General features: G+C 61.4%; 53 protein-coding genes and 1 pseudogene (1 of these 54 running past the window's edge). 37 read left to right on the top strand and 17 right to left on the bottom strand.

Annotated features, from left to right (window positions below):
- Positions 1-374 precede the first annotated feature (374 nt).
- The 14 genes and pseudogenes from urtA to DOM58_RS13870 all read left to right on the top strand — a co-directional run bounded on the left by urtA (position 375) and on the right by DOM58_RS13870 (position 13,312).
- Positions 375-1,688 carry an urea ABC transporter substrate-binding protein gene (gene urtA / locus DOM58_RS13935; protein WP_110693345.1) on the top strand — a complete coding sequence of 438 codons (1,314 nt, stop codon included), beginning with the start codon at positions 375-377 and terminating at the stop codon, positions 1,686-1,688.
- Between the two features lie 178 nt (positions 1,689-1,866).
- A complete protein-coding gene (gene urtB / locus DOM58_RS13930; RefSeq protein ID WP_110693344.1) occupies positions 1,867-3,495 on the top strand; it encodes an urea ABC transporter permease subunit UrtB in 1,629 nt (542 codons plus the stop codon).
- Complete coding sequence (gene urtC / locus DOM58_RS13925; protein WP_110693343.1) at positions 3,492-4,613, top strand: urea ABC transporter permease subunit UrtC; 1,122 nt, start codon at positions 3,492-3,494, stop codon at positions 4,611-4,613. The genes urtB and urtC overlap by 4 nt, the downstream gene beginning before the upstream one ends.
- An 83-nt stretch (positions 4,614-4,696) precedes the next feature.
- Positions 4,697-5,485, top strand: coding sequence for an urea ABC transporter ATP-binding protein UrtD (gene urtD, locus DOM58_RS13920; protein ID WP_425353398.1), 789 nt, complete (start codon positions 4,697-4,699; stop codon positions 5,483-5,485).
- Positions 5,485-6,180: an urea ABC transporter ATP-binding subunit UrtE gene (gene urtE, locus DOM58_RS13915; protein WP_075562937.1), complete on the top strand. Its 696-nt coding sequence runs from the start codon at positions 5,485-5,487 to the stop codon at positions 6,178-6,180. Before urtD ends, urtE begins: the two co-directional genes overlap by 1 nt.
- The gene (locus DOM58_RS13910; RefSeq protein WP_110693342.1) at positions 6,177-7,124 is read left to right on the top strand and encodes an urease accessory protein UreD; all 948 of its coding nucleotides are present in this window, start codon (positions 6,177-6,179) and stop codon (positions 7,122-7,124) included. Before urtE ends, DOM58_RS13910 begins: the two co-directional genes overlap by 4 nt.
- A 257-nt stretch (positions 7,125-7,381) precedes the next feature.
- Positions 7,382-7,684 (top strand): urease subunit gamma, encoded by a 303-nt coding sequence (locus tag DOM58_RS13905; protein ID WP_075562939.1) that lies wholly within the window; start codon positions 7,382-7,384, stop codon positions 7,682-7,684.
- A 69-nt stretch (positions 7,685-7,753) separates the two neighbouring features.
- A pseudogene (locus tag DOM58_RS13900) lies at positions 7,754-8,056 on the top strand (urease subunit beta); the annotation flags it as partial.
- A gap of 158 nt (positions 8,057-8,214) precedes the next feature.
- Complete coding sequence (gene ureC / locus DOM58_RS13895; protein ID WP_075562940.1) at positions 8,215-9,921, top strand: urease subunit alpha; 1,707 nt, start codon at positions 8,215-8,217, stop codon at positions 9,919-9,921.
- A 93-nt stretch (positions 9,922-10,014) separates the two neighbouring features.
- On the top strand, positions 10,015-10,680 hold the full coding sequence (gene ureE, locus DOM58_RS13890; RefSeq protein WP_110693340.1) for an urease accessory protein UreE: 666 nt from the start codon (positions 10,015-10,017) through the stop codon (positions 10,678-10,680).
- A gap of 3 nt (positions 10,681-10,683) precedes the next feature.
- A complete protein-coding gene (locus DOM58_RS13885) occupies positions 10,684-11,370 on the top strand; it encodes an urease accessory protein UreF (protein ID WP_110693339.1) in 687 nt (228 codons plus the stop codon).
- 25 nt (positions 11,371-11,395) lie between these two features.
- Complete coding sequence (ureG, locus tag DOM58_RS13880) at positions 11,396-12,058, top strand: urease accessory protein UreG (protein ID WP_110693338.1); 663 nt, start codon at positions 11,396-11,398, stop codon at positions 12,056-12,058.
- 77 nt (positions 12,059-12,135) lie between these two features.
- Positions 12,136-12,741, top strand: coding sequence for a HupE/UreJ family protein (locus DOM58_RS13875; protein WP_110693337.1), 606 nt, complete (start codon positions 12,136-12,138; stop codon positions 12,739-12,741).
- Between the two features lie 133 nt (positions 12,742-12,874).
- The gene (locus DOM58_RS13870; protein ID WP_110693336.1) at positions 12,875-13,312 is read left to right on the top strand and encodes a hypothetical protein; all 438 of its coding nucleotides are present in this window, start codon (positions 12,875-12,877) and stop codon (positions 13,310-13,312) included.
- Positions 13,313-13,462: 150 nt separating this feature from the next.
- Here DOM58_RS13870 and DOM58_RS13865 read toward each other — a convergent pair whose 3' ends face one another.
- A complete protein-coding gene (locus DOM58_RS13865; RefSeq protein ID WP_110693335.1) occupies positions 13,463-14,281 on the bottom strand; it encodes a DUF1206 domain-containing protein in 819 nt (272 codons plus the stop codon).
- A gap of 353 nt (positions 14,282-14,634) precedes the next feature.
- Between DOM58_RS13865 and DOM58_RS13860 the strand changes: the two genes are divergently transcribed.
- The gene (locus tag DOM58_RS13860) at positions 14,635-14,820 is read left to right on the top strand and encodes a hypothetical protein (RefSeq protein WP_245392281.1); all 186 of its coding nucleotides are present in this window, start codon (positions 14,635-14,637) and stop codon (positions 14,818-14,820) included.
- Positions 14,810-16,321, top strand: a complete 1,512-nt coding sequence (locus DOM58_RS13855) for a sodium:solute symporter family protein (protein WP_075562947.1) — start codon at positions 14,810-14,812, stop codon at positions 16,319-16,321. Before DOM58_RS13860 ends, DOM58_RS13855 begins: the two co-directional genes overlap by 11 nt.
- Before the next feature lie 21 nt (positions 16,322-16,342).
- Here the strand turns inward: DOM58_RS13855 and DOM58_RS13850 are convergent, their stop codons facing one another.
- The 3 genes from DOM58_RS13850 to DOM58_RS13840 form a co-directional block, all read right to left on the bottom strand.
- A complete protein-coding gene (locus DOM58_RS13850; protein WP_075562948.1) occupies positions 16,343-17,089 on the bottom strand; it encodes an amino acid ABC transporter ATP-binding protein in 747 nt (248 codons plus the stop codon).
- Positions 17,086-17,760, bottom strand: a complete 675-nt coding sequence (locus DOM58_RS13845) for an amino acid ABC transporter permease (RefSeq protein ID WP_110693333.1) — start codon at positions 17,758-17,760, stop codon at positions 17,086-17,088. Before DOM58_RS13845 ends, DOM58_RS13850 begins: the two co-directional genes overlap by 4 nt.
- 90 nt (positions 17,761-17,850) lie before the next feature.
- Positions 17,851-18,582 carry an amino acid ABC transporter substrate-binding protein gene (locus DOM58_RS13840; RefSeq protein WP_245392280.1) on the bottom strand — a complete coding sequence of 244 codons (732 nt, stop codon included), beginning with the start codon at positions 18,580-18,582 and terminating at the stop codon, positions 17,851-17,853.
- Between the two features lie 1,293 nt (positions 18,583-19,875).
- Between DOM58_RS13840 and DOM58_RS13835 the strand changes: the two genes are divergently transcribed.
- A complete protein-coding gene (locus DOM58_RS13835) occupies positions 19,876-20,553 on the top strand; it encodes a hypothetical protein (RefSeq protein WP_075563770.1) in 678 nt (225 codons plus the stop codon).
- Between the two features lie 645 nt (positions 20,554-21,198).
- On the opposite strand, the gene DOM58_RS13825 is transcribed toward DOM58_RS13835, so the two are convergent.
- Genes DOM58_RS13825 through DOM58_RS13795 form a run of 7 tightly spaced genes read right to left on the bottom strand, consistent with a single transcriptional unit; the run spans position 21,199 to position 25,430 of the window.
- Positions 21,199-21,549, bottom strand: coding sequence for a hypothetical protein (locus DOM58_RS13825; protein ID WP_110693330.1), 351 nt, complete (start codon positions 21,547-21,549; stop codon positions 21,199-21,201).
- Positions 21,542-22,063, bottom strand: a complete 522-nt coding sequence (locus tag DOM58_RS13820) for a hypothetical protein (protein WP_110693329.1) — start codon at positions 22,061-22,063, stop codon at positions 21,542-21,544. Before DOM58_RS13820 ends, DOM58_RS13825 begins: the two co-directional genes overlap by 8 nt.
- 9 nt (positions 22,064-22,072) lie before the next feature.
- Positions 22,073-23,680, bottom strand: a complete 1,608-nt coding sequence (locus DOM58_RS13815; RefSeq protein WP_110693328.1) for a DNA cytosine methyltransferase — start codon at positions 23,678-23,680, stop codon at positions 22,073-22,075.
- Positions 23,677-23,970: a hypothetical protein gene (locus DOM58_RS13810; protein ID WP_110693327.1), complete on the bottom strand. Its 294-nt coding sequence runs from the start codon at positions 23,968-23,970 to the stop codon at positions 23,677-23,679. Before DOM58_RS13810 ends, DOM58_RS13815 begins: the two co-directional genes overlap by 4 nt.
- Positions 23,967-24,209: a glutaredoxin domain-containing protein gene (locus DOM58_RS13805; RefSeq protein WP_110693326.1), complete on the bottom strand. Its 243-nt coding sequence runs from the start codon at positions 24,207-24,209 to the stop codon at positions 23,967-23,969. Before DOM58_RS13805 ends, DOM58_RS13810 begins: the two co-directional genes overlap by 4 nt.
- Entirely contained in the window at positions 24,206-25,141 is a 936-nt protein-coding gene (locus DOM58_RS13800; protein ID WP_110693325.1) for a recombination-associated protein RdgC, read from the bottom strand. The genes DOM58_RS13805 and DOM58_RS13800 overlap by 4 nt, the downstream gene beginning before the upstream one ends.
- 1 nt (position 25,142) lies before the next feature.
- Complete coding sequence (locus DOM58_RS13795) at positions 25,143-25,430, bottom strand: hypothetical protein (RefSeq protein WP_110693324.1); 288 nt, start codon at positions 25,428-25,430, stop codon at positions 25,143-25,145.
- Between the two features lie 403 nt (positions 25,431-25,833).
- Here DOM58_RS13795 and DOM58_RS13790 point away from each other — a divergent pair, with 403 nt between their 5' ends.
- Complete coding sequence (locus DOM58_RS13790; protein ID WP_157957552.1) at positions 25,834-26,643, top strand: hypothetical protein; 810 nt, start codon at positions 25,834-25,836, stop codon at positions 26,641-26,643.
- 242 nt (positions 26,644-26,885) lie between these two features.
- Here DOM58_RS13790 and DOM58_RS13785 read toward each other — a convergent pair whose 3' ends face one another.
- From DOM58_RS13785 to DOM58_RS13770, 4 genes are all read right to left on the bottom strand, one after another.
- A complete protein-coding gene (locus tag DOM58_RS13785; RefSeq protein ID WP_110693322.1) occupies positions 26,886-27,170 on the bottom strand; it encodes a hypothetical protein in 285 nt (94 codons plus the stop codon).
- Complete coding sequence (locus DOM58_RS13780) at positions 27,158-27,460, bottom strand: hypothetical protein (protein ID WP_110693321.1); 303 nt, start codon at positions 27,458-27,460, stop codon at positions 27,158-27,160. The genes DOM58_RS13785 and DOM58_RS13780 overlap by 13 nt, the downstream gene beginning before the upstream one ends.
- A complete protein-coding gene (locus tag DOM58_RS13775) occupies positions 27,457-27,870 on the bottom strand; it encodes a helix-turn-helix domain-containing protein (RefSeq protein ID WP_110693320.1) in 414 nt (137 codons plus the stop codon). Before DOM58_RS13775 ends, DOM58_RS13780 begins: the two co-directional genes overlap by 4 nt.
- Positions 27,871-28,642: 772 nt before the next feature.
- Complete coding sequence (locus DOM58_RS13770; RefSeq protein WP_110693319.1) at positions 28,643-29,395, bottom strand: S24 family peptidase; 753 nt, start codon at positions 29,393-29,395, stop codon at positions 28,643-28,645.
- A gap of 105 nt (positions 29,396-29,500) precedes the next feature.
- Here DOM58_RS13770 and DOM58_RS13765 point away from each other — a divergent pair, with 105 nt between their 5' ends.
- Positions 29,501-29,785: a helix-turn-helix domain-containing protein gene (locus tag DOM58_RS13765; RefSeq protein ID WP_110693318.1), complete on the top strand. Its 285-nt coding sequence runs from the start codon at positions 29,501-29,503 to the stop codon at positions 29,783-29,785.
- A gap of 135 nt (positions 29,786-29,920) precedes the next feature.
- Here DOM58_RS13765 and DOM58_RS13760 read toward each other — a convergent pair whose 3' ends face one another.
- The gene (locus DOM58_RS13760) at positions 29,921-30,208 is read right to left on the bottom strand and encodes a hypothetical protein (RefSeq protein ID WP_110693317.1); all 288 of its coding nucleotides are present in this window, start codon (positions 30,206-30,208) and stop codon (positions 29,921-29,923) included.
- Between the two features lie 119 nt (positions 30,209-30,327).
- On the opposite strand from DOM58_RS13760, the gene DOM58_RS13755 reads away from it, so the two are divergent.
- The 13 genes from DOM58_RS13755 (at position 30,328) to DOM58_RS17520 (ending at position 37,142) form a co-directional block, all read left to right on the top strand.
- On the top strand, positions 30,328-30,660 hold the full coding sequence (locus DOM58_RS13755) for a hypothetical protein (RefSeq protein ID WP_110693316.1): 333 nt from the start codon (positions 30,328-30,330) through the stop codon (positions 30,658-30,660).
- Complete coding sequence (locus DOM58_RS13750; RefSeq protein ID WP_110693315.1) at positions 30,657-31,532, top strand: helix-turn-helix domain-containing protein; 876 nt, start codon at positions 30,657-30,659, stop codon at positions 31,530-31,532. The genes DOM58_RS13755 and DOM58_RS13750 overlap by 4 nt, the downstream gene beginning before the upstream one ends.
- Complete coding sequence (locus DOM58_RS13745; RefSeq protein ID WP_280951142.1) at positions 31,444-32,169, top strand: replication protein P; 726 nt, start codon at positions 31,444-31,446, stop codon at positions 32,167-32,169. Before DOM58_RS13750 ends, DOM58_RS13745 begins: the two co-directional genes overlap by 89 nt.
- A gap of 2 nt (positions 32,170-32,171) precedes the next feature.
- Complete coding sequence (locus DOM58_RS13740) at positions 32,172-32,954, top strand: Rha family transcriptional regulator (RefSeq protein ID WP_110693313.1); 783 nt, start codon at positions 32,172-32,174, stop codon at positions 32,952-32,954.
- 145 nt (positions 32,955-33,099) lie between these two features.
- On the top strand, positions 33,100-33,384 hold the full coding sequence (locus DOM58_RS13735; protein ID WP_110693312.1) for a hypothetical protein: 285 nt from the start codon (positions 33,100-33,102) through the stop codon (positions 33,382-33,384).
- 55 nt (positions 33,385-33,439) lie between these two features.
- On the top strand, positions 33,440-33,742 hold the full coding sequence (locus DOM58_RS13730) for a DUF1064 domain-containing protein (protein ID WP_223162188.1): 303 nt from the start codon (positions 33,440-33,442) through the stop codon (positions 33,740-33,742).
- 25 nt (positions 33,743-33,767) lie between these two features.
- Complete coding sequence (locus DOM58_RS13725; protein WP_110693310.1) at positions 33,768-34,364, top strand: hypothetical protein; 597 nt, start codon at positions 33,768-33,770, stop codon at positions 34,362-34,364.
- Between the two features lie 500 nt (positions 34,365-34,864).
- Complete coding sequence (locus tag DOM58_RS13720) at positions 34,865-35,461, top strand: lysozyme family protein (protein ID WP_110693309.1); 597 nt, start codon at positions 34,865-34,867, stop codon at positions 35,459-35,461.
- Positions 35,458-35,733 (top strand): hypothetical protein, encoded by a 276-nt coding sequence (locus DOM58_RS13715; protein ID WP_110693308.1) that lies wholly within the window; start codon positions 35,458-35,460, stop codon positions 35,731-35,733. Before DOM58_RS13720 ends, DOM58_RS13715 begins: the two co-directional genes overlap by 4 nt.
- A gap of 25 nt (positions 35,734-35,758) precedes the next feature.
- Positions 35,759-36,088 (top strand): phage holin family protein, encoded by a 330-nt coding sequence (locus DOM58_RS13710; RefSeq protein ID WP_110693307.1) that lies wholly within the window; start codon positions 35,759-35,761, stop codon positions 36,086-36,088.
- Positions 36,085-36,450: a hypothetical protein gene (locus DOM58_RS13705; RefSeq protein ID WP_110693306.1), complete on the top strand. Its 366-nt coding sequence runs from the start codon at positions 36,085-36,087 to the stop codon at positions 36,448-36,450. Before DOM58_RS13710 ends, DOM58_RS13705 begins: the two co-directional genes overlap by 4 nt.
- Entirely contained in the window at positions 36,447-36,674 is a 228-nt protein-coding gene (locus tag DOM58_RS13700; RefSeq protein ID WP_110693305.1) for a DUF7940 domain-containing protein, read from the top strand. The genes DOM58_RS13705 and DOM58_RS13700 overlap by 4 nt, the downstream gene beginning before the upstream one ends.
- A gap of 213 nt (positions 36,675-36,887) precedes the next feature.
- Positions 36,888-37,142, top strand: a complete 255-nt coding sequence (locus tag DOM58_RS17520) for a hypothetical protein (protein ID WP_157957550.1) — start codon at positions 36,888-36,890, stop codon at positions 37,140-37,142.
- Here DOM58_RS17520 and DOM58_RS13690 read toward each other — a convergent pair.
- A complete protein-coding gene (locus tag DOM58_RS13690; RefSeq protein WP_157957549.1) occupies positions 37,123-37,851 on the bottom strand; it encodes a hypothetical protein in 729 nt (242 codons plus the stop codon). The genes DOM58_RS17520 and DOM58_RS13690 overlap by 20 nt on opposite strands.
- Before the next feature lie 215 nt (positions 37,852-38,066).
- Here DOM58_RS13690 and DOM58_RS17760 point away from each other — a divergent pair, with 215 nt between their 5' ends.
- From DOM58_RS17760 to DOM58_RS13665, 5 genes are all read left to right on the top strand, one after another.
- The gene (locus tag DOM58_RS17760) at positions 38,067-38,201 is read left to right on the top strand and encodes an HNH endonuclease (protein ID WP_245392277.1); all 135 of its coding nucleotides are present in this window, start codon (positions 38,067-38,069) and stop codon (positions 38,199-38,201) included.
- A 168-nt stretch (positions 38,202-38,369) separates the two neighbouring features.
- Positions 38,370-38,843, top strand: a complete 474-nt coding sequence (locus tag DOM58_RS13680; RefSeq protein ID WP_110693301.1) for a phage terminase small subunit P27 family — start codon at positions 38,370-38,372, stop codon at positions 38,841-38,843.
- A 6-nt stretch (positions 38,844-38,849) separates the two neighbouring features.
- The gene (locus DOM58_RS13675) at positions 38,850-40,565 is read left to right on the top strand and encodes a terminase large subunit (RefSeq protein ID WP_110693300.1); all 1,716 of its coding nucleotides are present in this window, start codon (positions 38,850-38,852) and stop codon (positions 40,563-40,565) included.
- On the top strand, positions 40,559-40,744 hold the full coding sequence (locus DOM58_RS13670; protein WP_110693299.1) for a hypothetical protein: 186 nt from the start codon (positions 40,559-40,561) through the stop codon (positions 40,742-40,744). The genes DOM58_RS13675 and DOM58_RS13670 overlap by 7 nt, the downstream gene beginning before the upstream one ends.
- Before the next feature lie 80 nt (positions 40,745-40,824).
- A protein-coding gene (locus DOM58_RS13665) for a phage portal protein (protein WP_245392276.1) crosses the window boundary here: on the top strand, positions 40,825-41,933 show its 5' portion. The gene runs 85 nt beyond the window's last position; the window shows 1,109 of its 1,194 coding nt (coding positions 1-1,109); the start codon lies at positions 40,825-40,827; its stop codon lies beyond the right edge, outside the window.

The raw sequence follows: 41,933 nt of genomic DNA, 5'->3' as shown, positions 1-41,933 counted from the left end.
CGCTTCTCTGTGCGCCTCTTCAGTGCGCCTCTCTGATGCGCCTAACTATGCACCTTCATGTGCCGCTTGCCGGTTTCGATGCGCTTCCGAGCACGAAAATGGTGCATTGCCCGCGGCGGACTGGCGCCTGCTGCGCCAACCGTGAAAGTCCTGACGGATTTGCGGGTCTTTTTCTGCACCAATTTCTTTCTCGTTGGACGAAGTTCTCCCTCTTTTCTCGTTCCTTGTATACAAAAAATGAGTGCGAAGAGATCAAGGCACGAAAAATGCATAGGTTTCTCCGATCGTTGCCGGTGCGTCCTCGCACAGGGCTTTCGATCACCGGGCCGATCAAGCCGATCATCAAGGGCCATGACCAGGATCAGGAGAACCCAATGACAACAAACTCCCTTCGCAAGTTGATAGCCGGCTCCAGCATCGCGTTGGGGCTGGCCGGCTTTGGCAATGCTGCCGTCGCCCAGCAGCAGGATGACGGCCCGATTCGGGTCGGTATCCTGCATTCGCTTTCCGGCACCATGGCGATCAGCGAGTCGACGCTGAAGGACGAGATGCTGATGCTGATCGACAAGCAGAACAAGGCGGGTGGACTGCTCGGTCGCAAGCTCGAACCGGTGGTGATGGACCCGGCATCGGACTGGTCGCTCTACGCTGAACAGGCGCGTGACATGTTGACCGGCGACGATCATGTCGACGTGATTTTCGGCAACTGGACCTCGGCTTCGCGCAAGGCGGTGCTGCCGGTGGTGGAAGAGCTCAACGGGCTGCTGTTCTATCCGGTGCAGTACGAGGGCGAGGAGTCTTCCGAAAATATCTTCTACACCGGTGCCGCGCCCAACCAGCAGGCGATTCCGGCAGTGGACTATCTGAAGAGTCAGGGCGTCGAGCGCTGGGCGCTGCTGGGCACCGACTACGTCTATCCGCGCACCACCAACAAGATTCTCGAGGCCTATCTCAAGGCCAACGGCGTCGCGGATGACGACATCATGGTCAACTACACGCCGTTCGGTTTCAGCGACTGGCAGTCGATCGTCTCGCAGGTCAAGGATTTCGGCAGCCAGGGCAAGAAGACCGCGGTGGTGTCGACCATCAACGGAGATGCCAACGTGCCGTTCTACAACGAGCTCGCCAATCAGGGGATCTCGGCGGGTGACATCCCGGTGGTCGCGTTCTCGGTGGGCGAGCAGGAGCTGACCGGCATCGACACCGCACCGCTGGTCGGCCACATGGCGGCGTGGAACTACTTCATGAGCGTCGACAGCGATGCCAACTACGACTTCATCGACGACTGGGTCGCCTATACCGGTAACGACGAGGCGGTGACCAACGACCCGATGGAGGCGCACTACATCGGCTTCAACATGTGGGTGCAGGCGGTCGAGAAAGCCGGCACCACCGATGTCGATGCGGTCAAGGATTCGATCATCGGCGTGACCGTGCCCAATCTGTCGGGCGGTGCCTCGACCATGATGCCCAACCACCACATCACCAAGCCGGTGATGATCGGCGAGATCCAGGACGACGGGCAGTTCAGCGTAGTCTGGCGCACACCGACGACCGTCGCCGGCGACGCCTGGTCGGATTACCTGCCGGAGTCGAAGAACCTGATCAGCGACTGGAGGGCCCCGCTGCGCTGCGGCAAGCTCGACGTCGAGTCGATGACCTGCGAAGACGGCCCGGGAGCGAACTGAGGTTAGAGCATGCATGAGCACGGCCGGAGCCGAGGGGTGTCCCTCGCGCTTCGGCCATCGATGTCGGTGCCCGTTGTCGTAGGAATAGGAGTAGGCGTGGGCGCCGACGACAGTGGATCTCGCGTCGTGTGTGACGGTGCGGGATCTCATTCGAGCATCGCATCGTGAGCGTTGAACCATGACCCCGAATTCTTCAGCAGGTGGCCGCTCTCTCGGTCGCCTGATCATCGAGTGTCTGCTGCTCTGCCTGCTGCTGCTCTGGGTGGCGGTTCTCGCCCGGCCCGCCGCGGCGGCGCCTGCCGAGCCCAAGACGCTACTGGAGGCACTCGATACCAATAGCTTCCAGGCCAAGGGCGACGCCGCTCAGGCGATCGCCGACAGCGATATCGAGCAGAAGACGCGCTGGCTGCAGGCGCTGCTCGACGGTCGCCTGGGCAAGGAGCGGCGCGGCGAGCGCTTTTACATCATTACCGATGATAGCGGTCGCGAGTGGCCGATCATCGACGCCATCACCCTCGAAGACGCCGGCACCGGCACCCGGCGCACGGTCGATGTCTTCAAGATCAACAACGACCTGCGCACGCGGCTCGAGGGGCTGCTGGCCTCGCTCTCCCTGAGCGCCGGTGACGAGGCATCACGGCTATCGGCGGCCAGTCGCCTGATCGGCGAGGTCACGGCCGACAGCGCCGACAGCGTGCGCAAGATGCGCGACCAGGAGAAGAGCGAGTCGGTTCGCGGCCAGTTGGATGTCGCACTGGCGCTCTTTGATGTGCAGCAGGGCGATGCCGATGCGCTCGAGACGCTTCGCGGCAATCTCGACACCCGCGTGCGCAATACCCTGACGCCGATCGCCGCCGGTGAATCGGCACTGGCCGCCGAGGCGCAGTCGGTACTCGGTGGTATCGAGAGCAAGCGGACCTGGTACGACCGCGCGCAGACGCTGTTTTTCGGCCTCAGCGCCGGGTCGATACTGGTGCTGGCGGCGATCGGTCTGGCGATCACCTTCGGTGTCATGGGCGTGATCAACATGGCGCACGGCGAGCTGATCATGATCGGTGCCTATACCACCTGGATGATCCAGCAGGCGCTGCCCGGTCAGCCGGGGCTGGCGCTGGCACTGGCGATTCCCGGCGGCTTCCTGGTCGCGGGCGCGTTCGGCGTGGTGATCGAGCGCACCGTGATCCGCTTTCTCAAGGGCCGACCGCTGGAGACGCTGCTGGCGACGTTCGGTCTCAGTCTCGTCCTGCAGCAGCTGGTCCGCAGCGTGTTTTCACCGCTCAACCGCCGGGTGGCCTCGCCGGACTGGCTTCAAGGGGCGTGGCAGATCAACGAGGCGCTGTCGCTGACGCTCAATCGTCTGGCCGTTCTGCTCTTCTGCCTGGTGGTCTTCGCCGGGCTATGGGCGCTGATGCGCTATACCCGGCTGGGGCTCGAGGTGCGTGCGGTGACCCAGAACCGGGCAATGGCCCGCGCCATGGGCGTGCGCGCCAGCCGCGTCGACATGCTGACCTTCGGGCTGGGGGCGGGCGTCGCCGGATTGGCCGGCGTGGCGCTGTCCCAGCTCACCAACGTCGGGCCGAACCTGGGCCAGAGCTATATCGTCGACTCCTTCCTGGTGGTGGTGTTCGGTGGCGTGGGCAATCTCTGGGGAACGCTGGTTGCGGGGATGTCGCTGGGGGTGATCAATCAGGTGCTGCAGCCCTGGGTCGGTGCCGTGCTGGCCAAGATCATCGTGCTGGTGGGCGTGATCCTGTTCATCCAGAAGCGCCCGCAAGGCATCTTCGCACCCAAGGGGCGGATCTCATGACGCTGACCGACAACCTCGGGCGTGGCGATCGTTCCCGTCAGGCCTTTCTCTCCCGCTCGACGCTGTTGACCAGCCTGGTGCTGATCGTCGGCATGCTGGCGGTGCTGATATTCAACGCGCTGCCGGACTCGAATGCTCTTCACGTCAGTGGGGCCACGGTGGCGCTGCTGGGCAAGTACTTCACGTACATGCTGCTGGCGCTGGCGGTGGATCTGATCTGGGGCTATCTGGGCATCCTCAGTCTGGGGCACGGCGCGTTCTTTGCGCTCGGTGGCTATGCCATGGGGCTCTACCTCAACGCGCAGACCTCGCCGCTACCCGGATGGCAGTCGATCATGAGCTATTTCCCGGTGGCGGCGCTGGCGATCCTGCTGGCGCCTGGCCTTTTGGCGCTGGTCTTCGGCTGGCTGGCATTTCGCTCCCGCGTTACCGGCGTCTACTTCTCGATCATCACCCAGGCGCTGACGTTTGCGCTGATGCTGGCGTTCAATCGCAACGAAATGGGGTTGGGTGGGAGCACCGGGCTGACCCGCTTCTACGAACTGCTGGGCTTCTCGCTGAGCGGCGAAGGCATGACCGTCGCGCTGTTCGTAGCCTCCGGCATGGCGGTGCTGCTGGCGTTCTGGCTATGCCGGGCGATCACGGTGTCGCGTCTCGGCCGGGTCAGCATGGCGACGCGCGATGCCGAAGCGCGGGTACGGTTCATCGGCTATCGGGTCGATCACGTCAAGCTGGCGCTATTCGTGGTGTCGGCGATGATCGCCGGCGTCGCCGGGGCGCTCTACGTGCCTCAGGTCGGGATCATCAACCCCAGCACCTTCGCGCCGCTGTTCTCCATCGAGGTGGTGGTGTGGGTGGCGCTGGGTGGCCGGGCGACGCTCTATGGCGCCTTGCTGGGCGCACTGGTCGTCAACTATCTGAAGACGGTGCTGACCGGCGCGATGCCGGATGCCTGGCTGTTCATCCTCGGTGGGCTGTTCGTGCTGGTCACGATGCTGCTGCCGCAGGGTATCGCCGGGGTGATTTCGCAGTGGCGCGGCAAACGACGGGATCACGAAGGGGGCCGAGATCGGCAGGAACAGCAAGATCGGCAGGAAAAGCAGGAGGCCAGCGCATGAGCGCGATCGATAGCACTCTCGACAAGTCCTCCCGTTTGGGGCGTCTGCGGGAACTCGCGCGTCCGGATCGGGTGTTCGACTTCATGGCGCCGGCGCAGTCGCCGGTGGATGTCCGTCACGGTCCGATTCTCTATCTCGAGGACGTCAGCGTCAGTTTCGACGGTTTCCGGGCCATCGATCGGCTCAATCTGACCATCGACGACGGCGAGCTGCGCTGCATCATCGGCCCCAACGGCGCGGGCAAGACGACGATGATGGACATCATCACCGGCAAGACCCGGCCGGATCAGGGCCAGGTCTGGTTCGGCAGTCGTCACAACCTGTTGACGCTGGACGAGCCGCAGATCGCCAACCTGGGGATCGGCCGCAAGTTCCAGAAGCCGACGGTGTTCGAGGCGCTCGACGTGAGCGAGAACCTGGAACTGGCCATGGCCGGCGATCGCCGAATCTGGAAGACCCTGCTGGCCCGCCTCGATCGGGAAGGCCAGGCCCGGATCGACGAAGTGCTCGAGACAACGGGGCTGACCTCGGAACGCTACCGCCTGGCCGGCGTGCTCTCCCACGGGCAGAAACAGTGGCTCGAGATCGGCATGCTGCTGATGCAGCGACCCCGGCTGCTGCTGGTCGACGAGCCCGTCGCCGGCATGACCGAGCCAGAAATGCACCGTACCGCCGAGCTGCTGACGCGGCTCGCAGGCAAGCAGTCGGTGGTGGTGGTCGAACACGATATGGGCTTCGTGCGCTCGATCGCCCGGCAGGTCACGGTGCTGCATCAGGGCAGCGTGCTGGCGGAAGGCACCATGGACGAGGTCGCCGGCGACCCGCGGGTGATCGAGGTCTATCTCGGCGGCGACGAGGAGGAGGCAGCCTGATGCTCAGCGTCGACAAGCTCGACCAGTACTACGGCGAGAGTCACATTCTCCGCGACCTGTCGCTCGACGTGCCCGCCGGGCGCTGCACCTGCGTCATGGGGCGTAACGGCGTCGGCAAGACGACGCTGCTCAAGACGATCATGGGCGAGGTGGCGGCGCGCAGTGGGGCGATTCGCTTCGACGGCGAAGACCTGCTCAAGCGTCGCCCGGAAGCACGGGCTGGCCTGGGCATCGGTTACGTGCCGCAGGGGCGCCAGATATTCGCCACGCTGTCGGTGGAGGAAAACCTGCGTATCGGCCTGCCGGCGAGGAGAGACAGGCAACGCAGGATTCCCGAGCGAATCTATGAGCTGTTCCCGGTGCTCGAGGAGATGCGCTATCGTCGAGGCGGCGATCTCTCCGGCGGTCAGCAGCAGCAGCTGGCCATCGGCCGGGCGCTGGTGCTCGACCCGAGGCTGCTGATTCTGGATGAGCCGGGCGAGGGCATTCAGCCCAACATCGTCGCCCAGATCGGTGAGGTCATCCGTCGTCTCAATCGCGAAGATGGTCTGACGGTATTGCTGGTGGAGCAGAAGCTGCCGTTCGCGCGCCAATACGCCGACGGGTTCATGATCATGGACCGCGGCCAGGCTGTGGCCAATGGCGATATTGCCGAACTGAGTGACGAATTGATCAAGCGACATTTGACGGTATGACGGCAGACCTTTCACGCCACTGGCGAACGGCGCCTGCGGATTCGGGCCATCGGTTCGATGCGAGCCGGCATTGGGACGCCTCGCTGTCGCTCGAGTTTGCCGCCCGTCCCACGGTAATGGCCACGGCAATGCCCGAGGCGACGTCAGCAGCAACGCGCACGCGGCTCATGCGCGCGCGTCATCACGGGCCGCTGCGGGTACAGCGGCCGTTCTACCCGGAGTCCCGAGTGGCGGGGCAGTCCGATCCCTGCCACATCTATCTGCTGCATCCGCCGGGTGGCCTTGTCAGCGGCGATGCCTTGAAAGTCGATGTGAGTGTCCAGGAGGCTGCCCACGCGGTGCTGACCACGCCGGCGGCGACCAAGCTCTATCGAGCGGACAGTCACGCCGTCGCCTGGTCCCAGATCAATCGATTCCGCGTCGAGGACGGCGCGATGCTTGAGTGGTTGCCGCAGGAAACCATCGCCTTCGATGGCTCCCGGGGCGAGCAGCAGACCGAGATCCGGCTACAGGGAAATGCACGCTGCCTGGGGTGGGAGATCATGGCCCTGGGGCGTCCGGCCAGCCATCTGCCGTTCGAGAGCGGGCGTATCGAGCAGCGCTTTCGATTGATTCACGACGGTCGTCCGCTATGGCTGGAGCGTCAGCCGCTGGATCCACGGCACCCGCGTTTCGTGGGCCGCTGGGGGCAAGGCGGGGCGACGGTGCAGGCAACGCTGTGGGCGGCCGGACTGCCTTCGACGCAGGACGCCGTGGACGCGATTCGCGCGGCGCTGCCGGCGGCGACGAACTGGGCGGTGACCCAGCGCCACGGTGTCTTGCTGCTGCGTTATCTTGGCGATTCGCGCAATGAGGCGTGGGCCCTGTGTCGGGCGGCCTGGGCTTGCCTCAGACCACTGCTGGTCGGGCGCCAGGTCTGCGAACCGAGGATCTGGCGAACGTGATCATCCAAAATCCGCTGTTCGTCGCGTTTTTGATAGCGTCCCGGAGCCGGCGCATGGCTTTTTTACAACGCCCCGGAGCCGGCGTCAGATTTTTACAGCGCCCCGAAGCCGGCGCATGGCTTTTTACAGCGCCCCGAAGCCGGCGTCAGTTTTTTACAGCGCCCCGAAGCCGGCGCAACATTGCAAAGCTCGTAGCTCGTAGCTCGTAGCTCGTAGCTAGTAGCTCGTAGCTAGTAGCTCACAGACAGGATATCGATATGGAACTGACACCCCGAGACAAAGACAAGCTGCTGCTGTTCAGCGCGGCGCAACTGGCCGAGCGACGACGCGCGCGCGGGCTCAGGCTCAACTACCCCGAGGCGGTGGCGCTGATCAGCTTCGAGATCGTGGAGGGGGCACGGGATGGGCGCAGCGTGGCCGATCTGATGAGCTATGGCCGCGAAATATTGACTCGCGAGGATGTCATGGAGGGCATCGCCGAGATGATCCATGAGGTCCAGGTCGAGGCGACTTTTCCGGACGGTACCAAGTTGGTCACGGTTCACGACCCCATCGTCTGACGCGGCTGCGTTCGATCAGACAGCGGAAACGTCGCTCCACAGGACAAGAATCGATAAAAGGGGAAACCGATGATTCCCGGTGAAATGCAGATTCAGGATGGCGAGATCGAGCTCAATGCGGGCCTCGAGACGATCACGCTGGATGTCGCCAATACCGGTGACCGGCCGATTCAGGTCGGCTCTCACTACCATTTCGCCGAGACCAACCCGGCGTTGGCGTTCGATCGCGCCAAGGCGCGGGGCTATCGCCTCGACGTGCCGGCCGGTTCGGCCATTCGTTTCGAGCCGGGCCAGACTCGTGAAGTGACACTGGTGCCTTACGTCGGCGAGCGGCGAGTCTTCGGCTTTCGCGGTGATGTCATGGGTTCGCTTTCTAACGCGTCGCTTTCTAACGCGCCCACAGCCGCGCGAAATAACGCTAACGCGCCGCCTTCGAATGCGCCGCCTTCCAATGCGCCCAAGGCTGCGCAGGACACGCAGGACGCGCGTAGGGCACGCGATGATAACGGCGACGAAGGGGGAGCGAACTGATGGTCAAGATCACCCGACAGGCTTATGCGGACATGTATGGCCCCACCGTCGGCGACCGCGTGCGACTGGGCGACACTGAGCTGTGGATCGAGGTCGAGAGCGATGCGACCGTCTATGGCGATGAGGTCAAGTTCGGCGGCGGCAAGGTCATCCGCGATGGCATGGGCCAGAGCCAGCGTCACGATGATTCGGTGATGGACACGGTCATTACCAATGCGCTGATTCTCGACTGGTGGGGCGTGGTCAAGGCGGATGTCGGTCTGCAGAAAGGGCGGATCGCGGCGATCGGCAAGGCGGGGAATCCGGACGTGCAACCTGACGTCGAAATCGTCATCGGCCCGGGTACCGAGATCATCGCCGGCGAGGGCAAGATTCTGACCGCTGGCGGCATCGACGCACACATCCACTTCATCTGTCCGCAGCAGGTCGAGGAAGCGCTGATGAGCGGGGTGACGACGATGCTCGGTGGCGGCACCGGTCCCGCGACCGGGACCAACGCCACCACCTGCACGCCGGGGGAGTGGCACCTGGGCAAGATGCTGCAGGCCATCGATACGCTGCCGATGAATATTGGCCTGCTCGGCAAGGGCAACGCCAGCCTGCCCGACGCGCTAGAGGCCCAGATCGTCGCCGGGGCGATCGGGCTCAAGCTGCACGAGGACTGGGGCACCACGCCGGCCTCGATCGACAACTGCCTGAGCGTGGCCGAGCGTTTTGATGTGCAAGTGGCAATCCACACCGACACGCTCAACGAATCCGGCTTCGTCGAGGACACCCTGGCGGCGTTCAAGGAACGCGGCATTCACACCTACCACACCGAAGGGGCCGGGGGCGGTCACGCGCCGGATATCATCACTGCCTGCTCGAAGGACTACGTGCTGCCGTCGTCGACCAACCCGACGCGGCCCTACACGGTGAATACCATCGACGAGCATCTCGACATGCTGATGGTCTGCCACCACCTCGATCCCAACATTCCCGAAGACGTGGCCTTCGCCGATTCGCGCATCCGCCGCGAGACCATCGCGGCCGAGGATATTCTTCACGACATGGGCGTAATCTCGATGATCGCGTCCGACTCCCAGGCGATGGGACGCGTCGGCGAGGTGGTCTGCCGAACCTGGCAAACCGCACACAAGATGAAAGTCCAGCGCGGCCTGCTGCCGGAAGACGAAGCGCTCGGCGCGGACAACTTCCGCGCGCGACGTTATATTGCCAAGTACACCATCAACCCGGCGCTGACCCACGGTATCGCCCACGAAGTGGGATCCGTCGAGGTCGGCAAGCTGGCGGATCTGGTGCTGTGGAATCCGGTCTTCTTCGGCGTCAAGCCGGCATTGATCATCAAGGGTGGGATGATCGCTGCCGCGCCGATGGGCGATCCCAACGCGTCGATCCCGACGCCGCAGCCGGTTCACTATCGGCCGATGTTCGGCGCTTTCGGCAAGGCCGCCAGTGCGACGCGTTTGAGCTTCGTCAGCCAGGCGGCGCTGGACGCCGGGATCAAGTCGCGGCTGGGGCTGGAGAGTGAACTCTCCGCTGTCAGGCAGGTGCGAGACGTGCGCAAGAAGGACATGAAACTCAACGACGCCTGCCCGCACCTGACCGTCGATCCGCAGACGTATGAAGTTCGCGCGGACGGTGAGCTGCTGACCTGTGAACCGGCGACCGAGTTACCGCTGGCTCAGCGTTATCACCTTTTTTGATTCGACTATTCATCTGCCGGCCGGGCTTGTTTTCGGTTATCTATATCGAGGTCATCCCGAGTCCCGTATCCGGCCATCACGAGGTAGACAGACATGTGGAAATTGATTGAACGGCTCGAGGCGACATCCGATGCCGTTGCCGTCGACAGCGTGACGCTGCCGTTCGAACTGCGGATGCGGGGAAGATTGAAGGCCGTCAGCGACAACGGCCGCGAGATCGGTCTCTTCCTGGATCGTGGCCCGGTGCTTCGCGACGGGGCGCTGCTGCGCGCCGAGACGGGCGAAATCGTTGCGGTCCGAGCGGCCGACGAACCGGTGGTGACGGCAAAGACCGCGGCCGGTCTGGTCCAGGCTCGGCTCTGTTACCACCTGGGCAATCGCCATGTGCAGTTGGCGATCGGCGGCGACGAGGCGGGCGGCTGGGTACGATTCCCCCCGGACCATGTGCTCGAGGCCCTGGCGACGAGACTCGGGGCGACGCTCGAACACCACCGGGCGCCGTTCGATCCTGAGCCCGGCGCCTATGCCGAAGGCCATGGCCATGATCATGGGTCCGCATCCGGCTCCGGAGGCGGGCAAGGGCATGAGCATTCTGGTCAGTCCCACGGCCATTCTCCCGACCATCCTCACGGTCATTTTCAAGGCCATGCCCACGACCATCCTCATGACCCGGTGCACGGCCATGGGCAGCGGCACGCCCAGGTCTACGATTTCCAGCACCATCTATCGCACCGCGACGGTCTCAAGCATGAGCTTTGAGTGATGGCGGCCGAGTCGACGCGCGATCCGTTGGCGCTGATGGGGCTGATGCAGTTGGTCAGCCCGGCCTTGCCGATCGGTGCCTTTGCCTGGTCTCAGGGTCTGGAGAGCGCCTTCGAGCTGGGCTGGGTGAACGACGAAGAGGGGTTGGGCGCCTGGTTGTCGGGCGTGATCGAGGATGGCCTGACGTCGTGCGAGCTGCCGGTTCTGGCCAGACTGCAGACGGCCTGGGCAGACGAGGACCGGGAGACATTGCAGCACTGGAACGACTGGCTCCAGGCCACCCGCGAGACTGCCGAGCTGGCGGAGGAGGACCTGAGGCTGGGGCAAGCCCTGGCGCGTCTGCTGGGCGATCTCGACCTACTGCCGGCCTCCGGCTGGTTACCCCAGCGACCCGCCTACGTCACGCTGTTTGCCTGGCTGGCCCATCGGCGCGGTATCGCCGTCGCCGATGCCCAGCTCGGCTTTGCCTGGGCGTGGCTCGAGAATCAGCTTGCGGCGGCCTGCAAGGCGCTGCCGTTGGGGCAGACGGCGGCCCAGCGGCTGGTCGAGCGGCTGCGTCCCGAGCTTGCCAGCGCGGTCGACACCGCCAACCGGTTGACGGATACCGAGCTGGGCCCGGTGTTACCGGGGCTGGCGCTGGCAAGCGCCCTGCATGAAACACAGTATTCGCGGCTGTTCCGCAGTTGAGAGTAGGCAAGGAGAGGTGAGTACGATGAAGCACTGTTTACGCGTCGGTGTCGGTGGCCCGGTGGGTTCAGGGAAGACGGCACTGCTCAAGCAGCTGTGTCTGGCGCTGCGCAACCACTACGATATCGCGGTGGTCACCAATGATATCTACACCCGTGAGGATGCCGACTTCCTGCTGCGCCACGACGCGCTGGCAGCGGATCGGATCATTGGCGTGGAGACCGGGGGCTGCCCGCACACCGCGATTCGCGAGGACGCCTCGATGAATCTGGCGGCGATCGATGATCTCCACGCGCGGCATCCGGATCTGGAACTGGTGCTGGTGGAGTCCGGTGGCGACAATCTGGCCGCCACATTCAGTCCCGAACTGTCGGATCTGACGCTCTACGTGATCGACGTCTCTGCCGGCGACAAGATCCCGCGCAAGGGTGGGCCGGGTATTACCAAGTCGGATCTGCTGATCATCAACAAGATCGATATTGCCGACTACGTTCACGCCTCGCTCGATGTCATGGAGCGTGACGCCAAGATGATGCGCGGCGAACGCCCCTTCGTTTTCACCAACCTCCACGACGGTGTCGGTGCCGAGACCATCGTTCGCTTCATTCTCGATCGTGGCATGCTGCCCGAACGGCGCGGTGACGCCTGTCGTGCCATCCAGGACCAAGCACTGCTGACTGCCAACTGACGTTGCGTTCGGTGCATACAATATTCGTAAACTCAATATTCGTACGCCAATAGCCGTACGATCCAAGGAGAACTGTCATGACTTCATCCTCTGTCGCTGCTCGTCGTCTGGCCTGGCTGGCCGCGCCGCTGACGTTGCTGGTCGCGTCGGCGGCCCTGGCGCATCCCGGGCCGTTGCCGCATACCCACGGTGGAAGCTTCTTTGCCGGGCTGATGCATCCGTTGTCCGGCCTCGACCATCTGCTCGCGATGCTGGCGATCGGTTTGTGGAGCTGCCGTCAGGCGCCTGCGCTGCGTCGAGCCATGCCGCTGTTGATCGCGCTGGGCATGGTCGCCGGTGCCGGGCTCGCCTGGGCGGGCGTGCCGCTGCTCGGCGTCGAGTTCGGAATTGCATCGAGCGTTCTGCTGGCAGGGGTACTGCTGGCCAGCCTGGTCAAGTTGCCCAGCGCCTTGGGCGGATCGCTGGTGTTCGCGTTCATTCTGCTGCACGGCCACGCTCACGGCAGCGAACTGGCACCGGGCGCCTCGGCGGCCCTCTATGCGCTCGGTTTCGTCATTGCCAGCGTCGCCATCACGCTGGTTGGGCGTTTCACCGGCAACTGGTTGATGCAGCGAGACAGCCGCTGGCTGCGCGGGATCGGCGCTGCCATCGCCGCCGCCGGTGGCGCGCTGATGCTGGGCTGAGAAGATTGAATGAGGGGCATGCATCTGAACTCGATGCGTCGGCGTATTCATTGACAGGCGACCAACGCCGCTTTGTCAGGGAACGTCTCGGACGTGACGCCACGTTCGATCATCGATACTGCAGGAGCCTCTTATGAAAATCTCTACTAGCCGCCGTTTCGGTCTCGCTACCGGTTTGATGTTGGTCATGTTGAGCGGTGCATCCGTGGCACAGACCGCCATGGACGATAGCGCGCCCAACAGCAGCAGCGATCAGATGGGCATGGCGAGCAAGGACAGCACCAATCGTGATGCGATGATCAATGGGATGTCTTCTTCGTCACATACGTCTTCCGCTAGCAATGCCATGGACGATAGTGCGCCCAACAGCAGCAGTGATCAGATGGGGATGGCGAGCAAGGATAGCGCTAACCGTGACGGGATGGTGAAGGGCATGCCCAGCCATGGCAATGCCGACGCAATGCAACCCACGATGGACAACAGCGCGCCCATGAGCGGCAGTGATCAGGAAGGCGTGGCTGGCAAGGACTCCGTCAACAGCGAGCCACTCAATACAGGCGCGCCGCAGTAAGCCAGGAGCTATCCCGCGACGCCGCTGCATTCCGGGCGGCGTGTTGCTTGGTTAGCTGCGTCGATCGACTTCAGACCGCCTCGGCGGTCTTTTTTTCGCCTTTTCTCAAGTCAACACGCAGTGGCATCGGTCGGCGGAAGCTCTTCAGGGTCAATTCTTGGGATGTCTGACCCGGCGATAGCCGGCATTGATGAAGCAGTAACCACCGTACGCTATCAGCCCTATTGCGACCGCACCCAGCAGGTAATCCCCGAAAGGCTGGTGAGCCAGCAGATCCAGCGCGGCGCTGAGACCTTGAGCATCGCTGGGCGAAAGACGCCAGGCCGCCAGCGCCAGCAACCCCCCTATCAGCACGAAGGTGACGCCACGAGCCGCCAGGCCCAGGCGCGCGATGGCCTCGAGCAATGGCAGGGGAGGGTTGGGCCGGCTCTGCAGGTGCCAGTTCTTGCGATAGGAGCGTTTCCAGGCGCGGATCAGCTGATGGATGCCGACGCCGATGAACACAAGCCCGATGAGCAACAGTAGCCAGCGCCCGCCAGGGAGGCCCATCAGACGTTCGGTGCTTTGCGAGGATCCGCTGCTCTGCGACTGGGCGAAGCTCTGGAACACCAGCGTCGCACATTGCCAAGCGAGCGTGACGTATAGGCTACCGCTGATCACGAATCCCAGTCGTTGAATCCAGCCCTTCCAGTCGTTGCCCTTGCGCTCGGTATCCCAGACCGCCTGGGCCAGACGCCACAGCACGTAAGCGATCAGTCCCAGACCAAGTATGGCCAGCAATACCCGCCCGAAAGGCCACAGCGCGATCTTGCGGATGACATCCGAGGCCCCGCTTTCGCTGCCGCCAAGACCTATCGTAGTCAGCAGGGCCAACCAGCCGATCGTCAGATAGATCAGCCCTTTGGCGATATAGCCAGCCGATGCCGTATGTTGCAGCCACTCGCGTAGACTGAGGTGGTTCCCTTTCATGTTTGTCCTCGTATTGTTCGGCTACCGATATCACGCACTGATCCCTGTCGCGCAGCTCGTCGCTGAATAATCGTCGATGAGTGCTCAGGCACCGTAGATAGCGCTCAGGCAAAAGGACACCCGGCGGGTGACGCGTCACTAGACTAGAAGAGAAAATGCTACAGCGATACGACGCAGGGTGCAGACTGCCGATCGCGATGCGTTATTCTATGCGCGCGCCGCGCTTTACGACGCCTGATTCTCCCAGGGCTGGATTTTTCAAAAAGCCGGATTTTCAACGGCTGGATCTTCAAAGGTTAAGCATCTCGATGAAACATTTTGTCGTCCGTCCGCGTTCAGGGATGGGGTGGACTTTGACTCTGATGTTCGTGGGGCTGATCGCTCTAGGCCTGTGGCCGGTGATCGGCTGGCTCAATCAACCGCGACTTTGGCTGGGATTGCCCTGGATTGCCGTGTGGACCTATTTGATCGTGCTGGGCTGCTGGCTCGTCATGCTGATCGCCAACCGTTGGCTCAAGGCCTCTTCACATGACGACTAGTCTGTTACCGCTGTGGATCACGTTGGGCTATATCGGCATTGCGCTGTTCATCGGCTTGCGGGCGCGAGGCGGGCGCGTCATGGATAGCCTGGAGGAGTGGGGCGTGGCCGGGCGCAGCATGGGGCCTGTCACGCTCTATCTGCTGATCGCTGCCGGCAGCATCAGCGCCTATACCTTCATGGGCGCGCCGGGCTGGGCCTACAGCAAGGGGGTGGCGGTCTTCTATGTGGTGATCTATCTCTCCTATCTGGCGTTGGTGGCATGGTATTGCGGTCCCAAGGTATGGGCCTTCGGTCAGCGCTTCGGCCACGTGACTCAAGGCGCGGCAATTGCCGATCGCTACCAGAGCCCGCTGCTTGGCGGGCTGGCGGCGCTGGTCATGTCGATCGGCTCGCTCGCCTACGCGGTGCTTCAGACTATCGGTTCGGCCTATATCCTGTCGGTGATGAGTGGCGGGCGCATCCCCGTTTGGGCGGGCGTGGTGGTGATTCTGGGCGTCATCGCGATCTATCTCTACGTCAGCGGTCAGCGAGCGATAGGCCTGACCAATGCCTTTCAGGGCATATTGATGCTGGTCGTGGCCTGGACGGTCGGACTGTGGGCGGCGCATCACGCCACCGGCGAGCTGGGCTTCGCGGGTGTCTTCGATCGGCTGGCCAGTGAACGGCCCGCCTTTCTGACCCTGCCTGGCGGTGACGGCAAGATGAGCTTCGCGTTCTGGACCACCTCGATCATCGTATCGATGCTGTCGTTCATGCCGCCGGTCTGGAGTCAGTGGATGAGCGCGCGCTCGGCCGAGACCATCCGGCGCAGCGCCACCTGGCTACCGACCTATTACATCGTCGTACTGCCGATGGTGGTGGTGGGGTTCATCGGGATCACCGCGCTGCCCAACCTCGATCGAGCGGATACCGTGGCGCTCGAGTACGCCCTGCAGCATCTGCCGAGCTGGTTGGTAGGGCTATTGGGGGCGGGGACCTTGGCCGCGGCGATGTCCTCCTGCGAACCGTTTCTGCATTCGGTGTCGATGGCCTATGCCAAGGATATTGCTCAACCCCTGTTTCGTCTCAGTGAAGCGACCACCGCCCGTCTGGCCCGGCGCCTGTTGATACCGATCATGGCGCTGATCGTGGCGCCGGTGGCGATCAGTGAACCGAGCAACCTGATCATGATCCTGCTGGTCGGACTGGGGTTCGCGACGCAGGTGCTGCCGGCGTTCATCGGCATGTTCCTGTGGACCCGCGCGTCGCGGTGGGGCGTACTGGCCGGGATCGCGAGCGGGTTCAGCGTCACGCTGGCGTTCACGCTGATCTGGCCCAATCCTCTGGGGATTCACGCCGGATTCTGGGGATTGATGGTCAATCTGCCACTGTTCGTGGTCGTCTCGTGCCTGACCCCACCCGTGCGGGACGACGTGGTCGAACGCTTCTTCGCGATCAGCGCGCCGGGGTTTTCAAAAGCCTCTAAGAGCACTTTTTCAAGATCGTCCTCAAGGCGCTGACCCCAGCGCGGCGGGCGTCGATCAGCCGACGTTCGCTGCCAGGATCTTGCGCAGGAACTGCTGCGTGCGTTCATCCTTGGGTTGGCTGAACAGTTCCGCGGGCGGCGCCTGCTCGATGATCCGACCCTGATCCATGAACACCACGCGGTCGGCGACCTCGCGGGCAAACTGCATTTCATGGGTCACGACGATCATGGTCTGATGCTCGGCCGCTAGCTGTTTCATCAGGCCGAGCACTTCTTCCACCCATTGCGGATCCAGCGACGAGGTCGGTTCGTCGAACAGAATGACGTCGGCATTGGCGGCCATTGCCCGACCGATACCCACGCGCTGCTGCTGGCCGCCGGAAAGCGAGGCGGGGTAGGCATCGGCCTTGTCGGCCAGGCCGATACGCTCGAGAATCTCGCGCGCCCTGGCGTATGCCTTGGCCTTGGGGACGCGATCGACCACGATCATCCCTTCGGCAACGTTCTGGAGCGCGGTCTTGTTGGCGAACAGAGCGTAGTTCTGGAACACGAAGGCGGTACGTCGCCTGAGCGCGAGGATCTGATCTTGGGTGGCGCGAGTGGTATCGAAGCTGAGATCGCCGACGGTCAGGTGGCCGGCGTCGGGCGTCTCGAGGAAGTTGATGCAGCGCAGCAGCGTGGACTTGCCGGTCCCCGAGGGCCCGACGATCACGATGATCTCACCGCGGTCCAGGCTGAGGTCGATCTCGTCGAAGACGACATGGTCGCCGAATTGCTTGCGGATACCCTTGAGTTCGATCATCGCTGATAAGCCCGATTGAGTCGTTTTTCCAGCCATTTCTGGATCCAGGAGAGCGCTTCGACCACGATCCAGTAGATCACCGCGACGACCAGGAAGGCCTCAAAATAGAGAAAACTCCCGGCGGCCTCTTTCTGGGTTGCGCCCATCAGCTCGGTGACGCCGAGGGTGAAGGCCAGTGATGTCGACTTGATCATGTCGATAAAGTAATTCATCAGTGTCGGCGTCGCGACACGGGTCGCCTGGGGCAGCACGATTCGCCGCATCAGTTGCGCTCGGGTCATGCCGATGGAGAGCGCGGCTTCGGTCTGGCTACGATCGATGCCGACGATCGCCGCGCGAATCGATTCCGCCATATAGGCTGAAAAATGCAGTGTCAGGCCGAGGATGGTGGCGGTGATACCGTTGATCGCAACCAGAAAGGTCAGCACCTGGGGTAGCCCGTAGTAGAACAGAAACAGCTGAACGAGCAGTGGCGTGCCCCGAAAGAACGAGATGAACAGCAGGGCGAACGCGTTGAGGCCGGGAACGCGGGTTACCCGGATGACGGCCAGCAGACAGGCCAGCACCAGTGCACAGGCCATACCGGCGGCCGCCATTTCCAGAGTCAGCGGCAGATAGCTCAGGAGAATGGGCACCAGGCCCAGCATGTAGTCGAAATCGAGGGCGTGCATAGGCCTTGGCGCTCCGCGGCTGGCGACTTCAAATAATGGAAAGGCCCATGACGTCGATCGGCGTCATGGGCCAGCGATGCTCGGTACCGATCACGGCTGGGTGATATCGGATCCGAACCACTTATTGGAAAGATCGCCCAGCTTGCCGCTATCACGTAACTTCGCGAGGGCGTCGTTGACACGATCTCGGAGTGCTTTGCCGGCTTTGTCATCGCGGAAGGGATAGGCATTCTCGATCTTGGAAAAAGGCTGACCAGCCAACTGGAGCGGCAGCGGCTTGTCCTTGATGACCTGGGACGCGCTGACCCGATCCATGACGAATGCATCGGCTCGGCCAAGCGCGACATCCTGTTCGATGTTGGAATCGTAGGTCTTGATGTTGATCTGGTCCGCGTAGGGTAGTTCGTTGAGCAACTGCTCATAGTTGGAGCCAAGATTGACGGCGACCGTCTTGTCCTTGAGATCCTCGACGCCCTTGATGGCATCGTTACCCTTGCGAACCACGACCTGGGCACCGTCATAAACGTAAGGGGTGCTGAACAGGTACTTCTCCTGACGTTCCGGCGTGATGGTGATCTGATTGGCGATGGTATCGATTCGATTGGAATCCAGCATGCCCGCCAGCCCGGAGAAGCTTGCCGTGACGAACTTGACGTCATCGCCAGTGATCTCGCCGATCGCATTCATCAGGTCGACCTCGAACCCCTTGAGATCATCGTGCTCGACGTAGGTGAACGGATAGTAGCCCCCAGACATCCCTACCCGGAGGGTATCGGCTTGCGCCACTGCGGCGCCCAGTGATGTCGACAACCCCAGCGCCATGGCCAAAGTGACTCGGCGGAGTGAAGTGCTTTTCAGCAAACGTTTTGACATGAGATCAAGACCCTTCGAGTGGAGATGTATGCAAGAGAGGCGCCATCTATTCGCCCAGCAGAGCACCGTAGAATAGCGCAATTTTATTTTTGGTAATAAGAAAAATAATTTATATGCCTATTTGTTTGGCTTTATCGGCCCGGCACCTGCCACCCCCTAGGCACGCCTCTCATCGTGTCTTTTATCATAGCCTGGCCCCGCCGCTGTTCCCGCTGTTCCATTCTACGAGCTACGAGCCACGAGCCACGAGCTGCCACGATGACCGCGTCAACGACCTCGTGCAATCCACGATACGGCGCTTGTCGAACAGCTTGTGCAGTCCGTATCAGAATCTATTGCTTACCATGGTTCGCTGATCGGGGCAGGTACGTCGCGAGGGGTGGACTTATTTTGTACGCGGCTTTGCCGTCTGTAATGTATTGATCTAACATCTGTCACAACTCTTTTCGTGAAGGCTGCTGCAGGGACGTGACCAAGGGACTTGCGCGTTGCGCTGGTTAGTGGCATGGGCCAGGGAATGAGTCGCAAGGCTCAGGGCTTGAAAAGAGTTGGCGCGTAACCGGCTGATGTGTTGTGCGCCCTCTGTCCTCAGACATTGGGTTTCATGGCGCGGGTATGGACAGGTGCCTCGAAAATCGGCGTCCTTCCGTCGATTTTCCCCTCCTATTGAACAGAGAGTCGAACGGTTCGATGATCGTTCGCCATCGTTTCTTATCTTCTCGCTTCAGTCAGCCGGCCCTCTGCGCATGGCAGGGCCAGCGAACAGTGTCGGGGAAGAGGACTAGTAGCAGGACGGCTTTACAAAGAGTCATCCGGCAATAAAGTTTCGCAAAAGTCTTGACGGAAAAACAACTCTTGTATAACTTTGGCTTCGTTAGCTGACTCATCACACCCAAGGATGGGTGAAGGGATACACGGATGAGTTGGAGTCGCAGTCAAGGATGACTGCCGGCCTGTCGGCATCAGGACGATGGTGGTCAGGCTCAAGCATTACCGTAAGCCGCTTTTCGTCAGGAAGACGTCATGAAAGGACAGGAGTCCGGGCTTGAACGGGTAAGTTGAAGGCGGGCCGCCAGGCCCGCCTTTCGTGTTTCAGTGTTTTTGGTTTCAGGATTTGTAGCTAGGGGCCTGAGTCGATCGGCCATTCCATCGATCCCGTCATGCAAACTACGTTATATCGCTTGTCAGCGCTGTCGCTTACATTAGCGTTTTTCGTCACGCAGGTAGGGGTTAATCACGACCATGGAATGGTTGTCCGCACATAGTCAATCCATCAGCGCCATCACGAGCATACTGACGCTCTTCGTCTGGTTTTTTTACGCCCAGATTCTTTATCGAAACTTTGCCCGCACCCGGCGTCCGCGGATCATCATCAATCGTGGTCACGGCAACGATCTCTCCGCGCTCTGTCTGATCAGTAACATGAGTTCCGAGCCAATCTTCCTGGAACACATCATCGTGACCTTGCACACCAGCAAGGGGTCGTTGACCAACGACATGATCGATTTCGAGGCCGATCATCGGCAGAACGGGTCCGACTCCGAGGATTCTGATTCTTCCCCAGCAAAGAGCGAGGAGGGTGAAGAAGGGATGCGTTCCAGTCAGGGCCCCATGCTGCCCGGCAGTTTCAGTCATGTTGGAACGTTCGAAACGATTCTGAGACGTCTGTGCAGCGTCCATGACGTAGCACTCGATCATGATCGGCCCACGGACGATACGGTCTTCCACTTTCTCGATATCCGCGTGGTGGCCATCTACGGCAGTGAAGATCATCCGATCGGTGCCGAGCGTCGTTTCCGTCTCCATATGAGCGACGACGAGGCTTGCACGCTGGTGCCGGTATCGCTGGATACCAAGCGCTACGCCAACCGATTGCAACGCTGGCGCGTACGCCAGTGGATCCGGCATCTCGACGGTTGAGCATCATCCCGGCCGCCGAGCCTATCCGTATTTATCTAGGCACTTCCCATATACGAGCCGACACCGCGCTAGCCGGCAGTGTGCGAGTCTTCAATGACAAGCCTCGAATGTACGAGCCGGTTTACAGGCAGGGAGCTGTTAGCGGGGCACGCAGAGTTGGATCCGACGAAGGGAGCTGGATCCGCTGAAGAAAGCCGCGATGCTGCGGACTTTTTGGTGCTGGGGAAACTGCTCAGGGGAGATAAGAAAGCTGCCTTGGTGCGGATGGGGAGACACAAACCGACTATAGATATCAATCTGTTAGGCGGCTTATCCCGGTTCGGTGTACACGCTCGTGTACAAGGCCGACGCTGCTGTCTCGCTTCGCCGGCCGGACGCCATCATCGCTGGTCCTGGCTTTCGGCTTCTTCGGCTCGAGCCATCAATATCCCACTGTAGCGGTAAACGTCGGATAATCGAAACCGTACTCGTGCGCTTCGATCGACTCCATCCTTGAAACCCTTCGGGCAATCCGCGTCGACTTTCCGCAGCCGATCGAACTCGGTAGGGCTGCGCCCAATGATCCGCGCGGCCTCCGTTCGCGATATCTGCACGAACTTCGGGTCGAGCCAGCTCTGGTTATCGTTACGTTGTGCTTGTCCCATCTCAACCTCCTCTCAGGCGCTTGCGGTGCGCCATGTCTTCGTCACGCTGCCGCTCTTGCTGTCGTTCCTGCTCGGCGGCGAGCGCTTCTCGCACCCCGGGTGTATGCAGTAGCTGGCGGTAATGCTGGCGGGCGCCTTCGAGTTCTTGCGCGAGCCGGTCACGTTGTCGGCGCAGTATCGGTTGGATCTCGTGAGGTGGCAGCGCCTCGCCGTCTTCGCCGACCAGGCCGGTGCCGTCACACATGGCGCACGGCCCCGACGAGAACATGCCGCGGAACTCGCCGGATCCGTTGCACTGAGGGCAGTTGATTGTCTCCGGCTCTTGCCAGTGGAGCGGCTTGGACTTAGCCATCGGCGCCCTCGGCGGTGGCGAGCTGCTCAGTTCCTGTTGCATGCAGCGGGTAGTAGATCTCGTGGAAGCGCCCGCGCAGCTTGAGCCGGCGTAGTGCGGAGTACATGAGTTGCATCTCGGGCAGTTTGTTGCCGTTGAATGGCCGCCCCATCCAGTACTGAGTGTTGTTTGGCACGCCGTGAACCTTCTCGACCTTCTTGTCGTGGCAGTACAGCAGGCCCCAGCCTTCGGGTAGCTCGCTCGGCAGGATCATGCCTGGCGGACACAGATAGAAACGCCAGTCGCCCATGCCAAGTGTTGGATCGTTTCTAAACCTCTTCTTCCGATCGGCGAGAAAATCAGCTCGGCTCACCTTCACTTCAACGAGGAACGACAGTCCATCTCTCCATCCAATGGCATCGGGTTGTTCGCCGTTGTGAGTGGCTGCCTGGAATCGATCATCGAATGTGACTCCGCATCCGATGGCGTTTCGAAGCCATTTCTCTGCGCGCAGGCACAGTTCTGAGTGATCCATTGGGCCTCCTTACGCCGCGACCGTCTCGGCGGGCGCCGGCATGAATTTGCGTTCGTGGGTGAAGTTGGCTTCGACCAGCGCGCGGGCGAGTGGCGGGCAGACGCTGTTGCCGATCAGACGCACCTGGGTGTGTTTCGGTACCGCGCGGCCGTCCATCTCTCCGAATCGGTAGTGGTCGGGGAATCCTTGGGCGGCTGCCAGTTCGTGCGGCTGCAGCATGCGCATACCGATATCGGTGATGACGTACTGCTCGCCGTCGATGGTCACTGTCACCAGCTGAAATCGGTCTTTAGTCGTAACCGTCGGCGCCGGGGCATTGAGGTCTCGCCCTGTCTCGCCTGATCCGCTGCCGTAGTAGGGCGCCAGGAAGGCAGCCACGGCTGCCGCGTGGGTGCCACCGGCGCAGACGGTGGGCATCGGCTCGCGGACGTCCCGACCGCCGCGCTCGCTGCCCTTGAGGTTGACCATGCTGGCGGCCACCAGGGCGTTGTGATCGGTGGCGGTGATCGTCGGTACCGGATTGGTCAGGCTGTCGCCGACGACGCCGGTGAAGTGCTTGGCCAGGAAGGCCGAGACAACGCCAATCGGTGCGCAGCCGCCCGGGTTGACGCCGGGCCGTGACACGTTGGCGTTTGCCGTTACCGTGTGCATCGGTTCGTCCATTCGATGACCGACCGCGCCGCTGCGAAACTTGGTGATGCTGGGCGCGACTACCGCAAAGCTGCCACCTTTCGGCCAGGCTGTGACTGTTCGCAACGGCTCCCGGCTGTCATGAGCGTGGACCGCCCCGGCTCCGTAGTTGGCGATTGGCACGATAAACGGGTCGCCGCTTTCGATCACATATCGCATGACACCTTTGGCGATGCGCTTCATGGTGTTCTCTGCCAGCTCGCGCTTACGCCCGAAAATACTTGGGCAGGGGATCGACCAGTCGATGCATTCGGCAGCGGTGCGATAGGCGGGCAGCTTGCCACGCTGTACCGCTGGTGACTTCGGGTCGCCGTGCGTTGGCTTCGGCCAGCTGATCGACCGGCCGTCTCGTCGAGCGATCAGGAACAGGCGCTTCCGGATCGTTGGCGTGCCGTAGTCGCAGGCTCGGAGGATTCGCCAGTCGACGTCGTAGCCGTGGCGTTTGAGCGCGCGGACGAACCCGCGGAACGTCTGCCCCTTGCGTGCTGGGTCCGGTACCAGTTGGCCAGCAGCGTTCTTGATCAGTGGCCCCCAGTCGAGGAACTCCTCGACGTTCTCCAGAATGATGACGCGAGGCTTTACCCGTGCCGCCCAGCGTACGGACACCCATGCCAGGCCACGCACGCTCTTGCTGACGGGTCGCCCGCCCTTGGCCTTCGAGTGATGCCGGCAGTCTGGTGAGAACCAGGCCAGACCGACCGGCTGGCCCTTTGTTGCTTCATCCGGGTTGATGTCCCAGACATCGGCGACGGAATGATCGGTGCCGGGGTGGTTGGCGGTGTGCGTGGCAATGGCCGCGGCATCGTGATTAATGGCGAGATCGACCGGCCGCCCCAACGCCTGCTCGATGCCTTCGCTGGCACCGCCGCCGCCGGCGAAGTTGTCGATCACCAGCTCGTGACCGAAGCACAGATTCATATTGCTCATGCAGCACCTCGGCGGAAGTCACGGAACAGGTGGGTGGAGAGGCGGCCAGCCGGAGAGGCCAGCCACTCGTTGACGTCGCGCTGGAACTTTCGGACGTGATCGGCGCGGGTGGTAGCTCGCGTCCTCGTGTAGTGGTTGCCGGTTGGCGGTTCGATCAGCTCCGGGCCGCGCTGGCCCAGGGTGTCGTGTCGGTACCGGAGCGTTTCCTTGGAGATGCCCGAGAAGCTGGCCAGCGCTGAGAGGGTTGTCTGCTCGCCGGTGAGCGGGTGCTTGATGACGGTCCCATTCATGACGGCACCTCCAGGGCGTTGATCTTGTCCGGCCGGAACCCGTGCCACTCGTCGAGCTTCTCGCCGGCGTCATTGGTGACGACGACCACCGGCAGTGACCGGTGGCCGACGGCACGGAAGCGCTCGCGTTGGGATTCTCCGGTGGTCCATGTGCTGTACTCGATGCCAGCCTTGTCCATGGCTCTTTTGGTGGCAGCACAGGCCTGGCAAAAAGGCCCGCTGTAGACGGTGATGTTCATGGTGTCATCTCCGTCGGCGCGTGCGGGTCGGCCTCGCCGCCCAGCCACTCGACGAGCTGGTCGGTGAAGGTGCCGAGAGCGGCGGTCATCAGCGCGAAGTCGGTTTCGAGGCTGACCACCGGGTCGTCGCCGTCGTCGGTCTGGCTGGCTTCGTCGAGTAGGGCGTCGTCGAACTGGAGGGACTTGAGCGCGAGGTCGTCATGCAGCACGGCGCGCAGCTGGCCTTCGCTGCCCAGGCTCAAGCGGCTGACCTGGCGGCCACCTTCGAGCAGGCTCTGCATCTCTTCGCTGTCGAGGTCGACGGCGCGGGCGCCGATCACGCCGTCGTCCTCGGCGGCGCGCAGCTCGACCCGGTCGCCCAGCAGCAGGCTGGCGGGGCGTTGACCGGGATCGGATAGCCAGGCTGTCATGCCTCGCCCTGGCGGCGTCTTGGTGGCCAGCGGTGTGACCTTGAGCGAGACCAGCGTCTGGCGGAGCAGGTCGAGCACTTCCTCGGCGCGCTTGCGGCTGGAGGCGTTGATGCCGATCAGGTTGCGGGTGGTGTCCCACCAGAGCTCGACACGCTGCGACCGGGTGAATGCCTGGGGCAGCAGTTCCTCGAGCACCTGCTCCTTGAGTAGCTGGCGCTCCCGGCGGGATAGCGGCTGGCATTCGGCAAGCTCGCGGGCCTCGGCGCGCTCGGCCACTTCCTCGTTGACCACCGCGGCGGGGAGCAATCGCTCCTGGCGCAGCATGGCAATGAGGCGGTGGCCTTGGATTTCGTGGACGCGGACCGTGCTGCGTTTGCCGGCAGGAGTGGTCCAGCCGACGCGGCGCGCCTCTCGTGGCGATACGGGGCGGAAGGCGAACTCGGCCAGGGCGGCTTCGAGGTCTTCGAGCGCGATCGCCTCGGCGTCGTGCTGGCGGTAAAGGTGAAGGTGTTTGAACCACATGTCAGTCGTCCTCTTCTTCTTCGATTCCCTCGTCACCGTCTTCGAGCATCTGCGTTACGGCCTGGTCGAAGAGGTGATGCACCGGAGTCGATCCGTCTTCATCCTCGTGCTTCAGTTGCTGCACCAGGCCTTTGAGGAAAGCTTTTTCATTCGTGACTTTGACGGCACATAGACCGTAGGAGCGCCCCGTCTCGCAGGCTTGCCTTAGTGCATCAACCCCAATCGAAATAAGAAGGGCTTCTGCATCCGCGCTGATATTCAGGTCGCTGTCTTTCGTGGCTTCGGTCATCTCGGCCTCCTCAGGCAAACAGCCGGCGGTCTTCGTCTACCGGGTAAGCTGGGTTGTGGTAGCACCAGAGCGAGCCGCGCCGATGCGGGACGTGGTAGCCGTCGCAGCGGCAGGTATCGCGGCGCCACGGTTTCGAGTCCGCCCACTTGTCGATCCGGAGCGTGTTCCGGCGGCCGCACCTGGTGCACACGGGGCCGATCACGTACTCGTCTGGATGCCTGGGCTTCGTCTGGCGGGCGCCGCAGATTCGGCAGCGGCAATGCCGTCGCACGGATAGATAGACCTGCATGGCTGCCTCCGGATAGCGGGCAGCACAAAGGCGAGTGCCCGGCGTGTCAGGCGCTCGCTGTTGCGCTGATGGTTCGCTAAGATTGAAGCTGATGAATTCATAGTTGAGGTGGGTGTGACTCGAAATCGATCTTTATTCCAACTTCCACTTTTTTGGATTGCTCTTGCGGCTCCATTATTTGGCGCCATGTTTGTTGGTGTATATATCGTTCTAACAACTACCTTGTATTATGTCCCGGGTAGTGATGGCCTAAATGGTCTGCTTCGTATCTTCAAAGTGCCCATCGGTATTGTCGCTCTCGTTTTTCCAGGCGTTGCGCTTGTGGCATCGGCGCATCGATCTGATCAAACTAAAAATCAGATCGAGGAAATGCGCGTGAATAACAACTTTTCAAATTATTTTAAGCATAGGGAAGAGTTTGAGAAGTTCTGTCATCAGCTTGAGAATAAGTTCGATCTAAAGGAGATGGATAGTTCTGTGCTTTATGGACGCATATTTCCTGGCAACTCCCCAAGATCAATGTCCTACACAATTTGTTATTCTGAAATGAGTAGCGAGAATCCCGTCAGGATGGCCTATGCTGCAATAATCGGAATCAAGACGGAGTTAGCTAAAGATAAAATTGATAATGAGCTTTTGAAAGATGAGCTATGCCGCATGGCTCGTGCTTCGAAGTTAATCAACTTTATCCCCAGGCAATCCAAGGTTTCGATTCCTATGCTATTTGAAGAGTTTGACTCGCTGCCTATCTTTTTTGAGAACTATGAACCTTATCGTCACATCTCAAAGCTAGAGAGCTTTTTAGTGGAATTAAATTCGATTGTTCAATTTGGAGAGTTCCTACTTGGGCCTACTGGATACGACACCAAAGGTAAGGATGCCATTACAATGGCAGTCGGGGAATTGCATCAGGATGTTCTGTGATTGTTTAGTCTTGAGGATAGGTATGACGTTTAGCTGTTTAGGCCTAGTTAGCCCTCATCCATCGGGAAACGCTCTCGGCTCAACGAGTAGGCATGACAGCCATTGGGAGCCTTTTCCGATGGCCAGCGGATAACGCACCGCTAGCACTGCGTGGGGTCCGAGTTGTTAAAGAGCTACTGCATCAGGCAGCGCCCGGTAGGCGCTCTCGGATACAGGCCGCCATCCGCTGGCGGCTGCGTCGTTCAGTTGCTGGAGTAGGCGCTGCCGTCGACCGGTGAGAGCGTCGGGGCGCAGACGTCGGTGGCGATGCCGTCGTAATCCGGGTGCCCGTAGCGGCGGCTGGGTGCCACGCCGCGTGCCGCTTCGGCGTTCCAGGTCGCGACGCTTTCGCAGTAGCGGTCCTGCTGCATCAGCTGCACCTCGTAGTCGCTCGGTCCGGGGAGACCAACGGACGCGGCGGTGAGCAGGCCCAGCGTGATGACGCCGCTGGCAACGCCCGCCAGGGGGCTGGTGATCAGTTGGCGCATGTCGTGTTCTCCTTCTGGCGCTTGCGGGTGATAGCGGTCATGCGGATCTGGTCGGCCATCCACGCCTTGGCGTTGCCCTCGCGGCCGTAGCAGCGATCGATAATGACGATCAGGCGGTTATTGCTCGGCACGTAGAACCCTGGACGATATCCGGTGCTCGGCGTGCCGTTCTCCCGTGGCCGGGCGAGGTACTTGGTTTCGATGTCCGGCACACCATCGGTGCAGATGTGCTCGTCGTAGGCGGCACTGACCTGGTGGGCCGGGTAGCAGAAGGTGGTGGCGCCGATCATGCCGCGATTCCTGCGATGTCAGACGACTCCTGCCGACGCGACAGCTTGGTCAGGCTGATGCTGTAGCGCGTGCCGCTGGAGCGCGGGCGCTGCAAGTGAACATCGGGAGAAATGGCGCTGACGGTGAGAGCCAGAAGCAGCGGGGCGATCCAGCCGCGGCGCATCGCTTTGGCGACGGCATCGGTGGCGCGCTGGGCATGAAGCCAGAAGTAGAGGGTCTCGGCGGTGCTCTTCACGGTGGCGGGAGACACGCCGCGCAGCTTGGCGATCTCTTTCTGGGTCATCCCGGCGGCGATTCCGGCGATGACGTGCGCCTGCTTGATGGTGGGGAAGCCTTCAGCCTGGCGGCCGACTCGGCAGCGATAGCCGAATGCTTCGATTGTCTGGTGGTCCTGCGTGACCTGGTTCATGTCGTTACCCACGATGTTCTGTTGTCGTGGGATTACTATTACCCATGGGTAATATATTGGTCAATACCTGGGGGTAATTATTTTTGAGGCAGGTACAAAAAACCCGCCATGAAGGCGGGCTCATTGGCTTGTGTCCTAGTCGAACAGGCTGGGCTGGCCGTCAGGACCGAGAGGAGGAGGCTGGCGACAGCGATCCCTCCATTTCCTCATTAGCCGGGCTGCGCGACGTACTTCAGGTGGTGCAGGTTGTTTCTTCGTCTTCATGACTATCATTACCTTCATGATGGTCATGGAACTCCAATACATCGATTTAGCCCATCGCTTATGCGTTTCTCGTCTTATGCCGCATATTGTGTCAAACGATAGCCTCATCTAGGATGTACATAGGTAAGCAAACATTGGGTTTTGAATCAGTTTGGTGCGACAACACCTAACGTATTGATTCAAGGCCTTTTTGTTTACCACCTACGGGTTCCCATGACCCGTTGGCTTTTAAGGGCCCTAAGCTTTCAGCGGAGCGGGGCCCTTTTCCGTTCGTAGGCAACGCGTTACCTACAAGAAACACTATATATGGTAGCCAAAGGGTTTTCCAAGCATAGATGTAGGATTCCTGTGTAGATATCCTGTGGATATTTTTACAGTATTTTTAATCCTGAAAAATCAATCGCTTAGGATTCGCTTGGCGATTGAAAGACAAATTGAGAACGGAGAAAAGCCCAACTCGGTGTATCGAGGCGGGCTTTTCTTTTGGTCATTACTTAGGTCGTTATATTTAGTGAAGCAGCACGCTGTACCAAAACACCTTGCCGATGATGTTGACCTTCTCGGGCCAGTTTTCGCCGAGATCTTCGTCCGGGTGCTCGACCTTATCCGGATTGGCGCTGCGGATCCGAAGCCCGCCGCCAGGCAGTCGGTATAAGAATTTCACCCGCAGCAGGCCGTCATGGTCGATCGCGTACATCTTCCCGTCTCTTATCTGCTTGTCGGCGGTGTCTACGCCCACCGAAGCACCATTCGGCAGTATGGGCTCCATGCTCTCACCTTCGACGAAGGCACAAGCCGCTGACTCCTTCGTCACTCCCGCACTCCTGAGCGTACTGCGCTTAAAGCGCAACGCCGCCCCGTTGTTCTCGACTACCTGGGTTCGCCCACCACCGCCAGATAAGGCGACCTCGCGATACAGCGGGAGCTCTACCTCGTCGTCAGCGATCGGCTCGGATCGGTCCCAAGGGTCCATGTTCTCGGTGAAAGTCAGCTCATTATCGCTGGCTGGACGACCGTAGGTAGCCCTGGGCTCATTCACTCCACTCTGATGATCTAACCAGCCGTTTGCCAGCCCCAGCGCCTTTTCTACGTGACGAGCGAAGTCCTCGCCAATGCGCTTCCGGTGGGTTCCGGTCGACAAGCATCGAGATACGTAACTGGACTGGCGGTCTATAGCGTCGGCAAGTCGAGCTTTCTTGCCTTTGAACCGGTCATCCAGAAGCGACTGGAGGTTAGTGCGGCGTATGTCGTAGATATCCATGCGGTGATAGTCCGCTATTCGTTACTTGCAGGTAAATTCCCCGCAGGTATTGATTTGTGCATTACCCATGGGTAATCATTGGTGGGAAATCCATTGGAGCCACCGATGAAGACACGGATCGATAGCCTGCTGATCTGGCTCAAGCAAGCCAGCGACCAGCAGATCAAGGCCACAGGCACGACTCGCGCTTACCTGCGCCTGATTGGCTATGGCCACAAGACAGCATCCGTTGAGACAGCTGCTCTCGTCGAACGAGCCACCGATGGCCGGGCGACCCGTAAGCAACTGCGTCCCAAGGACTGGATGGTGATGTGGCCCGAGCTGGTTGATCAGCCATCTTCATCTGACTCCCAGGTTACCAGTCAACCGCACTGTGAAACCGCCCACTGACCGGGGTGGTTTTTCATACAGGGGTAGGGGAGCACGACATGAAAGATTTCCACGAAACGGATGCTGAGGTGCATGGCCTCAAGGCGCGCCTGTTGCTACTCAACGCTGAACAGGCGCGCCGTGAAGGTGACGACCTTATGGCCGAGCTTCTGGAGGCACGGTCCAGCCTTCACGCTCTTCAATCAAAGCAAAGCGGATGTGGTCATCGCTCATCGCCAGCACCGTTGCAGGAGTCCAGTGATGCTTCTGCATGAGGTAGAACCGCAGGGCGTGAATGCCGTTCAGGTCTCTCGATCGATATTCCTCCCTCTTGGCAATGTGATCGCCAAAGCGTGCCAAGACATAGCGCTGGTCGGCCTCGGTTTCATAGATCTTCTGTTCGAGTTGGTAGCGCTGCCGCGCTTCACCTTTGCTTTCGGTCATGTCGTTGGTCCTTCAGTCGGTTGTGTGAGAACTCCCACTGTAACCGCTGGCGGCATGGCCCTCTATCGCCCGGAGATCGTCCGCGTGTCGATCTCGGGAATGTCTCGGGGGAGCACACCATGACAGTACACATTCCGGATTACTCGAGCTGGACGCGGGACGACCTGCTCGACGAAACCCACAAGCAGGCAAGCATTCAAGCGAGGCTCTCGGGTGAGCCTGGCGACTTCAACGCACGCCGCGTGAAGATCGCTACGGCTGGCGCTCGTCATCACGCTGCGATGCTTGCGCTGCTCGAGCTGACGGAGCCCTTCGACAAGGATGCTGCCGCTCGGATCGAAAAGGCCAAAGCCTGGCACCGCCGCGAGCAAAAGCGCTATTACGCCATCGCACTCGGTACCGAGTTCATCCACTGGCATGACGTCGACGCCATGGGGCAGGTGAGGGCATGAGCCTTCTCGCCATGAGCTGGGCGCGTCAGTCCCTCAAGACGCTGCCCACTGACGTTAAAACCCCATCGCGCTTGGCGCTGATGCTGCTGGCGGATTACGCCAACGAGCAGCACGTCTGCTGGCCGGGGCTGGGCACGATGGCGGAGGAGATGGGCTGTTCCAAGCGTAGCGTCCAGCGAGCCATCGATCTCCTCGAGGAGCGTGGTCTGGTGGTGGTCGAAAGCCGCCAGGACAAGACCGGTCGGCAGCAATCGAACCGGTATCGGCTGGCCGTTGGGGGAGGGTGTCAATCTGACACCCCCACTACCTCTACCAACTCGGGGGAGGGTGACAATCTGACACCCCGGGGTGACAGCCCTGACAGGGGGAGGGTGACACCGGTGTCACCCCTTGAATCTGCCATTGAATCTACCACCAACCCCAACACTCACACCGCGGGGCCGGATGCGCTGTTCGATTACTCGCAGCTGGCCGACGACGGCGAACCGCTGACCGGTGGAGCTCGCCAGTTCCCGATGACGCTCGACTGGCAACCCGATCCCGAACAGTTCGCTGCGGCATGTCTGCGTGCCGGGCTTCGATCCGACACCCAGCCATCCGCTGCCCAGCTGGCGAACTTCACCGCCCACCATGCTGACAGCGGCCGTCGCTACGGCGCGATGGCCTGGACCCAGAAGCTCGTCGACTGGCTCCGCCGCGACCTGAGCCAATCCCACACGAAACCGACCGGAGGTGCCCGTCATGCGAACGGCAGCCAACGTACTCCCGCACGTCGTCTCACAGCTGCCGAGGCGCGCGAACGAGACCGCCAGCAACGCGAACAGCCAGCCGGCGGGCAGTGCTTCGACGGCGAATGGCGCCCCGGTCACTGAGCGAAACGTCGATCACCTGTTCGACGCCATGGGCCAGCTGTTCGGTAGCAAGTTCTCGCACCAGTGGGGCACCTACGACGACGGTTCATGGCTGGCGGAACTGGGCCACTTGAGCGAGCGGCATATCGAGCTGGGTCTGGCGCGTCTCCGCCAGCAGGTCCGCGATGCGGCCAAGAGCGGCGACGAGGTATGGCCGCCTCAGCCGGTGGCGTTTGCCGGGCTGTGCGAGCCACGCCCGGAAGACGTCGGGCTGCCGACCGTCAACACGGCTTGGCATGAGGCCTGCGCCCATTGCCACGCCCCTAGCGAATGGCGCTGGAGCCACGAGGCGGTGCAGATGGCAGGGCAAACAGTGGGCTGGCGGGAGATCCACAGCACCACGGCGCAGACCGTCCGCGCCCGGCTGGAAAAGCGGTTCGCTCGCGAGTACGGCGCGCTGGTCAACCGGGTGATGGCGGGCCAGCCGCTACAGGCCCAGGGGCTGATCGAGAACGACGCAACGCGGAATCGCGCCGATCTGGCGGAACGTGCCAGCCGTGAGGCCGCCCAGCAGCAGGCAGAGGCCGCCGGCCTGCCGCATCGAATGAATGCCAGTCAGGGGCTGGCGATGTTGAAAGCCGCCACGGGGAGGGCGTGAGGATGACGGATATTGTGATTGCCGGAGATGCCGGCGAGCTGCTGACCACCACCATCGCGATTGCCGACGGTGTCGATCGTGACCACGCCTCGGTGATTCGCCTTGTGCGCGAACACCAGGCCGATCTCGAGGACTTCGGAAGGGTCCGATTTGAAATCCAACCCTTCACGACCAGCGGTGGCACCCAGCGCCGAGAGGTAGCCAGCCTCAATGAACCGCAATCGACCCTGCTGCTGACGTTCATGCGCAACAGCGACATCGTCCGGGCGTTCAAGAAACGGTTGGTGCGCACGTTCTACGAGATGCGCGATCAGATTCACGCCAATCCGGCGCCGGTGGCGATGGATGACACGACGGCGCTTTCCCGAGCATCCGCTATTGCCAGTGTGCTCGACGGCGCTGCCAGGGCGCTCGGGCTCGACGACAACATGCGTCTGCTCTCGGTCAATCAGGCCGTGCAGAAGCGTACCGGCGTCAACCTGCTGGGCGAGCTGGGCGCGACTCACCTCCTCAGCCCGGTCAACGAGCGATACATGACGCCGACCGAACTGGGCCTGCCGTTCGATATGAGCGCGGTTGCCGTCAATCGAGCGCTTCGCGACCTGGGCTACCAACGCCAGGAACGGGACGCCAAAGGCAAGGCCTACTGGGTGATGACCGATCGGGGGCGTGCCGCTGGCGGCCGAATGATGGATACCGGCAAGAAGCACGGCGACGGCGTGGCGGTGCAGCAACTCAAGTGGCCGGAGAGTGTCGGCCAGGTGCTCGGGGAGGAAGCGGCGTGACGCGATCAACTCCATCCAATCGCCCGCGCCGCCGTCGGCCTGCTCGCCGACATTGCGGGCTCTGCGGTCAGTCGCGGGTTGCTTTGGGCTTCGCCCCCGGATCCAGCATCTGCACGCTTTGCGAGAGCCGCCGGGAGTCTGGCCGATGATCCGGAACAGCAGCACCCAGGCACGCCGGGCGGCACTGCTAGGCACCAATCCACGCTTTCGGCTGTATCTCGATCACCGGAAGCGCCAGCGGCACAGCCTAACTTCCGAGCAGCTACCCGATGGCACGCACACCGAGGAGGACGTCGCCGATACGGTCCGCCAGGCCTGCAACATCGAGAGTCGCCGAGAGCTGGACACGAACGATAACGCACGCCGGATGCTCGATCGCATCGTGGCCGACTACCAGGCATGGGAACGACGACAGGCGAGGGGTAGCTGATGGATGTACTTAAATGAGTCGAGATCTCGCGCTCGGTCGAATGAAGGCCGGCACCATGAACAAGACCGAAGCGGCCTACGCCCAGCTGCTCGAGGCGATGAAGCAGTCCGGCGATATCGTCTGGTACGCCTTCGAGGGTATGACTTTCAAACTCGCCGACAACACGCGGTATACGCCCGACTTCAATGTCATGCGTGCTGATGGGCTCATGGAGATCCATGAAGTGAAGGGGTTCTGGCGCGACGATGGGCGGGTGAAGATCAAGGTTGCTGCTGAGATGTTCCCGTTCCGCTTCATTGCCGTGAAGAAGTGCGCCAAGAAAGATGGCGGTGGGTGGGCGCGTGAGGTTTTCGAGTAACGCTGGGGAGCAACTGGAGGGAATGATGCGGCAACTGGAGCTGATGGGGATCAATCAACTGCTGGCGGTGATTCGTCGTGAGCCGGCAGAGAGCGCACTACGAGAGCGGGCCTTGCGCCGGTGCCTGGATGAGTTGATCGAGGTCGAGATCGAATGGCGGATCGATTACCGGCACCTGAACCTGGGCCATCACAACGTGAGCACGATCGCGCCGGGTGTGGGTGGTGGCGGCGTAACTGGCAGGGTAGACCACGTGATGGAGGCCGCCGAGCGTTTCCGATATGCGTGCCGCTGGCGGAACATGGCCAAGGCGCTGCTCGGGCACGTCAACGAGCGTCAGAGGATGGCGCTGCTGCTGACTGGCTATGCGATACCCGAGCAGCGCTGGGCGCTGAATGCTGGCGGCGATCGGGCACTGCTCGAGGCGATCAAGCAGGGCAGCCGCGGGCTGACCCAGGGGGAGGTGTGCGGGGCCCAGCGGATCATCATGACGCGGCTGGGTTATCCGATGGGGGCAGGGCAAACGGTGTTTCAGACGGCTGAGGCGCTGCGCAACTCTGCAAAGAATGCTCGGAAGTCGTTGTTATTGGTCGTGGGTGAACAGGCTAGGCTGACGGCATGACCGCTAAACTTGGCCAATGGGTCGTAATATTGCATGCCCCAACACCAATACGATAACCACGATAACGCCTATCACGAAAAGAACTGTTGCCAGTGCGTTGTTAGCACTACGGCTACGAGGCTTATCACTGTACTTGTTAGACATGATAATCCCGGCCACGACGGCAATCATGATTGTTATTGCTCCAAGTACCATGTCTTCTCCGCTGTCCGGCGACTCTGAATTTTAAGGGGTCAATGAATAGGTAAAATAACATGGACACTACATGTTGTATCCATGACCGCTTGTAAGTACTATTCAGCTAAGCTTGTATTTCCTGCGCCCTGATCGGTTACGACCGTTCGGGGCGCGGTCGTTTCTGACCCCGTTCGCCGCCTGTGCCCAGCTCCACGTGCTCCCCACGCGTTCCCCGGGCATGGGTGGCAACTTATTCGCGCCACCTGGTTTGCTGCGCGATCTTGCCGCCCTCGCTGGCGGCTTTTCTTTGCCTGGAGTTCCCCATGCAGTTTCTTCGCGACGTCGCACTGATCGGCGGCGGCAGATACCCGCTGCGCGTTCGTCTGGCGTGGGGGGCTCATGTTTCGGATGCGTTCATCGATCGGCTGTTCGAGCTGGCGGCTCGGTTCGGCTGGGGCCTCGATCATGTCAATTGGCTGATGGCCTGTATGGCATTCGAGACCGGACGGACGTTCGACCCCGCCCAGAAGAACCTGGCGGGATCCGGTGCCACCGGGTTGATTCAGTTCATGCCGCGCACCGCTATCGGCTTGGGTACGACGACCGAGGCGCTGGGGGCGATGACGGCGGTCGAGCAGCTCGACTACGTGGCCCGATACTTCGAGCCTTACCGGCTTCGCATCAACACGCTGCCGGACATGTACCTTGCCATCCTGATGCCGTCCTATGTCTCACGCCCTGGCGGCTCGGTGATCTTCACCGATGGCACCACGGCGTATCGGCAGAATGCCGGGCTCGATGCCAACACGGATGGCCATATCACGAAGGACGAAGCGGCCCAGCGAGTGCAGGCAATGCTGATCGAAGGGCAGCGGGCGACGAATTCACGTGATGTCTGGCAGGCAGAGGAGGCGGCATGATTTCTCAGCTAATGGCAGTGATGAACGTGGTTCTGGCGCTTGGGCTGCTGGGTCAATGCGTCTATTCGCTCAATAAGATTCGGGACAGTTGGGTGCTGTTCGTCATCCACGTCCTACTGGCAACTCTGGCCGGGCTTCTGGCCTTCCGGGGTGCCGATTGGCTGCTGAATCTGGCACTGGATATCCGAACGATCATAGGCCGAACGCTATTCAACCTCTTCATGATTGCGCTGTGGGTGCTGATCTTCAGAGACACGAAACGAAAGGCATAACGACTCAAACGCGCTGGGGTAACCGATGCCGGACTACATCACGCACTTGGGTCTGGCCTTGGCCGATTGGCTACAGCAGCCAGAGCAGAAGGTCGCGCTAAGTGCAGCCTTCATGTCGGCGGTACGTGTCATCACCTCGGGCGGTCTTCGTAATCCCAAGCGATGGGGTGAGACCGTCATGGTGACGTTTCTTGCATGGACCAGCCTGCCGATCATTCAGCACTACGGTTACGAAGAAGAAACCGGCCGGTTTATCGCAGCTTTCCTCGGCTATATCGGCGTTCATGGTTTCGAGAAGCGCATCGATAAGCTGCTCGACAATCTCACTGGTTGGTTGCCCGGGAGGCGCAAATGATTAGCCGATGGTGGCGATCGTTGAGCCGCAGTAGCCGCTCGCACTTGCTGGTCGCGGCGTTGTGCTTCGCTTTCGCGCTCTACTCGCAATATCAGACCTCGAAGGCCTATCAACGTCTCGACGGCAATCAGTCGAGCCAGCAGGCCGTTGGGTATGGGCTGTGGTATGCGCTGATCGAAGAGCAACGGAAAGCGGGCGGGTACGAGGCCGAACGCAACATCGCACGCGAGAAGCTCAGCGATCTGCAATATCGAATTGGCGTAGCGGACGCCCGGCTAACTGCGTGCCAGGAGACCACGAACATGACCACCGCAGAGGGCTGGACTGGGCAGCTGCAACTGAGAACGGAGCGAGAGCGATGAAGCTGGTACCGGAAGCACGCAAGGCACACAAGCTGTGGTCGGTGCGGCTTGCGATCCTCTCGACGCTGATCTTCGCGCTGCATGACGTGCTGCCGCATTGGGAAGGCCTGCTACCCGAGTGGGCTTACACGGTGCTGGCGTCCGTGGTGGGTATCGCTGGCGCCATCGCACGTCTGGTCCCTCAGAAGGCCATCGACGAGTACATCCGGAGCCGTCTCCAATGAGTCGGCTATACGGCTGGCTGGCTGCCGGTGTGTCCATAGTCGTCGGTCTGCTCACCGCTTGGGGGCTTCGTACCCAGGGGCAACGTGATGCAGCCCGTGACGAGCTCGACAAGGCCAGGGCGAGGACCAAAGGCGTCGAGGCGGCGCGAGCAGTCGAACGACGAATCGATGAGCGCCAGCGCGCTGATCAGGCACAGGCAAGGGAGGTCGAACGTGAACAGATGGCACAGCGTCGCTCTGGTGTTCGCCCTGAGCTGTTCGGCGATCCCCGGTTGCGCGACGACAGCACCGACACCGACCAGCCCTGAGTGCACGGTGCCGCCGATGCCGGTGCTGCCGGTGATCCAGTCGAGCCAGCTGCAGTGCCTGGCCGACGATGACTACTGGCTGCTACAGGATCGCGAGCGCCAACTGACCGACTGGGCGTTCGTGATGCGCGGGATGCTGGTCAGCTTATGTCACCGGTAGGCGGCCAAGCGACTTCATTTAAAGCCCTAAGCTTGTTGAGTCGACCGGAGCGCGCTGCAGCTTCAGCGAGGTTGGCAGTTAAGAGTGGCGTGGCGAGAGAAAGCAGGAAAATAAATGCAATCAGAGCTGTCGGCAGATTCCATTGATCCAGATTTTCCCTGAACGCCCAAAGTAGGTAAGAAGCTATCCACGAGATGCAGGATAGTGTGTAGAAGCATAATGCCCATTTCCACAGGCGTTTTACCTTGTTGTCGTCCGGGAGATTCTTCAGCTTTCCTCGAAGAGATTTGCGCCTAATAACCCCCGCATCTAAGACAACGTTTTGGTTTTCCTTGGCGAGGCATCGGATAAGTTCCTGGAAATCTGGGGTTAGCAGTGTTCGCGCGGCGATTTCCGCTTTTATCGGCTTATTAGTAAAACCTTTAATCGCATACTCGAATTCAACACGCTGACGGTGAGATTCACGGTCGGAGTAGATGTATGAAAAAGCGCATTGCTTGAAGTTATCGAACCGTTCCTTATCAAAGCGCCATCGCTTCTCACGCCAATCAGGCAGGTTCACAAGAAAAAGCTTGGGTATGCCATAGATAGCGCCTGCGCCGAATAGAAGGGGTATTAACTTCTCCAGAATCTCAGTCATAAGTGCGCTCAATGTTGGGTGATTCCCTCTTTTTCGGCCAGCCACCAAAGATCTGAATGCCAATGCCATCCTCACCGCCTCGTCCCTGCCGTTCCCCCAGCTGCCGTAACACCACAACTGCCAGACGCGGCTACTGCGACGAGCACGTCGACAAGGCCACCGGCTGGACGCAGCGACGGAATGGCAAGAGCGGTCGTGGTGGCCGGCCATGGCGCCGAATCCGCGATCGCGTCCTTCAGCGTGACCAGGGCCTGTGCCAGACGTGCCTGCGTGCTGGACGAGTGATGCCAGCGACAGAGGTCGATCACATCGTGAACGTCGAGGCTGGTGGCACCGACGATGACAGCAACCTCGAGGCGATCTGTTCGCCATGCCACAAGGCGAAGACGGCGCGAGAGGCGCATGCAGGGCGCGGGTGACCGGGGGTGGCCGGATCCGCTGCGAATGCACCGAACTGGTGCGCGATTTTCGCCGTGGGGAGGGGGAGGTCAAAACTTCAGGGCTTTTCGAGCCCGGACACCGCCGCCTCCATTCGATTTTTATACCCGCGAAATTGAAAAATCAGGTTCGGCGAGAGGAATTGCCAAATGACAAGAGGTCGCAAGCCCAAGCCGAGCCACCTGAAGGCGGTTCAGGGCAATGCCGGCAAGCGGGCGATCAACCATGACGAGCCCGTCGCCGACTCGCTCACCCAGGTACCGCCGCCACCCGAGTGGCTCTCCGAAATTGGTGTCGAGATTTGGGAGCGCGTTGGCCCCTGGCTGGTGAGTTCCAAGATTCTGACCGACTCGGATCTCGCCAACCTCGAGGCCTACTGCGCAGCCTACAACCGGTGGCGCCAGGCTGAGGAGAACATCGCCCGGCACGGTCTCGTCGTCGATAGCCCGATGGGCGGCGTGGTGAAAAACCCCGCATGCACTGTCGCCAACGAAGCGCTCAAACAGATGAACACGTTCGGCAGCGCCCTTGGTCTGGATCCCGCAAGCCGTGCGCGGCTCGCGGTACCGGGCGCCAAGGACGCCGCCAATCCATTCGCCGCCTTGGTGGGCAAGAAGCGATGACGACACATGGCCAGCTATCCCAACGTCAATGCCGCGAACAAGTACGCTCGGGACGTTGTGGCTGGCCGCATCCCGGCGTGCAAGGAGGTGCGGCAGGCGTGCCAGCGTCATCTCGATGACCTGATCGCCTCCAAGGGCCGAGCATTCCGCTATCGCTTCGATAAGGACGCCGCCGAGTCGGTGTGCGTTTTCATCCAGCTACTGCCGCACACGAAAGGGCGATGGGCGCGAGAGCGAAAGCTGGTCGAGCTGGAGCCGTGGCAGAAGTTCCTGTTCTGCGTGATCTACGGCTGGCTTCGAAAGAAGTCGGGGCTTCGCCGTTTCACTGAGGCGTATGTCGAGGTCGGCAGGAAGAACGGCAAGTCGGTGATCGCCGCCGGCGTCGCGAACTACATGCTCTGCGCGGACGGTGAATATGGCGCCGAGGTCTACTGTGGTGCCACCACCGAGAAGCAGGCCTGGGAAGTGTTCCGGCCGGCGCGCCTGATGCTGCAGAAGTCCCCGGCACTGATCAGCGCCGCGGGCATTGAGATCATGGCCAAGAACATCTCGATCCCGGAAGACGGTAGCCGTCTCGAACCGCTGATCGGTGATCCCGGCGACGGCTCGTCGCCGAGCTGTGCCCTGGTCGACGAGTTTCACGAGCACCAGAACCCGAACCTTTACGACACCATGTCGACCGGCATGGGTGCCCGCGACCAGCCGCTGATGTTCATCATCACCACCGCCGGCTTCAATACGGCTGGCCCTTGCTACGACAAGCGTCGCCAGGTCCAGCAGATGCTCGACGGTGCGCTGCCCAACGACGAGCTGTTCGGGATCATCTACACGGTCGACCAAGGTGATGACTGGCAGGATCCGACGGTGCTGCGCAAGGCCAACCCGAATTTCGGCATCTCCGTCTCCGAGGAATTCCTGCTCAAAGCGCAGCGCGACGCCGTCCGCTACCCGAGCCGTCAGAACTCATTCCTGACCAAGCACCTCGATATCTGGGTCAGCGCCCGATCGGCCTGGCTGAACATGGCCGATTGGCATTCTGCCGGCGACGACAGCCTGACGCTCGACGACTTCGAGGGGTGTGAGTGCTGGCTGGGCGTCGACTTGGCGAGCAAGACAGACATCGCCGCGATCGCGCTGCTTTTCCGCGACGAGGTCGAGGACAAGAACGGTCGCATGAAGACGCGTTGGACAGCCTTCGTTCGCAGTTACCTGCCCGAGGGCGCCATCGAGCGCGCCAGCAACAACCGCGCCGCCTACGAAAGTTGGGTGAACTCCGGCGACCTCATCATCACCGATGGCGAGGAGCTCGACTTCGATGTCATCCGCGAAGACATCAAGGATCTCTCCGGGCGCTTCCAGATCAACGAGATCGCCTATGACCCTTGGCGGGCAACGCAACTCGCGCACCAGCTCATGAGCGACGGCGCTGACATCGTCGAGTACCGCAACACCGTGCAGAACATGAGCCCGGCGATGCGCGAGATGGAAGCGGCGATCACCGGCGGGCGTTGGCGGCATAGCTGTGATCCGGTGCTGACGTGGATGGCGTCCAACGTCGTGGCCAAGGCCGATGCCAAGGACAACATCTATCCCCGGAAGGAAAAGCCGGAGAACAAGATCGACGGCCCGATCGCCATCCTGATGGCGCTGGGGCGCGCGGTGCTCACCGAAAACGACGAGCCCGACGAATCCATCTACGACACCTCGGACGTGACATGCTGACATCCATTCTGATTTTCCTGATCGGCCTCATCGGTGCCGGGCTGGTGTCGTTCGGCGCCTGGCTGGTCGCGGCGCCGGCGGGGTACATCGTCGCCGGCGTGCTATGCCTGACCTGGTCGTGGCTGGCCGCAAGGACTAGCGCCCGGCGTCACCCTGAACCGGCTGGGGAGGGCGGCTAATGTTCCTTCCCGGCATGTTCCAGAGCACAAGGCAACGCCCTCAGAAAGAGCCCAGCAACTGGACGAGCTGGGTTGGCGGCATGAAGAGCACACGCACCTCAGCCGGTGCCACGGTCACGAGTGACACCGCGCTGCGCGTTGGCGCGCTTCGAGCCTGCGTCACACTACTGGCGGAATCGGTCGCGCAGCTTCCCTGCGAGCTCTACCGCCGCACGGATGACGGCGGACGAGAGCGGGCCAGCGATCACCCGGTCTACGACCTGCTGCACTCCCAGCCCAATCAGAAGGACTCATCGTTCGAGTACTTCGAGCAGGGCCAAGGGGCGCTAGGGCTTGAGGGCAATCACTACTCGCTGATCGAGCGGGATGGGCGCGGCTACCCCAGCGAGCTGATTCCGATCAACCCCAAGAAAGTGCAGGTCCTGAAAGGCCAGGACGGGTTGCCGTATTACCACCTGACCGAGATCAATGAAGTGGTCTCGATGCGCCAGATTCACCACGTTAAGTCCTTCTCGCTCGATGGGTTCGTCGGCGTCTCGCCGATAGCCAGTAACGCCGACTCCATCGGCCTGGCTATGTCCACCGAGGAGCACGCCGCTGCTGTATTCGAGCGTGGCGCCACCATGTCGGGCGTGATCGAACGACCTAGCGATAAGCCGGCGATCAAGGATCAGGCCGCCGTTGATCGACTGCTCGACAAGTTTGCAGAGCGTCACGGTGGTCTGCGCAACGCGTTCTCTGTCGCGTTGCTCCAGGAGGGCATGAGCTACAAGCAGCTCTCGATGGACAACGAGAAAGCCCAGCTCCTGGAGAGCCGGCGATTTTCGGTCGAAGAGATCTGCCGCCTCTACAAGATTCCGCTCCACATGGTGCAGCTCAACGACAAGTCGACGTCGTGGGGATCGGGCATCGAATCGATGTCGCTCGGCTACGTGATCTACACGCTGCTGCCCTGGCTTAAGCGCTGGGAAGCGGCGATGCGTCGCGATCTGCTGCTGCCCTCCGAGCGTCGCGATCTCTACATCGAGTTCAACGTGTCGGGCCTGTTGCGCGGCGACCAGAAGTCCCGCTACGAAGCCTACGCAATCGGCCGCCAGTGGGGGTGGCTCTCGGTCAACGACATACGCCGACTCGAGAACATGCCGCCGATCGCCGGTGGCGGGGACCGCTACCTCACGCCGCTCAACAT

The organism is Salinicola halophyticus (assembly GCF_003206695.1).
Taxonomy (GTDB): Bacteria; Pseudomonadota; Gammaproteobacteria; order Pseudomonadales; family Halomonadaceae; genus Salinicola; species Salinicola halophyticus.
The sequence above is the reverse complement of the archived record's forward strand: the minus strand, read 5'-3'. Positions and strand labels throughout refer to the sequence as shown.

Coding starts and splice junctions, on each gene's coding strand:
- urtA (WP_110693345.1), top strand. CDS start 375: ATGACAACAAACTCCCTTCGCAAGTTGATAGCCGGCTCCAGCATCGCG.
- urtB (WP_110693344.1), top strand. CDS start 1,867: ATGACCCCGAATTCTTCAGCAGGTGGCCGCTCTCTCGGTCGCCTGATC.
- urtC (WP_110693343.1), top strand. CDS start 3,492: ATGACGCTGACCGACAACCTCGGGCGTGGCGATCGTTCCCGTCAGGCC.
- urtD (WP_425353398.1), top strand. CDS start 4,697: ATGGCGCCGGCGCAGTCGCCGGTGGATGTCCGTCACGGTCCGATTCTC.
- urtE (WP_075562937.1), top strand. CDS start 5,485: ATGCTCAGCGTCGACAAGCTCGACCAGTACTACGGCGAGAGTCACATT.
- DOM58_RS13910 (WP_110693342.1), top strand. CDS start 6,177: ATGACGGCAGACCTTTCACGCCACTGGCGAACGGCGCCTGCGGATTCG.
- DOM58_RS13905 (WP_075562939.1), top strand. CDS start 7,382: ATGGAACTGACACCCCGAGACAAAGACAAGCTGCTGCTGTTCAGCGCG.
- ureC (WP_075562940.1), top strand. CDS start 8,215: ATGGTCAAGATCACCCGACAGGCTTATGCGGACATGTATGGCCCCACC.
- ureE (WP_110693340.1), top strand. CDS start 10,015: ATGTGGAAATTGATTGAACGGCTCGAGGCGACATCCGATGCCGTTGCC.
- DOM58_RS13885 (WP_110693339.1), top strand. CDS start 10,684: ATGGCGGCCGAGTCGACGCGCGATCCGTTGGCGCTGATGGGGCTGATG.
- ureG (WP_110693338.1), top strand. CDS start 11,396: ATGAAGCACTGTTTACGCGTCGGTGTCGGTGGCCCGGTGGGTTCAGGG.
- DOM58_RS13875 (WP_110693337.1), top strand. CDS start 12,136: ATGACTTCATCCTCTGTCGCTGCTCGTCGTCTGGCCTGGCTGGCCGCG.
- DOM58_RS13870 (WP_110693336.1), top strand. CDS start 12,875: ATGAAAATCTCTACTAGCCGCCGTTTCGGTCTCGCTACCGGTTTGATG.
- DOM58_RS13865 (WP_110693335.1), bottom strand. CDS start 14,281: ATGAAAGGGAACCACCTCAGTCTACGCGAGTGGCTGCAACATACGGCA.
- DOM58_RS13855 (WP_075562947.1), top strand. CDS start 14,810: ATGACGACTAGTCTGTTACCGCTGTGGATCACGTTGGGCTATATCGGC.
- DOM58_RS13850 (WP_075562948.1), bottom strand. CDS start 17,089: ATGATCGAACTCAAGGGTATCCGCAAGCAATTCGGCGACCATGTCGTC.
- DOM58_RS13845 (WP_110693333.1), bottom strand. CDS start 17,760: ATGCACGCCCTCGATTTCGACTACATGCTGGGCCTGGTGCCCATTCTC.
- DOM58_RS13840 (WP_245392280.1), bottom strand. CDS start 18,582: ATGGCGCTGGGGTTGTCGACATCACTGGGCGCCGCAGTGGCGCAAGCC.
- DOM58_RS13835 (WP_075563770.1), top strand. CDS start 19,876: ATGGAATGGTTGTCCGCACATAGTCAATCCATCAGCGCCATCACGAGC.
- DOM58_RS13825 (WP_110693330.1), bottom strand. CDS start 21,549: ATGGCTAAGTCCAAGCCGCTCCACTGGCAAGAGCCGGAGACAATCAAC.
- DOM58_RS13820 (WP_110693329.1), bottom strand. CDS start 22,063: ATGGATCACTCAGAACTGTGCCTGCGCGCAGAGAAATGGCTTCGAAAC.
- DOM58_RS13815 (WP_110693328.1), bottom strand. CDS start 23,680: ATGAGCAATATGAATCTGTGCTTCGGTCACGAGCTGGTGATCGACAAC.
- DOM58_RS13810 (WP_110693327.1), bottom strand. CDS start 23,970: ATGAATGGGACCGTCATCAAGCACCCGCTCACCGGCGAGCAGACAACC.
- DOM58_RS13805 (WP_110693326.1), bottom strand. CDS start 24,209: ATGAACATCACCGTCTACAGCGGGCCTTTTTGCCAGGCCTGTGCTGCC.
- DOM58_RS13800 (WP_110693325.1), bottom strand. CDS start 25,141: ATGTGGTTCAAACACCTTCACCTTTACCGCCAGCACGACGCCGAGGCG.
- DOM58_RS13795 (WP_110693324.1), bottom strand. CDS start 25,430: ATGACCGAAGCCACGAAAGACAGCGACCTGAATATCAGCGCGGATGCA.
- DOM58_RS13785 (WP_110693322.1), bottom strand. CDS start 27,170: ATGCGCCAACTGATCACCAGCCCCCTGGCGGGCGTTGCCAGCGGCGTC.
- DOM58_RS13780 (WP_110693321.1), bottom strand. CDS start 27,460: ATGATCGGCGCCACCACCTTCTGCTACCCGGCCCACCAGGTCAGTGCC.
- DOM58_RS13775 (WP_110693320.1), bottom strand. CDS start 27,870: ATGAACCAGGTCACGCAGGACCACCAGACAATCGAAGCATTCGGCTAT.
- DOM58_RS13770 (WP_110693319.1), bottom strand. CDS start 29,395: ATGGATATCTACGACATACGCCGCACTAACCTCCAGTCGCTTCTGGAT.
- DOM58_RS13765 (WP_110693318.1), top strand. CDS start 29,501: ATGAAGACACGGATCGATAGCCTGCTGATCTGGCTCAAGCAAGCCAGC.
- DOM58_RS13760 (WP_110693317.1), bottom strand. CDS start 30,208: ATGACCGAAAGCAAAGGTGAAGCGCGGCAGCGCTACCAACTCGAACAG.
- DOM58_RS13755 (WP_110693316.1), top strand. CDS start 30,328: ATGACAGTACACATTCCGGATTACTCGAGCTGGACGCGGGACGACCTG.
- DOM58_RS13750 (WP_110693315.1), top strand. CDS start 30,657: ATGAGCCTTCTCGCCATGAGCTGGGCGCGTCAGTCCCTCAAGACGCTG.
- DOM58_RS13740 (WP_110693313.1), top strand. CDS start 32,172: ATGACGGATATTGTGATTGCCGGAGATGCCGGCGAGCTGCTGACCACC.
- DOM58_RS13735 (WP_110693312.1), top strand. CDS start 33,100: ATGATCCGGAACAGCAGCACCCAGGCACGCCGGGCGGCACTGCTAGGC.
- DOM58_RS13730 (WP_223162188.1), top strand. CDS start 33,440: ATGAACAAGACCGAAGCGGCCTACGCCCAGCTGCTCGAGGCGATGAAG.
- DOM58_RS13725 (WP_110693310.1), top strand. CDS start 33,768: ATGCGGCAACTGGAGCTGATGGGGATCAATCAACTGCTGGCGGTGATT.
- DOM58_RS13720 (WP_110693309.1), top strand. CDS start 34,865: ATGCAGTTTCTTCGCGACGTCGCACTGATCGGCGGCGGCAGATACCCG.
- DOM58_RS13715 (WP_110693308.1), top strand. CDS start 35,458: ATGATTTCTCAGCTAATGGCAGTGATGAACGTGGTTCTGGCGCTTGGG.
- DOM58_RS13710 (WP_110693307.1), top strand. CDS start 35,759: ATGCCGGACTACATCACGCACTTGGGTCTGGCCTTGGCCGATTGGCTA.
- DOM58_RS13705 (WP_110693306.1), top strand. CDS start 36,085: ATGATTAGCCGATGGTGGCGATCGTTGAGCCGCAGTAGCCGCTCGCAC.
- DOM58_RS13700 (WP_110693305.1), top strand. CDS start 36,447: ATGAAGCTGGTACCGGAAGCACGCAAGGCACACAAGCTGTGGTCGGTG.
- DOM58_RS13690 (WP_157957549.1), bottom strand. CDS start 37,851: ATGGCATTGGCATTCAGATCTTTGGTGGCTGGCCGAAAAAGAGGGAAT.
- DOM58_RS17760 (WP_245392277.1), top strand. CDS start 38,067: ATGCCAGCGACAGAGGTCGATCACATCGTGAACGTCGAGGCTGGTGGC.
- DOM58_RS13680 (WP_110693301.1), top strand. CDS start 38,370: ATGACAAGAGGTCGCAAGCCCAAGCCGAGCCACCTGAAGGCGGTTCAG.
- DOM58_RS13675 (WP_110693300.1), top strand. CDS start 38,850: ATGGCCAGCTATCCCAACGTCAATGCCGCGAACAAGTACGCTCGGGAC.
- DOM58_RS13670 (WP_110693299.1), top strand. CDS start 40,559: ATGCTGACATCCATTCTGATTTTCCTGATCGGCCTCATCGGTGCCGGG.